The organism is Comamonas serinivorans (assembly GCF_002158865.1).
Lineage (GTDB): Bacteria > Pseudomonadota > Gammaproteobacteria > Burkholderiales > Burkholderiaceae_C > Comamonas_E > Comamonas_E serinivorans.
In genome coordinates, this window is sequence record NZ_CP021455.1 from 2953556 (window position 1) to 3010296 (window position 56741).

53 protein-coding genes (2 of these 53 running past the window's edge) are annotated in these 56741 nt (G+C 67.9%); 28 read left to right on the forward strand and 25 right to left on the reverse strand.

Translation table 11 applies throughout. The annotated features are described in order from the left end of the window. Positions 1-397 carry the 5' portion of a phytanoyl-CoA dioxygenase family protein gene (locus tag CCO03_RS12465; protein ID WP_157667669.1) on the reverse strand. Its footprint begins 623 nt before the window's first position, so only the first 397 of its 1020 coding nucleotides appear in the window; it begins with the start codon at positions 395-397; the stop codon falls past the left edge of the window. Positions 398-632: 235 nt separating this feature from the next. Between CCO03_RS12465 and CCO03_RS12470 the strand changes: the two genes are divergently transcribed. From CCO03_RS12470 to pdxH, 11 genes are all read left to right on the forward strand, one after another. After that, the gene (locus CCO03_RS12470; RefSeq protein WP_087281515.1) at positions 633-1829 is read left to right on the forward strand and encodes an amino acid aminotransferase; all 1197 of its coding nucleotides are present in this window, start codon (positions 633-635) and stop codon (positions 1827-1829) included. Positions 1830-2076: 247 nt separating this feature from the next. Then, on the forward strand, positions 2077-3867 hold the full coding sequence (locus CCO03_RS12475; RefSeq protein WP_087281517.1) for a nitrite/sulfite reductase: 1791 nt from the start codon (positions 2077-2079) through the stop codon (positions 3865-3867). Positions 3868-3896: 29 nt separating this feature from the next. After that, a complete protein-coding gene (locus CCO03_RS12480; protein ID WP_087281519.1) occupies positions 3897-4292 on the forward strand; it encodes a DUF934 domain-containing protein in 396 nt (131 codons plus the stop codon). Then, the gene (locus CCO03_RS12485) at positions 4289-4921 is read left to right on the forward strand and encodes a phosphoadenosine phosphosulfate reductase domain-containing protein (protein WP_087281521.1); all 633 of its coding nucleotides are present in this window, start codon (positions 4289-4291) and stop codon (positions 4919-4921) included. The genes CCO03_RS12480 and CCO03_RS12485 overlap by 4 nt, the downstream gene beginning before the upstream one ends. Positions 4922-4979: 58 nt before the next feature. Further along, complete coding sequence (cysD, locus tag CCO03_RS12490; RefSeq protein ID WP_087281523.1) at positions 4980-5939, forward strand: sulfate adenylyltransferase subunit CysD; 960 nt, start codon at positions 4980-4982, stop codon at positions 5937-5939. After that, positions 5939-7336 carry a sulfate adenylyltransferase subunit 1 gene (locus tag CCO03_RS12495; protein WP_087281525.1) on the forward strand — a complete coding sequence of 466 codons (1398 nt, stop codon included), beginning with the start codon at positions 5939-5941 and terminating at the stop codon, positions 7334-7336. The genes cysD and CCO03_RS12495 overlap by 1 nt, the downstream gene beginning before the upstream one ends. 134 nt (positions 7337-7470) lie before the next feature. Next, entirely contained in the window at positions 7471-7800 is a 330-nt protein-coding gene (fdxA, locus tag CCO03_RS12500) for a ferredoxin FdxA (protein ID WP_087281527.1), read from the forward strand. A gap of 266 nt (positions 7801-8066) precedes the next feature. Then, on the forward strand, positions 8067-9317 hold the full coding sequence (locus CCO03_RS12505) for an NAD(P)/FAD-dependent oxidoreductase (RefSeq protein WP_087281529.1): 1251 nt from the start codon (positions 8067-8069) through the stop codon (positions 9315-9317). 334 nt (positions 9318-9651) lie between these two features. Continuing rightward, entirely contained in the window at positions 9652-10740 is a 1089-nt protein-coding gene (hisC, locus tag CCO03_RS12510) for a histidinol-phosphate transaminase (RefSeq protein ID WP_087281531.1), read from the forward strand. A 422-nt stretch (positions 10741-11162) separates the two neighbouring features. Next, entirely contained in the window at positions 11163-12092 is a 930-nt protein-coding gene (locus CCO03_RS12515; protein ID WP_087281533.1) for a LysR substrate-binding domain-containing protein, read from the forward strand. A gap of 106 nt (positions 12093-12198) precedes the next feature. Next, positions 12199-12834 carry a pyridoxamine 5'-phosphate oxidase gene (pdxH, locus tag CCO03_RS12520; protein WP_087281535.1) on the forward strand — a complete coding sequence of 212 codons (636 nt, stop codon included), beginning with the start codon at positions 12199-12201 and terminating at the stop codon, positions 12832-12834. Between the two features lie 373 nt (positions 12835-13207). Here the strand turns inward: pdxH and CCO03_RS12525 are convergent, their stop codons facing one another. Together CCO03_RS12525 and msrA are read right to left on the reverse strand one after the other, a co-directional pair. Next, positions 13208-14134: an AEC family transporter gene (locus tag CCO03_RS12525; protein WP_087281537.1), complete on the reverse strand. Its 927-nt coding sequence runs from the start codon at positions 14132-14134 to the stop codon at positions 13208-13210. 192 nt (positions 14135-14326) lie between these two features. Continuing rightward, on the reverse strand, positions 14327-14902 hold the full coding sequence (gene msrA, locus CCO03_RS12530) for a peptide-methionine (S)-S-oxide reductase MsrA (RefSeq protein ID WP_087281539.1): 576 nt from the start codon (positions 14900-14902) through the stop codon (positions 14327-14329). Between the two features lie 247 nt (positions 14903-15149). Between msrA and CCO03_RS20630 the strand changes: the two genes are divergently transcribed. The 5 genes from CCO03_RS20630 (at position 15150) to CCO03_RS12555 (ending at position 19847) form a co-directional block, all read left to right on the forward strand. Further along, positions 15150-15743, forward strand: coding sequence for a sugar O-acetyltransferase (locus CCO03_RS20630; protein ID WP_087281541.1), 594 nt, complete (start codon positions 15150-15152; stop codon positions 15741-15743). A gap of 142 nt (positions 15744-15885) precedes the next feature. After that, the gene (locus tag CCO03_RS12540; RefSeq protein WP_087281544.1) at positions 15886-16554 is read left to right on the forward strand and encodes a protein-L-isoaspartate O-methyltransferase family protein; all 669 of its coding nucleotides are present in this window, start codon (positions 15886-15888) and stop codon (positions 16552-16554) included. A gap of 103 nt (positions 16555-16657) precedes the next feature. Further along, positions 16658-16999 (forward strand): rhodanese-like domain-containing protein, encoded by a 342-nt coding sequence (locus CCO03_RS12545; RefSeq protein WP_087281545.1) that lies wholly within the window; start codon positions 16658-16660, stop codon positions 16997-16999. A 30-nt stretch (positions 17000-17029) separates the two neighbouring features. Beyond that, complete coding sequence (locus CCO03_RS12550; protein WP_236903796.1) at positions 17030-18445, forward strand: TolC family outer membrane protein; 1416 nt, start codon at positions 17030-17032, stop codon at positions 18443-18445. Between the two features lie 193 nt (positions 18446-18638). Then, positions 18639-19847 (forward strand): CaiB/BaiF CoA transferase family protein, encoded by a 1209-nt coding sequence (locus CCO03_RS12555; RefSeq protein WP_087281547.1) that lies wholly within the window; start codon positions 18639-18641, stop codon positions 19845-19847. 144 nt (positions 19848-19991) lie between these two features. On the opposite strand, the gene CCO03_RS12560 is transcribed toward CCO03_RS12555, so the two are convergent. The 3 genes from CCO03_RS12560 to CCO03_RS12570 all read right to left on the reverse strand — a co-directional run bounded on the left by CCO03_RS12560 (position 19992) and on the right by CCO03_RS12570 (position 23080). Further along, a complete protein-coding gene (locus CCO03_RS12560; protein WP_087284633.1) occupies positions 19992-20768 on the reverse strand; it encodes an enoyl-CoA hydratase/isomerase family protein in 777 nt (258 codons plus the stop codon). Positions 20769-20883: 115 nt separating this feature from the next. Further along, a complete protein-coding gene (locus CCO03_RS12565; RefSeq protein WP_087281549.1) occupies positions 20884-22089 on the reverse strand; it encodes a CaiB/BaiF CoA transferase family protein in 1206 nt (401 codons plus the stop codon). 13 nt (positions 22090-22102) lie between these two features. Then, positions 22103-23080, reverse strand: a complete 978-nt coding sequence (locus CCO03_RS12570) for a Bug family tripartite tricarboxylate transporter substrate binding protein (protein WP_087284634.1) — start codon at positions 23078-23080, stop codon at positions 22103-22105. Between the two features lie 110 nt (positions 23081-23190). Here CCO03_RS12570 and CCO03_RS12575 point away from each other — a divergent pair, with 110 nt between their 5' ends. Beyond that, positions 23191-24138 carry a LysR family transcriptional regulator gene (locus CCO03_RS12575; RefSeq protein WP_087281551.1) on the forward strand — a complete coding sequence of 316 codons (948 nt, stop codon included), beginning with the start codon at positions 23191-23193 and terminating at the stop codon, positions 24136-24138. Between the two features lie 387 nt (positions 24139-24525). Here the strand turns inward: CCO03_RS12575 and CCO03_RS12580 are convergent, their stop codons facing one another. Next, positions 24526-25590 carry a hypothetical protein gene (locus tag CCO03_RS12580; protein WP_087281553.1) on the reverse strand — a complete coding sequence of 355 codons (1065 nt, stop codon included), beginning with the start codon at positions 25588-25590 and terminating at the stop codon, positions 24526-24528. 252 nt (positions 25591-25842) lie between these two features. On the opposite strand from CCO03_RS12580, the gene leuB reads away from it, so the two are divergent. After that, positions 25843-26913 carry a 3-isopropylmalate dehydrogenase gene (gene leuB, locus CCO03_RS12585; RefSeq protein ID WP_087281555.1) on the forward strand — a complete coding sequence of 357 codons (1071 nt, stop codon included), beginning with the start codon at positions 25843-25845 and terminating at the stop codon, positions 26911-26913. Between the two features lie 415 nt (positions 26914-27328). Here the strand turns inward: leuB and CCO03_RS12590 are convergent, their stop codons facing one another. From CCO03_RS12590 to CCO03_RS12615, 6 genes are all read right to left on the reverse strand, one after another. After that, a complete protein-coding gene (locus CCO03_RS12590) occupies positions 27329-28444 on the reverse strand; it encodes a phosphotransferase (protein WP_087281558.1) in 1116 nt (371 codons plus the stop codon). Beyond that, positions 28441-29562 carry an Rv3169 family protein gene (locus CCO03_RS12595; RefSeq protein WP_087284636.1) on the reverse strand — a complete coding sequence of 374 codons (1122 nt, stop codon included), beginning with the start codon at positions 29560-29562 and terminating at the stop codon, positions 28441-28443. The genes CCO03_RS12590 and CCO03_RS12595 overlap by 4 nt, the downstream gene beginning before the upstream one ends. Positions 29563-30254: 692 nt before the next feature. After that, positions 30255-30878 carry an OmpA family protein gene (locus CCO03_RS12600; RefSeq protein WP_236903797.1) on the reverse strand — a complete coding sequence of 208 codons (624 nt, stop codon included), beginning with the start codon at positions 30876-30878 and terminating at the stop codon, positions 30255-30257. 469 nt (positions 30879-31347) lie between these two features. Next, the gene (locus tag CCO03_RS12605; RefSeq protein ID WP_087281560.1) at positions 31348-32634 is read right to left on the reverse strand and encodes a TRAP transporter large permease; all 1287 of its coding nucleotides are present in this window, start codon (positions 32632-32634) and stop codon (positions 31348-31350) included. Positions 32635-32757: 123 nt separating this feature from the next. Then, on the reverse strand, positions 32758-33273 hold the full coding sequence (locus CCO03_RS12610) for a TRAP transporter small permease (RefSeq protein WP_087284640.1): 516 nt from the start codon (positions 33271-33273) through the stop codon (positions 32758-32760). Between the two features lie 131 nt (positions 33274-33404). Further along, positions 33405-34397 carry a TRAP transporter substrate-binding protein gene (locus CCO03_RS12615; RefSeq protein WP_087284642.1) on the reverse strand — a complete coding sequence of 331 codons (993 nt, stop codon included), beginning with the start codon at positions 34395-34397 and terminating at the stop codon, positions 33405-33407. A 460-nt stretch (positions 34398-34857) separates the two neighbouring features. Here CCO03_RS12615 and CCO03_RS12620 point away from each other — a divergent pair, with 460 nt between their 5' ends. The 7 genes from CCO03_RS12620 to leuD all read left to right on the forward strand — a co-directional run bounded on the left by CCO03_RS12620 (position 34858) and on the right by leuD (position 39531). After that, positions 34858-35520 (forward strand): gamma-glutamylcyclotransferase, encoded by a 663-nt coding sequence (locus CCO03_RS12620; RefSeq protein WP_087281562.1) that lies wholly within the window; start codon positions 34858-34860, stop codon positions 35518-35520. Between the two features lie 360 nt (positions 35521-35880). Beyond that, the gene (gene leuC / locus CCO03_RS12625; RefSeq protein ID WP_087284644.1) at positions 35881-37311 is read left to right on the forward strand and encodes a 3-isopropylmalate dehydratase large subunit; all 1431 of its coding nucleotides are present in this window, start codon (positions 35881-35883) and stop codon (positions 37309-37311) included. A 190-nt stretch (positions 37312-37501) separates the two neighbouring features. After that, the gene (locus CCO03_RS12630) at positions 37502-37714 is read left to right on the forward strand and encodes a hypothetical protein (protein WP_087281564.1); all 213 of its coding nucleotides are present in this window, start codon (positions 37502-37504) and stop codon (positions 37712-37714) included. 209 nt (positions 37715-37923) lie between these two features. Then, positions 37924-38340, forward strand: a complete 417-nt coding sequence (locus CCO03_RS12635) for a hypothetical protein (protein ID WP_087281566.1) — start codon at positions 37924-37926, stop codon at positions 38338-38340. Positions 38341-38342: 2 nt separating this feature from the next. Then, positions 38343-38648: a putative quinol monooxygenase gene (locus tag CCO03_RS12640; protein WP_087281568.1), complete on the forward strand. Its 306-nt coding sequence runs from the start codon at positions 38343-38345 to the stop codon at positions 38646-38648. A gap of 9 nt (positions 38649-38657) precedes the next feature. After that, entirely contained in the window at positions 38658-38828 is a 171-nt protein-coding gene (locus CCO03_RS19810; RefSeq protein ID WP_157667670.1) for a hypothetical protein, read from the forward strand. 52 nt (positions 38829-38880) lie between these two features. Beyond that, positions 38881-39531 (forward strand): 3-isopropylmalate dehydratase small subunit, encoded by a 651-nt coding sequence (gene leuD, locus CCO03_RS12645; protein ID WP_087281570.1) that lies wholly within the window; start codon positions 38881-38883, stop codon positions 39529-39531. A 482-nt stretch (positions 39532-40013) separates the two neighbouring features. Here the strand turns inward: leuD and CCO03_RS12650 are convergent, their stop codons facing one another. The 7 genes from CCO03_RS12650 to CCO03_RS12680 form a co-directional block, all read right to left on the reverse strand. Next, complete coding sequence (locus tag CCO03_RS12650; RefSeq protein ID WP_087281572.1) at positions 40014-41267, reverse strand: D-alanyl-D-alanine carboxypeptidase family protein; 1254 nt, start codon at positions 41265-41267, stop codon at positions 40014-40016. Between the two features lie 454 nt (positions 41268-41721). Then, positions 41722-43260: a 2-isopropylmalate synthase gene (locus CCO03_RS12655; RefSeq protein WP_087281574.1), complete on the reverse strand. Its 1539-nt coding sequence runs from the start codon at positions 43258-43260 to the stop codon at positions 41722-41724. A gap of 28 nt (positions 43261-43288) precedes the next feature. Further along, positions 43289-44974 carry a 2-isopropylmalate synthase gene (gene leuA, locus CCO03_RS12660; RefSeq protein WP_087281576.1) on the reverse strand — a complete coding sequence of 562 codons (1686 nt, stop codon included), beginning with the start codon at positions 44972-44974 and terminating at the stop codon, positions 43289-43291. A gap of 346 nt (positions 44975-45320) precedes the next feature. Then, a complete protein-coding gene (pssA, locus tag CCO03_RS12665) occupies positions 45321-46184 on the reverse strand; it encodes a CDP-diacylglycerol--serine O-phosphatidyltransferase (protein ID WP_087281578.1) in 864 nt (287 codons plus the stop codon). 184 nt (positions 46185-46368) lie between these two features. Further along, positions 46369-47385: a ketol-acid reductoisomerase gene (gene ilvC / locus CCO03_RS12670; protein WP_087281580.1), complete on the reverse strand. Its 1017-nt coding sequence runs from the start codon at positions 47383-47385 to the stop codon at positions 46369-46371. A gap of 145 nt (positions 47386-47530) precedes the next feature. Continuing rightward, the gene (ilvN, locus tag CCO03_RS12675) at positions 47531-48022 is read right to left on the reverse strand and encodes an acetolactate synthase small subunit (RefSeq protein ID WP_087281582.1); all 492 of its coding nucleotides are present in this window, start codon (positions 48020-48022) and stop codon (positions 47531-47533) included. 149 nt (positions 48023-48171) lie between these two features. Beyond that, complete coding sequence (locus CCO03_RS12680) at positions 48172-49947, reverse strand: acetolactate synthase 3 catalytic subunit (RefSeq protein ID WP_087281584.1); 1776 nt, start codon at positions 49945-49947, stop codon at positions 48172-48174. A gap of 285 nt (positions 49948-50232) precedes the next feature. On the opposite strand from CCO03_RS12680, the gene CCO03_RS12685 reads away from it, so the two are divergent. From CCO03_RS12685 to CCO03_RS12695, 3 genes are read left to right on the forward strand one after another with little or no spacing between them, the layout of a single operon-like run. Beyond that, a complete protein-coding gene (locus CCO03_RS12685; protein WP_087281585.1) occupies positions 50233-50796 on the forward strand; it encodes an RNA polymerase sigma factor in 564 nt (187 codons plus the stop codon). A gap of 8 nt (positions 50797-50804) precedes the next feature. After that, the gene (locus CCO03_RS12690; RefSeq protein ID WP_157667671.1) at positions 50805-51236 is read left to right on the forward strand and encodes a DUF3619 family protein; all 432 of its coding nucleotides are present in this window, start codon (positions 50805-50807) and stop codon (positions 51234-51236) included. Between the two features lie 7 nt (positions 51237-51243). Beyond that, positions 51244-51768, forward strand: coding sequence for a DUF3106 domain-containing protein (locus CCO03_RS12695; RefSeq protein WP_087281589.1), 525 nt, complete (start codon positions 51244-51246; stop codon positions 51766-51768). A 356-nt stretch (positions 51769-52124) separates the two neighbouring features. On the opposite strand, the gene CCO03_RS12700 is transcribed toward CCO03_RS12695, so the two are convergent. The 5 genes from CCO03_RS12700 to CCO03_RS12720 form a co-directional block, all read right to left on the reverse strand. Then, positions 52125-53117: a Bug family tripartite tricarboxylate transporter substrate binding protein gene (locus tag CCO03_RS12700; RefSeq protein WP_087281591.1), complete on the reverse strand. Its 993-nt coding sequence runs from the start codon at positions 53115-53117 to the stop codon at positions 52125-52127. A gap of 185 nt (positions 53118-53302) precedes the next feature. Then, the gene (maiA, locus tag CCO03_RS12705) at positions 53303-53941 is read right to left on the reverse strand and encodes a maleylacetoacetate isomerase (protein WP_087281593.1); all 639 of its coding nucleotides are present in this window, start codon (positions 53939-53941) and stop codon (positions 53303-53305) included. Positions 53942-53943: 2 nt separating this feature from the next. Further along, complete coding sequence (gene fahA / locus CCO03_RS12710; RefSeq protein ID WP_087281594.1) at positions 53944-55227, reverse strand: fumarylacetoacetase; 1284 nt, start codon at positions 55225-55227, stop codon at positions 53944-53946. Further along, positions 55224-55763, reverse strand: a complete 540-nt coding sequence (locus CCO03_RS12715) for a VOC family protein (protein WP_087281595.1) — start codon at positions 55761-55763, stop codon at positions 55224-55226. Before CCO03_RS12715 ends, fahA begins: the two co-directional genes overlap by 4 nt. A 36-nt stretch (positions 55764-55799) precedes the next feature. Beyond that, positions 55800-56741, reverse strand: the 3' portion of a protein-coding gene (locus CCO03_RS12720) for a Bug family tripartite tricarboxylate transporter substrate binding protein (protein WP_087281597.1). 54 nt of this gene lie beyond the right edge of the window; 942 of the gene's 996 nt are visible here — the last part of the coding sequence; its start codon lies beyond the right edge, outside the window; it ends in the stop codon at positions 55800-55802.

Below are 56741 nucleotides of genomic sequence, written 5' to 3' on the forward strand. Positions count from 1 at the left end.
CCTTCACATCTGCATCGGCCAGGGAAACCACACTTTTGTCCTGGGGCCCTTGGACCGGCACACTGACCTGCAGCGGTGAGATCCCCGAGGCGATGTGACGTTGCAACTCCGCGGTGTACGCATCGATCAGCTCATGCGACACCGCCTGCTCCAACACCACATAGCCGTCTCGGATGAACTGCTCGATCTGCGGGCGCAAGACGGCAACATCGGGGTCCTCGGCCGCCTTGCGGTCCAAAACGGCCAAGGCGTCCCTCCGGTCAATCCACAAACCGCCGAAGTCGCTGTAGAACTCGGCACCAGCCTCTTCGCGCGCCTTGGGGCGCCCAGAGCCCCCCGATGCGCTGGCCTGTGGCTTGGGAGCTGGAAAGAACAGGGACTTGAACAGATTTTTCATGCGCCATCTCAGCAATCGATACATCACCTCATCATAGTAGCCCTCAGATACATTCTGATCAGCGGTAATAGGCGGGCCGGTGAGATGCCCATCGTGCCCACATGGCAACACACCGGTAGCCCGGGCGGCATGCCACTAAAATACCCGCGCGCTCACTGGCGCTGCTGCCCAGGCCCTGGCCGATCGTCAGGCCGCCTCTCCAGCATTGTCTGACTCACCTGTGCAGGACTTTTCAATGTCTTTGTTTTCTGCCGTCGAACTGGCACCCCGCGACCCCATCCTGGGCCTGAACGAGCAATTTGCCGCTGACACCAACCCCAACAAGGTGAACCTGGGCGTGGGCGTGTACTTCGACGAAGCCGGCAAGCTGCCCCTGCTGCAATGCGTGCAAGCTGCCGAAAAAACCCTGATGGGCACCCCCACACCCCGTGGCTATCTGCCGATCGACGGCATCGCGGCCTACGACGCAGGCGTCAAGAACCTGGTGTTCGGCGCGGACAGCGAGGTGCTGAAGGCCGGTCGCGTGGCCACGGTGCAGGCCCTTGGGGGCACGGGCGCCCTGAAAATCGGCGCCGACTTCCTCAAGCAGCTGAACCCGGCGGCCAAGGTGCTGATCTCGGACCCGAGCTGGGAGAACCACCGCGCGCTGTTCACCAAGGCCGGCTTCGAGGTTGACACCTACGCCTACTACGACGCCGCCAAGCGCGGCGTGAACTTCGACGGCATGCTGGCCAGCCTGAACGCCGCAGCCGCCGGCACCATCGTGGTGCTGCATGCCTGCTGCCACAACCCGACCGGCTACGACCTGACGCCCGAACAGTGGGAGCAGGTCATTGCCGTGGTCAAGGCCAAGAACCTGACCGCTTTCCTGGACATGGCCTACCAAGGCTTTGCCCAAGGCCTGGCGCAAGACGGCGCCGTGGTGGGCAAGTTCGTGGCCGCCGGCCTGAACATCCTGGTGTCGACCTCGTTCTCCAAGAGCTTCAGCCTGTACGGCGAGCGCGTGGGCGCCCTGTCGGTGGTGTGCACGGACAAGGACGAAGCGGCCCGCGTGCTGAGCCAGATCAAGATCACCATCCGCACCAACTACTCCAACCCGCCCATCCATGGTGGCGCCGTGGTGGCGGCCGTGCTTGGTGACGCCACGTTGCGCGCCCAGTGGGAACAGGAGCTGGCCGGCATGCGCGACCGCATCAAGGCCATGCGCCAGCAGCTGGTCGCAGGCCTCAAGGCAGCGGGCGTGCAGCAGGACATGAGCTTCATCACCACCCAGGTGGGCATGTTCAGCTACTCGGGCCTGAGCAAGGACCAGATGGTGCGCCTGCGCAACGAATTCGGCGTCTACGGCACCGACACCGGCCGCATGTGTGTGGCCGCCCTCAACGAGAAGAACATCGGTTACGTCTGCGCCTCGATCGCCAAGGTGCTCTGAACCCGGCGTTCTCCTTCCAGCGGCCTCCGGGCCGCTTTTTGTTGCGGCCCGCGCGCGCCGACCGGCCGCTCGGGCGGTTTGTTATATCGAGGCAAAGCCGAAATCTGCGCTTCAATATGCCGAAAGCGCATATATGCCAAACAACTTAATCGTTTGGTTTTGGCCGCCCAGGCCCTAGAGTTCACCCTAAGAAGCTTGCATCGGGTTTACCCGGTGCCCTACAGCGTCACGTTACCCCACGCCAGCCATGTATCGCTACACCGATTTCGACAAAGCCTTCGTCCGCCAGCGCGCCGCCCAGTTCCGCGACCAGCTCGACCGCTGGCAGCGCGGCGAACTCAGCGATGAGGAACTGCTGCCCCTGCGACTGCAAAACGGCTGGTACATCCAGCGGTATGCGCCCATGGCCCGCATCGCTGTGCCCTATGGCGAAATCAGCAGCACCCAGCTGCGCATGCTGGCGCACATTGCCCGTGACTACGACAAACCCGATGCCGAGCTGCTGGCCCATGCCCAGGCCACCCAGGACGAACTGCAGGCAGCCCAGCCCGGTCTCACGCTGGCTGCCGCGCCGCTGAAGTACGGCTACGGCCACTTCACCACGCGCACCAACGTGCAGTTCAACTGGATCCCCATCACCAAGGCCGCCGACGTGATGGACCTGTTGGCCAGCGTGGGCATGCATGGCATCCAGACCAGCGGCAACGCCATGCGCAACATCAACTGCGAAGTCTACGAAGGCATCGCCGAGGATTCGATTGCCGATGCGCGGCCATTTGCGGAAATCCTGCGTCAATGGAGCACCCTTCACCCCGAATTCGCCTTTCTGCCGCGTAAATTCAAGATGTCGTTCAACGGCTCCGCCGAAGACCGCGCCGCCACCAGCTGGTACGACATCGGCCTGCAGATGACCCGCAGCGCCGACGGCGAACTGGGCTTCGCCGTGAAGGTGGGCGGCGGCATGGGCCGAACGCCCGTGATCGGCGCCGTGGTGCGTGAGTTTCTGCCCTGGCACCAGCTGCTCAACTACATCGAGGCCGTGATCCGCGTCTACAACCTCTACGGCCGACGCGACAACAAGTACAAGGCGCGCATCAAAATTCTGGTCAAGGCGGAGGGTCAGAAATTCATCGACGCTGTCGAAGCCGAATACCAAGCCATCCTGACGCAGGACGGCGCCCCCCACACCATCACCCAGGCCGAGCTGGACCGTGTTTCGGCCAACTTCGAGGTGCCCGAGCTCAAGCCCGCCAACCTGCCCTCCAGCGTCAAGACGGATGGTCAGCTGTACCAGCGCTGGCTCCAGCAGAACGTGCGCGGCCACCGCCTGCCCGGCATGCGCGCCGTCACGCTGTCGTTCAAGCGCGTGGGTTTTGCGCCCGGCGACGCCGACGCCGACACCATCGACGCGCTGGCCCAGTTGGCCGACCAGTTCTCGGCCGGCGAAGCCCGGCTGTCGCACGAGCAGAACCTGCTGCTGCCCTGGGTGTTCGAATCCGACCTGCCCGCGCTGTACGAAGCCGCTCGCAACCTGGGCCTGGCCCAACCCAACATCGGCCTCTTGACCGACATGATCGCCTGCCCCGGCGGCGACTTCTGCGCCCTGGCCAACGCCCGCTCGCTGCCCATCGCGGCCGCGCTGACCGAGCGTTACCAGGACCTGGACGAGGTGTTCGACCTCGGCCCCATCGACCTGCACATGAGCGGCTGCATCAACAGCTGCGGCCACCACCACAGTGGCCACATCGGCATCCTGGGCGTCGACAAGGACGGCAAGGAGTGGTACCAGGTCTCGCTGGGCGGTGCCGATGGCAGCACGCTGTCGGGTCCGGCCATCGCGGGCAAGGCCGTGGGCCCCTCGTTCTCAGCCGCCGAAGTGCCCGACGTGATCGAGGCCGTGCTGACGACCTTCCGCGAGCTGCGCAAGCCCGGCGAGTTCTTCATCGACGCGCTGCGTCGCATCGGCCAGGACCCGTTCAAGGCCGCGGCCAACGCCGCCCGCCACCCCAAGCAAGCCGAAGAAGCCCTGGCCGACTGATCGCGCCGTTCTCACATTAGCCCACCGCCATGAACATCTTTGCTGCCAACGCCGTGCCGGCCAGCGACAACCTGCTGAAAACGCTGCAGATCACCAACGATGCCGAACTCGCCGAACTTGCGGCCAGCGGCGCCCTGCAGGGTGTCGAGCTCATTGAGCTCACGTTCCCCAAGTTCACCGATGGCCGCGCCTTCAGCCAGGCCGTGCTGCTGCGCCGTCGCTATGGCTTCAAGGGCGACCTCCGCGCCACCGGCGAGGTGCTGATCGACCAGCTCGTGCAAATGGCCCGCAGCGGCTTCAGCAGTGCCGTGCTGCGCGAAGGGCTCGACCCCGCCGTTGCGCAACGCCAGTTTGAGCGTTACCCGGCCTTCTACCAGGGCGACGCGCTGAACCCCCGCCCGCTGTTCGCTCGGGAGGCTGCATGAGCTCCGCTGACACCCTCGACCTCGCCCGCGTCAATGCCGAACTCGGTCGCGACGCCGACGCCCTGGTGAAGTGGGCGTTGGACCTGAACCAGCCGGCCATCGTCACCACCAATTTCCGCCCCTTCGAGGCCGTGATCCTGCACATGGTCACCCGCGTGCAGCCCGACGTGCCCATCGTCTGGATGGACAACGGCCACAACACCGAGGCCACCTACCGCTTCGCCGACGAGGTGACCCGGCTGCTGAAGCTGAACCTGCGCACCTACCTGCCCTTGCGTTCGCGCGCCCACCGCGAGGCCGTGGACGGCCCCACGCCGGCACTGGACGACCCGCGCCACGCCGCCTTCACCGAAGAAGTGAAGCTGGAGCCCTTTGCCCGCGCCCTGCGCGAAACCGCGCCCAAGGTGTGGTTCACCGCCCTGCGCGCCGCCGACACCGCCGTGCGGGCGCAGATGGACCCGGTCAGCATCAATCCGGATGGCCTGATCAAGGTGGCGCCCGTGCTGCACTGGTCGTCCAAGGAGATGTACGAGTACTGCAAGGCCCATGGCCTGCCCAACAACTTCGACTACGTGGACCCGACCAAGGGCGAAGAGCACCGCGAGTGCGGTTTGCACCTGGCCCATTGATTTGACCGAGCGAGCCCGCATGCGAATGCCGCCCGCTCCCCTCCACGCCCCGCACCCCATGAACGCCACCACCGAATCCGCCGTGATCCAGTCGGCCCTCAACCAGGCTGCTGCCCACCACCTGTCCAATGCCCACCTTGACGCGCTGGAAGAAGAAACCATCTTCATCCTGCGCGAGGTTGCGGCCTCGTTCGAGCGCCCCGCGCTGCTGTTCTCGGGCGGCAAGGACTCGCTGGTCATGCTCAAGTGCGCCGAAAAGGCGTTCGGCATCGGCCGCATCCCCTACCCGCTGTTGATGATCGACACCGGCCACAACTTCCCCGAAGTGACGGCCTTCCGCGATCAGCGGGCCGCCGAGCTGCAGGCCAAGCTCATCGTGCGCAGCGTGGAAGACTCCATGGCGCGCGGCACCGTGCGCCTGTCGCGTCCCGACGAGCCGCGCAACGCCCACCAGTCGGTGACCCTGCTCGAAGCCATCGAGGAATTCCGCTTCGACGCCCTGATGGGCGGCGCGCGCCGCGACGAGGAAAAGGCCCGCGCCAAGGAGCGCATCTTTTCGCACCGCGACAGCTTCGGCCAGTGGCAACCCAAGGCGCAGCGTCCCGAGCTGTGGACGCTGTTCAACACCCGCCTGGCACCCGGTGAACACTTCCGCGTGTTCCCCATCAGCAACTGGACCGAGCTCGACGTCTGGCAGTACATCGAGCGCGAGCAGATCGCCTTGCCCAGCCTGTACTACAGCCACCCGCGCCAGGTCGTCGAGCGCAACGGCCTGCTGATGCCCGTGACCGATCTGACGCCGCCCCGCGCCGATGAAACCGTGCAGACGCTGCCCGTGCGCTTTCGCACCCTGGGCGACGTGACCTGCACCTGCCCCGTGGCCAGCGAGGCCGGCACGGCCGCCGACATCATCGTCGAGACGCTGTCCGCCAACGTCAGCGAGCGCGGCGCCACCCGCATGGACGACCAGACCAGCGAGGCCTCGATGGAAAAACGCAAGAAAGAGGGCTACTTCTGATGTCCGACGTGCTTGAACTCAACCGACCTGTTTCCTCTTCTGCCGTGACCGCCTCCCAAGCCCCCGATACCGGAACCGCCCTGCGCTTCATCACCTGCGGCTCGGTCGATGACGGCAAGAGCACGCTGATCGGCCGCCTGCTGGTCGACAGCCGCGCCGTGCTGCAAGACCACCTCGCCGGCGTCACCAAGCAAACGCACGATGGCGATCAGGTGGACCTGGCCCGCCTGACCGACGGCCTGGCCGCCGAGCGCGAGCAAGGCATCACCATCGACGTGGCCTGGCGCTACTTCAGCACCGAAGCCCGCAAGTTCATCATCGGCGATGCCCCCGGCCACGAGCAGTACACGCGCAACATGGTCACGGCAGCCAGCCAGGCCGACGCCGCCGTGGTGCTGGTCGATGCGACCAAGCTGCCCTGGGCCCGCGAAGGCGGCCCCGCGCAAGACAGCGACGCCCTGCTGCCGCAGACCCGCCGCCACAGCCTGCTGGCCCACCTGCTGCGCGTGCCGTCCATCGTGTTCGCCGTCAACAAGCTGGACGCCTTGCCTGACGCCGCAGGGGCCTTTGCCCGCATCAGCGCCGCGCTGACCCGCTTCACGCAAGAGGCCGGCATCCAGGCCGTGGCCACCGTCCCCATGTCCGCCCTGAAGGGCTGGAACGTGGTCGGGCCGCGCGCCGATGAGCCCGGCTGGGCCGGCTACCAGGGCCCGGCCTTGCTCGAGTTGCTCGAAACCCTGCCCGTCACGGGCGAAGCGCAGGCATCGCTGGCCTTTCCCGTCCAGTGGGTGGAAACGCCCCAGAGCGGGGACAGCGACACCGCACGCGGTCGCCGCGTGCTCTGGGGCCGCGTGGCCGCCGGCGAGCTCACCGCCGGTTCCCAGGTCCAGGTGCTGCCCAGCGGCCAGCGCGCCGTGGTGGCCGAGGTCATCAACCACGTGCGCCAGCCCGGCGCCGTGCTGGCTGGCCACAGCGCCGGGCTCAAGCTCGACCGCGAGCTCGACATCTCGCGCGGTGACTGGGTGATCGCCGCACCGGCCCCGGTGGCCGACGACAGCTTCGACGAGCCCACGCCCAGCTACGCCGTCACGCGCGAGCTGCAGGCCGTGGTCGCCTGGCTGGACGACGATGCCCTGACGCCCGGCCGCGTTTACTGGGCGCTGCACGGACACCGCTGGATCAAGGCGCGGGTCAAGCGCGTGGTGCACCAGCTCAACATCAACACCCTGGCACGCGAGGAGTCGCACGACCTGCCCGCCAACGCCATCGGCCGTGTCGAGCTCACGCTGCAGGACGGCATCCCCGCCGTGCCCTACGCCGAGTCGCGCCACCTCGGTGCGTTGATCCTCGTGGACAGCGCCACCAACCGCACCGCCGCAGCCGTGCTGGTGGCGTGATGCCGCTGCCGCCCCTGTCCCCTGCCTTGCCCGCCGCCGGTCTGGCCCCAGACCGCGCGGCGTAAAATGTCGGGTTTTCCTGCCTGCGCCTGGGCCTGCTCGATGCAGGCCCCACCTCGAGCCCCTTTCTCACCATGACTCACGTCGTCTCCGAAAACTGCATCCGCTGCAAATACACCGATTGCGTGGATGTGTGCCCCGTGGACTGCTTCATCGAAGGTCCGAACTTCCTCACCATCGACCCCGATGAGTGCATCGACTGCGCCGTGTGCATCCCCGAGTGCCCGGCCAACGCCATCTACGCCGAAGAAGACCTGCCCCCCGGTCAAGAGCACATGATTGCGCTGAACGCCGAACTGGCAAAGCTGCCGGGCTGGAAGCCGCTGACCAAGCGCAAGGCCTCGCTGCCCGACGCCGACGAGTGGAACGGCAAAGACGGCAAGCTGGCCGAGCTGATCCGCTGACGCGGGCGCGGCTCGGGGCCGTGTGGCCGACACCGGGCCACCTCGGGCAGCCCGCACGCCGCCGACCCAGCCCCTGATGAACGCGCCCTCCTGGCGCGTTTTTTCTTGTGGCAGTATGCCCGCATTGCCGTTTGTTAGCCAATCGCAACAGCCGCATACCCCATTGCCTCGTATTCAACCCACCGCGCGGCCGCTTAACCCCAACGGCCACGCGTGTGCCGGCCATCGCGCCCGGCCGACCGGACCTGGCGCGGCATACTCACCCCATGACCGTTGCCTCTGTGGAGCCTGACGCTCCGTCCCCCCTGCACCGCGTGGATGCGCTCATCGTCGGCGCCGGCCCGGTGGGCCTGTTCGCGGCGTTTCAATGTGGTCTGCTGGGCCTGCGCTGCGCCGTGGTCGATGCACTGCCGTTCGCGGGCGGCCAGACCGTGCAGCTCTATGCCGACAAGCCGATCTACGACATCCCCGGCATCCCCGTCTGCACCGGGCGCGAGCTGACGGCGCAGCTGCTGGCCCAGATCCAGCCCTTTGGCATCGAGCTGCACCTGGGCCTGCAGGTGAGCGCGCTGCAGCCGGCCTCCGACGACCCAGACGCCGAGGTCCCGGCATCGACCGCCGCCACGTCGGCGCCGGTGCGCGGTGCGGTGCCTCAGGACTCAGCCTCGGCGCCCGGCTCGGCAGCATCGGCCCAGACCACGGCCGCCGCATCCCAGCCTGGCTACCTGCTGACCACCGCGCCCAGCCACGCGCCCTCACACGCCGGCCCGCGCTTCGCCGCCCGCTTCGTCTGCATCACCGCGGGGGTCGGCGCCTTCGTGCCCCGTCCGCTGCCGGGTCTGGCCACCGAGACCCTGGCGCCGTTCGAAGGCCGCGGCCTGCATTGGCACGAACCCTTGAGCGACGACGCAGCCGCACCCGCCGGCCCGCACGTCATCGCCGGCGGCGGCCCCGAGGCCGTGCACGCCACCTGGCGCCTGGCGCAGCAGGCCCATGACCGCGACGCCCCCATCGTCATCGTGCACCGCCGCGATGTGCTGCAGGCCGACGAGCCGGCGCTGCAGGCCATCGCCACGCTGCGCGCGCAAGGCCGCGTCCAGGTGCTGGCCGGCCAGGTGGCCGCGCTGCAGGCCGACGAGGCCGGGCAGCTTGCGGCCCTCACGGTGGCCACACCCGATGGCCAGACCACGCACGTGCCCGCCGCCCGGCTGTGGGTGCTGCAGGGCCTGTCGCCCCGCCTGGGCCCGCTGGCCGACTGGGGCATGGCCCTGGCCAAGCGTCAGGTGGCCGTGGACCCGGCAACCATGGCCACCAGCCTGCCCGGGGTGTTCGCCGCCGGCGACGTGGTGAGCTACGCCGGCAAGCGCCGCCTCATCATCAGCGGCTTTCACGAGGCCACGCAGGCCGCCTACGCCGCGTCGGACCTGCTGCTGGGCCGCGAGACACCGGTGCAGTACACGACCACCAGCCCCGAGCTGCAGCGGCGCCTGGGGGTGCTGGTGGCCACGCCACCATGAGGCGCGCAACCCGCTGCCCGGCCTGGCGCGGCCCTGGCCCTGCACAAGCCCGGGCCGCGGCGCGTCCAACTCAAGCGCCGGCAGGCGGGCTCGGCCCAGGCCGTGGTCGTGACCGTGACCGAACAGGCACACAGCGCCTGACCTTGACAGCTCCGCCCACCCGGGCCGCGCATCGATTGCTGCGTATCATGCCGAGCCGGCGTCCCGCCTGACCCGCGCCGCCACCGGCCCATGCCGGCTTGCGCGGCGCCCCGGCCCCGCGGCCGGCCACGACGCACCAGCCCCTGCACCCGCCGACCTCTGCCCTTCTGCCATCCCTTCACCGCGCCTCACCATGACTGCCCCATCCCTCTTCTGGAGCCCGCTCGTCGCCACGCTGCACCCCTATGTGCCGGGCGAGCAGCCCCGCATCGCCGGCCTGGTCAAGCTCAACACCAACGAGAACCCCTACCCGCCCTCTCAGGCCGTGATCGACGCCATCACCCAGGCCGCCGCCGACGGGCTGGAGCGCTACCCCGACCCGGAATCGCTGGCCGTGCGCGAGGCCGTGGCGCGCCGGCACGGGCTGACGGTGGATCAGGTGTTCGCCGGCAACGGCTCGGACGAGGTGCTGGCGCACGCGTTCCAGGCCTTTTTCTGCCACCCCGGCCAGGCCCTGCTGGTGCCCGACATCACCTACAGCTTCTACCGCGTGTACGCCCAGCTCTACGGCATCGAGCTGGGGGTGATGCCGCTGGACGAGGGCCTGTGCGTCGACGTGCCCGCGCTGGCCGCCCGGGCCGCCCAGGGCTGCGCCGGCATCGTGCTGGCCAACCCCAACGCACCGACCGGCCAGGGCCTGCCGCTGGCCGACATCGAAACCCTGCTGCAAGCCTGCCCCGACCGCGTGGTGCTGGTCGACGAGGCCTATGTGGACTTCGGCGGCACGTCCGCCGTGGCGCTGCTGGCGCGCTACCCCAACCTGCTGGTCGTGCACACGCTGAGCAAATCGCGCGCGCTGGCGGGCCTGCGGGTGGGCTTCGCCATGGGCCAGGCACCGCTGATCGACGGCCTGACCCGCGTCAAGGACAGCTTCAACTCGTACCCGCTGGACCGCCTGGCCACCGCCGGCGCGGTGGCGGCCCTGGACGACCAGGCCTGGTTCGACCGCGCCTGCGCGGCCGTCATCGCCTCGCGCGAGCAGCTTGCACAGCAGCTGACCGCGCTGGGCTTCGAGGTGCTGCCCTCGCAGGCCAACTTCCTGTTCGTGCGCCACCCCGCGCACGATGCCGCGCGCCTGGCCGCCGCCCTGCGCGAACGCGCGGTGCTGGTGCGCCATTTCTCGCAGGCCCGCATCGCGCAATACCTGCGCATCAGCATCGGCACGCCCGCGCAATGCGATCGCCTCGTGTCTGCTTTGACGGAGATTTTCAAGGCAGTATGACCCAGCTGCCGTTTTCATTCCAACGGCAAAGCAACCATACTGCGACATTTTTTGGCGGACATGGAAGCAGCGCAGTCAGGCGGCGCTGTGACGGCGCCTGAACGCCCCGGCTCGCTTCAACGCCCCGACGCCGCCGTGCGAGCTCGTCCCGCCCGGTGCAAGCGCCCGACGACCCGCCGAACGTCGAGCGCGTGATGGCGGTGGCGTCCATGGCCAGGGCGAGTGCCGGGCCGATGCCGGTCACGAAGCGGTCCATGACCATCGACGCGTCGGATGCTGCGGCTTGCGACGATGCGTGCGGCCCTGGCCGCATGCATGGCGGCACCGGTCACGCCTGCATGTGCCCTCCGCGCCGAGGTCAGGCCGACAGGCGGGTGCCGCGCCCGTGGGCGACAATCGCGGCTCTCCGCCCACGCCTCACCATGCAGCACACCCACCTCTCGACTTCGCGTGCCCTGGACCTGACGACGCTGCGCCTGTTCGTCGCCGTGGCCGAAACCGGCAGCATCGGCCAGGCCGCCGAGCGCGAATTCATGGCCGCCTCCGCCATCAGCAAGCGCCTGTCGGACCTGGAGCACCTGCTGCGCGCCCCCCTGCTCGATCGCCATGCGCGTGGCGTCACCCTCACGCCGGCGGGCGACGCCCTGCTGCACCACGCCCGCAACGTGCTGTTCGGCATCGACAAGCTGCAGGCCGAGCTCAGCGAGTACGCCGACGGCATCCGCGGCCACGTGCGCGTGCACGCCAGCATGTCCGCCATCTTCGAGTTCCTGCCCGAAGACCTGGGCGCCTTCATCCACCGCCACCCCGAGGTCAAGATCGACCTGCAAGAGCACCTCAGCGCCGAGGTGGCGCGCGCCGTGCTGGAAGGCGCGGCCGATCTCGGCATCTGCAACCTCAGCGGTGCCACGCGCGAGTTGCAGACCCTGCCCTACCGCCGCGACCGCCTGGTGCTGGTGGCGCCGCAACGCCATCGGCTGGCCAAGCGCGAGGCGCTGGCCCTGGCCGAGGCGCTGGACGAGGACTTCGTGGGCCTGACCAGCGGCAGCTCCATCGCGCTGGCGCTGCAGCGCGCGGCCAGCAACGTGGGCAAGACCGTGCGCCTGCGCATCCAGGTCGCGGGGCTGGACGCCATGTGCCGCATGATCCACGCCGGCCTGGGCGTGGGCGTGATGCCCGAGCGCGCCTTTGCGCTGATGCAGGGCGTGGGCGAGCTGGCCAGCGTGCCGCTGACCGACGACTGGGCCGTGCGCGACATCGGGCTGGTGGCGCGCGACTTCGGCAGCCTGCCGATGACGGCCCGCACCCTGGTGGCCCACCTGCGCGAGCGCAGCGGTGCCCAGCTGAGCTGACGCCTGAGGCGCGCCTGCCCCGCCAGCGCAGGGCCCTGGCATCGCCCACGTCACCGTGGCCCGGCCGCCGAGCGCCTTGACCAGCGCGCCACTATCATCGGCGGCCATGCAAGACATCGCCCAACTGCGCAAGAGCTACGAGCGCGCCGAACTCAACGAATCGGCCTCGCACGCCAACCCGGTCGACCAGTTCGACCAGTGGCTGAAGGAAGCCATCGCGGCTCAGGTGCCCGAGCCCAACGCCATGACGCTGGCCACCGTGGGACCGGATCTGCGCCCCTCCACGCGCATCGTGCTCATCAAGGGCTACGACGCGCGTGGCATCGTCTGGTACACCAACTACGCCAGCCGCAAAGGCAGCCAGCTGGCCGGCAACCCGTTCGCGGCGTTGCAGTTCCACTGGGTGGAGCTCGAGCGCGTGGTGCGCATCGAGGGCCAGGTCGAGCGGGTCAGCGAGGCCGACAGCGACGCCTACTTCCAGAGCCGCCCCCTCGATTCGCGCATCGGCGCCTGGGCCAGCCCGCAAAGCCAGGTCATCCCCAGCCACACCTGGCTGATGGCCGAAGCGGCGAAGTACGCCGCCAAGTTCATGCTGAACCCGCCACGCCCGCCGCACTGGGGCGGTTACCGCCTGGTGCCCGAGCGCTGGGAATTCTGGCAAGGCCGCAAAAGCCGGCTGCACGACCGCCTGTGCTACCGGCAGCAGGCCGACGGCTGGTCGCGCGAGCGCCTGGCGCCTTGATGAAGATCAGAGGGCGGTATGGCCCTGCTGCCGTTCAAAATTGAACGGCAATTGCCTCATACTGCGCCTCACCACCCATGTCGGTTTTCGTTCGCCAGCGACCCCTGAGGACTGGCCATGCCTGCGGCCCCTGCTGAACGCGCCGTCCAGACCGGCCCGGCCAACGGCGAGGGCACCGAACCGCGCCGTGGCACCTACGTGGTGGCCATCGGGCGGGCCTTGAAGCTTCACACGTGCGGGGCCCAGCTCACGCCGCTGGCGCTTGTCCTGAACACGCAGGACGCCAAGGCCCTCGATGGACGGTGTTCGCAGAGGAGCACGGCGTGCTGGCCTGCCCGGCACCTCGTCCGACCGCCTGGCCAGCCGCCTGCCGTCAGGCCACCGGCACCCAGGCCACCAAGGCCATCAGCACCAGCGGCATGCTCAGCAGCGCCAGCACGGTGGAGGTGGCGACTTCGGCCGTGATCTCGTCGGCGCCGGTGTTGTAGCGCTGGGCGAACATGAACACGTTGGCCCCGGTGGGCAGCGCGGCGGCACAGGTCATCACCGCCAGCGGCAGGCCACGCAGGCCCAGCCACCAGCCCAGGCCCAGCATCAGCGCGGGAAACACGGCGTTCTTCACGCCCGCCATGGCCAGCGCCACCTTCAGGTGGCGGCCCACGGTGGCCTGCGCCAGCGTTGCCCCCACCAGCAACAGCGACAGCGGCCCCAGCGCCAGGCCCATCAGCGACAGGGGTTTGTCGATCACCTCGGGCAGCGGCAGGCCCAGGCCGGACCACACCAGGCCCGCGATGATGGGCAGCGGGATGGGGTGGAGGATGCCGTTGCGCAGCGCCCGCAGCACCGTGCGCCACATCGGCGCCGCGTCACCCCCTTGCGCACGCTCGCGCGCCGCGGCCAGCTCGAACACCACCGTGGCGCCAGTCAGCAGCACCAGCGAATGGATGGAGATCAGCGTGAACAGCTGCACCTGGCCGGCTTCGCCATACAGCATGCCGATCAGGGGCACGCCGATCATGATGGTGTTGCCAAAGGTGCAGGCCAGCGCGCGCGCCGCGCCCACGCAGGTCAGCCCATGGCCCGCCAGCACCCCGAAAAACACCACGCCGGCGGCGACGAAGTAGATGCCCACGGCCTCGAAGTTCAGCTGGTCGAGGTGCACCTGGCCCATGGTGCGAAACAGCAGCGCCGGCGTCAGCACCAGGAACACCAGGTTGCCCAGCTCCTTCACGCCCACCGGGCTCATCCAGCGCAGGCGGGCAACGACAAAGCCCAGTGCGATGAACAACACCACGGGCATCAGGGAAGAGAAAACTGCCGACACAAGGCCTCACACAACACGCCTTGTTCAAGGCACTGCGAAAGCGCCGATTGTGCGGCAGCGTCAATCGGCAATCTGCGCCAAGCGCCGCCCGCGGCCGATGGTGGACACGGTCAGCGCGTCAGGTCGGCGCTGCCGGCCGGCGTGCACCGCCACACCGGGCGCCCGGCCTCAGACGCGGTGCGGCGGCACGCCCTCGCGCTGCAGCGCCTTGAACTTGTCGCGGAACTTGCGCAGTTTGGGCGCCGCCACCGCCATGCAGTAGCCCTGCGTGGGGTTGCGCTCGTAAAAGTCCTGGTGATAGTCCTCAGCCGGCCAGTATGCCGCCAGAGGCGTGATTTCGGTGACGATGTCCTGGTCATACACCGCATCGCGCTGGAGCTCGTCGACCAGCTCGCGGGCCACGCTCGCCTGCTCGGGCGTGCTGACGTAGATGCCGCTGCGGTACTGCGTGCCCACGTCGTGGCCCTGGCGGTTGAGCTGGGTGGGGTCGTGCGTGGCGAAAAACACCTCGAGCAGGTCACGCGTGCTGACCTGAGCCGGGTCGTACACCAGCTTGACCACTTCGGCATGGCCGGTGCGGCCGCTGCACACCTGCTCGTACGTGGGGTGATCGATCTGGCCGTTGGCGTAGCCCGACTCCACGTCGAGCACGCCCCGCACCTCTTTGAACACCGATTCGGTGCACCAGAAACAGCCGCCCCCCAGAACCAGGGTCTCTGCGGCAACGCCTTGTGGATGGTCCATGTTGCTTCTCCGGCACGGCATCGTCAGCCGAGCCAATCCGTCAAAATCCAGGGGCAGATTGTGGCGCCGAATCGTGGGCGGATCCCGTCGATTCGGCCGAGGCATCAGGGCCTGCAGGGGCAATGCCCTCGCCGCGGTTTGCACGCCTTCAACGCGTGTCCCGCGCGCATCGCCACCATGCGCGACCCTGCGCGGTTCGGCCCAAGTTGCCTGCAAGCAAATTCCTACCCATCACCCTCCATCTTGGATGAATGAACTGCAAAAAGCAGCCGCCGGCCTGCTCTACGACGCCAACCACGACCCCGCGGTGCTCGAGATGCGGCTGCAGGCCAAGGTCAAGCTGCACGACTTCCATGCCTTGAGCCCCGCCAACGTCACCGCCCGCCAAGCCATTTTGAGAAGCCTGCTGGGCCGGATTGGGGCGCGCTTCACCATCGAAGGCCCGTTCCACTGCGATTACGGCTTCAACATCGGCATCGGCGATGACTTCTACGCCAACGTCAACCTCGTGATCCTGGACGGGGCGCCGGTGACGATTGGCCACCACGTGTTCGTGGCCCCGAACGTGGGCCTCTACACCGCCGCGCACCCGCTTGATGCGGCGCGGCGCAATCAGGGGCTGGAATACGCGCTGCCCATCACCATCGGCGACCACGTGTGGATCGGCGCCGGCGTGTCCGTCATGCCGGGCGTGTCGATCGGATCGGGCAGCATGATCGGGGCCGGCAGCGTAGTCACCCGCGACATCCCCGCGGGTGTGGTGGCCGTCGGCAACCCCTGCCGCGTGCTGCGCGCCACCACCGAAGCCGACGCCCGGCAAACCCGCTTCGCCAAGCCGTGAACAGCGCCCGCCGGCACCGGCCCCAACCTGCCGGCACACCCGGTCGGGCGAGCCGGGGGCGGCGCCGGCGCCACCCGCCGAGCCGATAGAATCGCCGGATTGGCTAAGGCCCGCCATCGCGGGCAACCAGGAGAACAGAGCAATGAACGTTGAACAGGCCCGATTCAACATGGTCGAGCAGCAAATCCGCCCCGCCGGCGTGCTCGACGAGAGGGTCTTGAACCTGCTGTTGGTGCTGCGTCGCGAGGCTTTCGTGCCGCCCGCGCACCGTGATCTGGCATTTGCCGACATGGAACTGCCCCTGCGCGACGCCGAGGTCGCGCTGAAAAAAGGCCAGGTCATGCTGGCCCCCAAGGTCGAGGCGCGCATCCTGCAAGACGTGGACGTGCAAAAGACCGACAAGGTCCTCGAAGTGGGCACCGGCTCGGGCTACATGGCCGCCCTGCTGGCCAGCCGCGCCAGCCACGTCATCTCGCTCGAGATCGATGCCGAACTCGTGGCCCTGGCCAAGGACAACCTGCAGCGGGCCGGCATCGGCAACGTGGAGGTGCGCCAGGCCGATGGCGCGGTGCCACCGCTGGATGGCCCGTTCGACGTGATCGTGCTGAGCGGCTCCATGGCCGAGGTGCCCCAGGCCTACCTGGACGCCCTCAAGCCCGGCGGCCGCCTGATGGCCATCGTGGGCGTGGCCCCCGTCATGCGGGGCACGCTGGTGCGCCGCACGGCATCGGGCTTCGAGACCACGCAGCCCTGGGACACGAACGCCCCGCGTCTGCAGCACTTCCCCGAAGCCGCTGTGTTCGAGTTCTGATGCCGGCCGAGCAGGTGCCGTGCAGGGCCTCCGGCCTGCACCCACGGCCTGCTCAGCCCCGCATCGTGGCGTTGAGGCGCACGGCGCCGAGGGAGTGTTCCGCATGATCGATCAAGTCAGCCCCCGTCAACTGGCCGCCTGGGGCCAGCACCACCAGCAGCAAGGGCGGCTCCTCGTGCTCGACGTACGCGAGCCGGCCGAGTTGCAGATTGCCGGCGTGCGCCCCGACGGCTTCGACCTGCTCACCATCCCCATGCACGACGTGCCGCAGCGCATGAACGAGCTGGACCCGGATCGGCCCATCGCCTGCTTGTGCCACCACGGCGGCCGCAGCCAGCAGGTGGCCCACTTCCTGGCGCAGCGCGGTTTCACCTGCCTGGCCAACGTGGCGGGCGGCATCGACGCGTGGTCGAGCGAGCTCGACCAGACGGTGCCCCGCTACTGACGCGCGGTGCGCACGCCCCCGGCCCCCACCGTGTCCGCCTCCCAGCCCTTGCGGCGGCTCATCGGCCCACTGGCACCCGCCCTGGCCCTGATGAGCCTGAGCCCGGTTGCCAGTGCCCAGGACCTGCTCAACGCCTGGCACAAGGCGGCCCTGCACGATGCCCGCTACCAGGCCGCGCAGGCGCAGCGCCAGGCCAGCCTGGCACGGGCCGATCAGGCCCGGGCCGGTTTGCTGCCGCAGCTGGGGCTGGGCGCGAGCAGCACCCGCACCCACCTCGATTCGACGCTGGACATGGCGGCGCCTGCCGGCCAGCAGAACCCCGTCACCAGCTACAGCACGCACAACATCAGCCTGAACGCCAGCCAGCCGCTGTACCGGCCGGCCAACCTGGCCACCTGGCGGCAAGGCGACAAACAGGGCCAGGCGGCCGAGCAGGAGCTGAACCGCGCGACCCAGCAGCTCATCACGCGCCTGGCACAGGCCTATTTCGACGTGCTGTCGGCCCAGGATGCCTTGGCCACCACGCAGCAGCTCGAGCGGGCCGTGGCGCAGCAAAAGGCCGCAGCCGACAACAACTTCGAGCTGGGCAACACCACCATCACCGACAGCCGCGAAGCACAGGCCCGCGTCGACCAGGTGCTGGCGCAGCGCATCGCGGCTGAAAACAGGCTGCAGGTGCAGCGCCTGGCGCTGGACACGGTGATCGGCGAGGCCGGCTTCGTGCCCGCACCGCTGGCCCTGCCGGCGCAGCTGCCCGACGTGGCCGCACGCACCATGGACGACTGGGTGGCCACCGCCCTCAGCCAGCACCCGCAGCTGGCTCAGGCCCGGCTGGCCGTGCAGGTGGCCGAGCTGGAAACCGAGAAGGCCCGCGCCGGCAACAAGCCCACGGTCGACCTGGTGGCCAGCGTGGGCCGCGTGAACTACCCCCAGGGCAACCCGCAATCCATGTACCCCGGCGTGCCCACGCGCGCCAACCAGGCCAGCATCGGCGTGCAGTTCAACATGCCGCTGTTCGCCGGCGGCCTGGTGCAAAACCGCGTGCGCGAAACGCTGGCGCTGGAAGACAAGGCCCGGGCCGACGCCCAGGACGCCGAGCGCCAGATCGGTCAGGCCGTGCGCAGCGCCTGGCTGACGCTGCAGGCCGGCCGGGCACAGATCAAGGCCCTGGAAGCCGCCCAGGCCTCGGCCCAGAGTGCGCTCGAGGCCAGCCAGCTGGGCTACGAGGTAGGTGTGCGCATCAACATTGACGTGCTCAACGCCCAGACCCAGCTCTACGACGTGCGCCGGCAGCTGGCACAGGCCCGCTACGACCTCATCGTGGGCTGGCTGCGCCTGCACGAGGCCGCGGGCGTGCTCGACGACCAGCAGCTGCGCACCGTCAACGCGCTGCTGACCACCGCCACACCGCCTTCGGCCGCCAAGGCATCGGCGGCGGGCCGCTGACCTCTCCTGACTGGTGTATGCATCCATGCTCGTTCATTCGACATCGGCAGTGACCCCATACTCCACCTTGTTGAAGCACGCGCGCAGGCTGCGAACCAGCCCATTGGCCGCCGATGCCTTCGCTCGCCTCGTTCCCACTCCGGGCTGACCCGCGGCTGCGCCGCGTCGTCCTTTGTCCCCATTGGCTTGCCCCATGACCCCACCAGCCCCCGCCCCACGCCGCCTGCCCTTGCAGGGCCTGCGCGTGGTCGAGTTCACGCACATGGTCATGGGCCCGACCTGCGGCATGGTGCTGGCCGACCTCGGGGCCGAGGTCATCAAGGTCGAGCCCGTCGACGGCGACCGCACGCGCCACCTGCTGGGCGCGGGCGCGGGCTTTTTCCCCATGTTCAACCGCAACAAGCAGAGCATCGCGCTGGACCTGCGCCAGCCCGAGGGCGCAGCGCTCGCGCGCGAGCTGTGCGGCAGCGCCGACGTGGTGGCCGAGAACTTCAAGCCTGGCAGCATGGCCAAGCTGGGGCTGGACCACGCCAGCCTGTCGGCCACCCACCCGCGCCTCATCTACGTCAGCCTCAAGGGCTTTCTGCCCGGCCCGTATGAGCACCGCACCGCGCTGGACGAAGTCGTGCAGATGATGGGCGGGCTGGCCTACATGACGGGCCGCCCCGGTGACCCCTTGCGCGCCGGCACCAGCGTGAACGACATCATGGGCGGCATGTTCGGCGCCATCGGCGTGCTCGGCGCCCTGGTCGAGCGCGGCATCACCGGCCTGGGGCAGGAGGTGCAGAGCGCGCTGTTCGAGAACAACGTCTTCCTCGTCGGCCAGCACATGCTGCAGTACGCCATCACCGGCGTCGCCGCACAGCCCATGCCCAACCGGATCTCCCCCTGGGGGCTGTACGACGTGTTCACCGTGCGGGACGGCGAGCAGATCTTCCTCTCGGCCGTCAGCGACGCGCAGTGGACGCAGCTGTGCCGCACCCTGGACTGGCCCGACCTCGCCGCCGACCCGCGCCTGGCCAGCAACACCCTGCGCGTGCAGCACCGCGAGGTCATGCTGCCGCTGCTGCGCGAGCGCTTCGCACCCTTCGCGGCGGCCGAACTCGCGCAGCGCTTCGAGGCCGCGGGTCTGCCGTACGCCCCCATCCGCAAGCCCGAGGAGCTCTACGACGACCCGCACCTGCAGGCCACCGGCGGCCTGGTAGACATCCGCCTGACCGACGGCGAGCGCGCCGGCCAGACCGCCGGCGCCGCGCTGCTGCCCATCACCCTGCACGGCGAGCGCCTGGGCCTGCGCCAGCACCCGCCGCAGCGCGGCGAACACACCGACGCCATCCTGCGCCGCCTGGGGCGTGACGAGGCCGAGATCGCGCGCCTGCGCGCCGCCCAGGTCATCGCCTGACCGGACGCATAGCCGCCCCGGTGTGCACACGCTGGCCGCCCACGGCCCCGCGGGACCAGCGCCCGCGGGTCGCACCGGACGCACTTCGTGCATCGGGCGCGCTGGCGCATTGGCCCGCGCTGACCGCACCCGAGCGATCCCCGCTCAGCCCTGGGCCGAGGGCCAGGCCGGTTTGCGCTTTTCGGTGAAGGCGCGCATGCCTTCGGCCGCGTCGTCGCTGGCCGCCACGGTGGTGAAGTGGTTCACGGCGTCGGCCACGCCCTTGCGGTAGTCCAGGTCGATGGCGTTGTAGAAGGCCTGGCGCCCCAGCCGCAACACGTGCGGCGGCTTGCTGGCCAGGACCTGGGCCACCTCGCGCGCGCGCGCCAGCACCTGGTCTTCGGGGACGATGGCGTTGACCAGGCCCAGGCGTTGCGCCTCGGCCGCGTCGAACGCACGGCCGGTGAACAGCAGGTCGAAGGCCACGTGGCGGCCCACGATGCGCGGCAGGTGCGTGTAGTGGATGGCCGGCGTCACGCCCACGTCGATCTCGGGGTAGCCAAAGGTCGCCGTGTCGGCCGCAATCAGCATGTCGCACGAGACGGCCAGCGTCATGCCACCGCCGCGCGCCGTGCCGCGCACGGCCGCGATGCTGGGCTTGCCCAGGCGCTGCTGGGCCTCGAACAGCCCGGTGTACAGCATCTCGACCAGCGCGTGCTTCTGCGGCAGGCTGGCGTCGACCATCTCGCTCAGGTGCAGGCCGGCGCAGAACCGGCCCGGCACCGCGCTGCCCAGGATCACGGCGCGCACGCCGGGATCGACGCGCGCCGCGTCGAGGTGGCTCAGCAGCTCGCGCATCAGCGGCGCGGTGAGGGCGTTGACGGGCGGACAGTCGAACAGGATCTCGGCCACCCCGTCGCGGACGTCGTACTTCATGTGCATGCAAAACTCCAGGTTGAAAAATCGGCGTAACACCATGGGTATACAGCCACTGCCGATAATTTGTAATCGGCAATCACACCATACTGCTCACCCCTGTGTGACACAGACCCTGCCATCAGGCCGGGTTCGGCGCGCCATCGCCGATGATGTGCGCAGCCTGCAGCGCGTCGATGTCGCCGGCTGAATAGCCGGCGTCGAGCAGCACGGCCCGGCTGTGCTCGCCCAGACGCGGCGGCGCCCGCCTGGGAGCGGGCCGCTGGCCACCGAACGCGATCGGAAAGCCCACGGCGGGCATCTCGCCCAGCGTGCTGTGGGTGGTGTGGGCGACCAGGTCGCGGGCGGCCAATTGGGGGTGGTTCAGGGCCTGTGCGATGGTGTGGATGGGCGAACACGGCACGCCCACGGCGCGCAGCGCATCCAGCCAGTGCTGCACGGGCTGCAGACGCACGCGCTCGGCCACCAGGGCCACGGTGGCATCGAAGTGCGCGACGCGCGCGGCGTTGGTGGCAAAGCGCGGGTCATCGCGCTGGGCCGCCAGCCCGACCACGGGACAAAAGCGGCGCCACTGGGCGTCGTTGCCCACGCCGATCAGCAGCGGGCCATCGGCCGCCTCGAAGGCCTGGTAGGGGCACATCGCCGGGTGACCCGTGCCCATGCGGCGCGGCAGCTGGCCCGAGACCCAGTGGTTCTGCGCCACGTAGCCCATGAGGTTCATGGCCGTGTCCAGCAGCGAGACCTCGACCCGTTGCCCCTGGCCCGTGGCCTGGCGCTCCATCAATGCCGCCAGCACGCCGCTGAAGGCCAGCATGCCGGTGGCGATGTCAACCGGTGAAAAGGTCGCGCGCACCAGCGGACCGCCCTCGTGCCCCATCACGCTGACCATGCCACTGAAGGCCTGCAGCATCACGTCGTAGCCCGGTTCCTGGCCCAGCGGGCCGTCGCGCCCGTAGCCTGAAATCTCGCAGTACACCAGCTGCGGGTTGAGGGCGGACAAGGTGTCGAAGTCCACGCCCAGCCTGGCCGCGGTGCCGGCGCCAAAGCCCTGCAGCACCACATCGGCCTGCTGCGCCAGGCGCTGCACCACAGCCTGGCCGCGCGGCGACTTGAGGTCCACCGCCAGGCTGCGCTTGTTGTGGTTGACGGCGAGGAAGGTGGCCGACTCGCCGTGCTTTTGCGGCTGCCAGGCGCGGGTGTCGTCGCCCACGCCCAGGGGCTCGACCTTGGTGACCTGGGCCCCCAGGTTGCCCAGGTACTGCCCGCACAGCGGACCGGCCAGCACCTTGCTCAGGTCCAGCACGCGAAGGTGTTCAAAGGCTTGCATGGCGGCTCCTGGATCAGACCGGGCGGATGCCGATGGACTGGCCCAGCGCCAGCCACTGGGCCGCATCGGCCAGCACCTGCTGGTGCACGCGTGCCGGCTCGATGACCAGCGCCTCGGCGCCACGCGCGGTCAGCGCGGCCTGGTACTCAGGCTGCAGCATGGCCTGGTACAGCGCCTGGCGCAGGCGCGCCAGCACCGGCGCGGGCGTTCGGGCGTGCACCTGCAGCGACAGCCAGAACTTGAGGTCGACGGCCGGCAAGCCCGCCTGCTGCATGGTGGGCACGTCGGGGACCAGCGGCAGGCGCTCGCCGGCCGTCACGGCCAGGCCTTTGAGCTTGCGGCCCTGGATGAGGCCAACCGAGGTCGTCAGGCTGTCGAACAGGAAGTCGACGTTGCCGGCCATCACGTCGGCACTGGCCGGTGCGCTGCCCTTGTAGGGCACCGGCACGGCCTCGATGCCGGCGGCCCGCAGGAACATGGCGCCATACAGGTGGGACGAGCTGCCGCCGCCGAACGTGGCGTAGGTCAGCCGGCCGGGCTGCCGGCGGGCCAAGGCGACCAGCTCGGCCACGGTGTTCACCCCCAGCTTGTCGGGGTGCACCACCAGCACGTTGGGCACCACCGAGGCGATGCCCAGCGTCACCAGGTCGCGGCCCGGGCTGTAGCGCAGCTGGGGGTAGAGCAAGGGGTTGATGGCCTGCATGCCCACGGTGTTGAGCAGGATGCTGCCGCCATCGGCCGGGGCATCGACCACCTGCTGGGCGCCGATGTTGCCATTGGCACCGGGTTTGTTCTCCACGATGACCGGCTGCCCCAGGGTCTTGGCCAGGTGCAGGGCCGCCAGCCGCCCCGTGAAATCGCCGGGCCCGCCAGGCGCAAACGGCACGACCAGGCGCACCGGTGTGTCGGTGCTGGCCTGGGCCCACAGGGGTGTGGCGGCGGCCAGCGCGATGCCGGCCTGCGCCAGAACATGGCGGCGTTGGGGGTTCATGGGTGTCTCCATCGGGGTCATGCCGCGACTGTGAGGGCGCACGCCATAACCGTCAAAGACGGAGTGTTGATGAAGTTCATAATGAATGCTTATGTCTCTGCCCCACTCCCATGTCGCTTGACGTGCGCGGCCTGCGCTGCTTCCTCGCCGTCTGCACCACGCAGTCGATGACGCGTGCCGCCGAGGCCATGCACATGGCCCAGCCGGCCATGAGCATGCAGATCAAGAACCTGGAGGCCCAGCTCGGCGTGGTGCTGTTCGACCGCGGCCAGCGCGGCACCACGCTGACGCCGGCCGGGCGCCGCTTCGAGCTGCGGGCGCGCGAGCTGCTGGACGCGCTGCAGGGCGCCATCGACGAGGTGCGCGGGCTGGACGCGCGCCCTGCCGGCCCCGTCACGCTGGGGTTGCCGCAATCCATGTCGCGCCTGCTGACCGTGCGCCTGGTGGCCGACACCCTGCAGCGCTGGCCCGACATCAAGCTGCAGGTGGCCGAGCTCAGCAGCGGCTTCGTGCCGCAGCTGCTGGCACGGGGCGAGCTCGACATCGGCATGACCTTTGAGCGCCACGACAGCCCGAACATGGCCTATGCCCAGGTCGCCGAGGAGCAGCTGGTGCTGGTGGGCCCGCCGGGCGCGCTGCCGCCAGGCCCCGGCGGCACGCTGAGCACTGTGCCGCTGGCGCGCCTGACGGCGCTGCGCCTGGTGATGCCGGGCCGCGAGCACGGCCTGCGCATCCTGATCGACCGCGTGGCGCTGGCCAACCAGGTGGCGCTGGACCCCGTGGCCGAGGTGAACGCCATCCACCAGATCCTGGACGTGGTGGCCAGCGGCGTGGCGCACAGCGTGTTGTCGTATGCGGCCGTCACCCAGGCCCACCAGGCCGGCCGGGTGTCGGTCGCGCACATCGTTTCGCCCGAGCTGGTGCGGCCCATCTACCTGGCCGGCACCCTGAACCAGGAGCCCACGGCCGCCGTGTCGGCGGTGCGCAACCTGGTGCGCGACACCACGCGGGCCCTGATCGCCTCGGGCGAATGGCCGGCCGTGCGCGCCCCGGCCTGAGGCCCTCGCGCTGCGCCCTGCGCCCGCACACCAGCCGCGGTGCTGGGGCCAGACCAGCGTAACAGGTCGCACGCGATGGCCGCGCGGCATCCGGCATGCGCCGCGCCGCCTGCTCGCCAAGCGCGCGGCGGCCCCTTCGCGCCCTTCACGCGCGTGTCACCTGTCGCCGAGTGCCCGCGCCCCTGCCGCGCCCCCGGCGCAGCGTTCATCGCCCAGGTCCGGGCAAACCGGCAGGCCAGCAGGCGCTGGTCGAAGCGCCACCCTGTGCGCCGCAGATGGCACACAGTGTGCATGTGAAATTGAAGTATGGCGCCATTTCCGATATCTAAAGAACGGCAACAGCCCTATACCCCATTCCGCCATCGGCCATCGATCGCCAATCGCGCGTCAGAACGTCTGCGCCCCGCGCGGGCGCACACGCCAGGTGAAGCGGTCGTCGCCCAGGTCCATGCGGGCCAGTACCTCCAGCACCAGCGCGCGGTTGTGCACCATCAAAGCGCCTTCCCACAGGCCATTCCAGGCGTCGAACACGGCCGTGTGCAAGGGCGCCAGGCCCGCCATCACGCGCCAGCTCGTCTGGTGGATGAGCACGGCGTCGCCGGATGCCTCCCAGGTCAGCGCATCGCCCTGCCCCGCCGCCATGCCGGCCATGAACCGCGCAAAGGCCTGCGGGCCGTCGCCCTGCACGCCCAGCAGCCGGGCCAGCTGCGCGTGGTGCTGCATGCCGATGAGCTGCGCCGCGTGACGCCCGATGTGGGCGGCCTCGGCCGGGCCCAACAGCTCGGCCAGGCGCGGCAAGGCGCTGCGGATGTACTCCATGGCGTAGCTGCGGTTGGCCTTGGCCAGACGCGCCGGGGTCCACACGGCCGGGTCCAGCTGCGGGGCGGCAGCCTCGTCAAACGGCGGCGGCACTTCGCCGGGCCGGAACTGCAGGCGCTCGTCGGGCGCCAGTTCGCGGTCGTGCTCCAGGAAGTAGCCGGCCAGGCCGTGCTGGCCATCCATGGTCTGCGCCGTGCACACAAAGCCCAGGCGGGGGTTGTTCAGCGACACGCCGTTGTGCGCGTACCAGCCGCGCAAAATGCCACGCGACACCTCGCTGGGCACGCCGCAGATGGCGGCGCCGTCGTAGATCCAGCGCGGCGGCACGAAGCGTACCCAGGCCTTGCGGTCGGACTCGCGCATGAACTCCACGTGCACGCCGCCGATGCGGTTGGACAGGTAGTGGTAGGCCGCCGCCGCCACCGCGTCGGGCAGGCCGGACAGGCCCAGCTTGTCGAAGCTGGACAGGAACTTCTCGTGGTGCTGGTGGCGAAACACGCGCGCCATGAACTCGCCCGCATCGTGCCGGCCGCGCTGCGACGACACGGCCAGGATCAAGCCCGTGAAATAGCCGTGGTACAGCGTGGCGGCGGCCTGCAGGGCTTGGGGGGTGGGGTTGTTCTGGGTCGTCATGGCCACTTTCGATGTCGGGCAGCGGGGCTGCGGGCCAGGCGTCGCGCCGGCCCGCGCAGATGGCGCGCAGGATAGCCGGCCGACGCCAGCGGCCTGTCACCTTCGCTGGCCGCGCCGGCAGCCATCGCCACCCGCGCAGCCGCGCATCGCCAGGCACCGCGCACCGGGCGGTCCGGCTTTGGCACACTTGAGGGCTTTGGCGCGGCCCGCCCGGGCCCGCTGCCCCCTGTTCCTCCACCCGCTTTCGCAGACATGAAAATCGCAATCCTCCCCGGTGACGGCATTGGTCCTGAAATCACGGCAGAAGCCGTCAAGGTGCTGAACGCGCTCGACCTGAAGTTCGAGATGGAAACCGCGCCTGTGGGCGGCGCCGCCTACGAAGCCAGCGGCCACCCGCTGCCGCCAGCCACGCTGAAACTGGCCAAGGACGCCGACGCCGTGCTGTTCGGCGCCGTGGGCGACTGGAAGTACGACACGCTGGATCGCCCGCTGCGGCCCGAGCAAGCCATCCTGGGCCTGCGCAAAGAGCTGGGCCTGTTCGCCAACTTCCGCCCCGCCATCTGCTACGAGCAGCTCACGCACGCCTCCAGCCTCAAGCCCGAGCTGGTGGCCGGCCTGGACATCCTCATCATCCGCGAGCTGACGGGTGACATCTACTTCGGCCAGCCGCGCGGCCGCCGCACCGCCGTTGACGGCCACTTCCCCGGCAGCGAGGAAGCCTTCGACACCATGCGCTACTCGCGCCCCGAGATCGAGCGCATCGCCCACGTCGCCTTCCAGGCGGCGCAAAAGCGCAGCAAGAAGGTGACGAGCGTGGACAAGGCCAACGTGCTGGAGACCTTCCAGTTCTGGAAAGACGTGGTGACGGAAGTCGGCCAGCAGTACCCCGACGTGCAGCTGGACCACATGTACGTGGACAACGCCGCCATGCAGCTCGTCAAGGAACCCAAGAAGTTCGACGTGGTCGTCACCGGCAACATGTTCGGCGACATCCTCAGCGACGAGGCCTCGATGCTCACGGGCTCGATCGGCATGTTGCCCAGCGCCAGCCTGAACGACCAGAAGCAAGGCCTGTACGAGCCCAGCCACGGCAGCGCCCCTGACATCGCCGGCCAGGGCGTGGCCAATCCGCTGGCCACCATCCTGTCCGCCGCGATGATGCTGCGCTTCAGCCTGAACCAGCCCGAAGCTGCCGACCGCATCGAGACCGCGGTGAAGGCCGTGCTGGCCCAGGGCCTGCGCACGCCCGACATCTACAGCGCCGGCACCACCAAGGTCGGCACGCGCGAGATGGGCGAAGCGGTGCTGAAGGCGCTGAAGTGAGGCCTTGAAGCCCGGCCGACCCGCTTGCGCGGGGGGCCTGGCGGGCGTGGTTCCCGTGGGACAACCACGCTGTTGGATCGACTGCGCTGCGGGCTGTTCACCTGAGCCTGCAGCGAGGCCCCTGGAAGCGGCCTGGCGAACAGGCGCTCATCGGCACCCCGGACCACACGGCAGCAGGCGCGACGCGGCCACCCGACCCTGGGCGCATGCCAGATGCGCAGCCTGGTGCGGTCGGTGAGCGAAGCTGGCGGACGGCGTGTGCCCATCGGGTCAGCCGCCATCGATTCCGAATGCATCAAGCAGTATGGCCTGATTCCCGTTCAAGCAACAACGGGAACCAGGCCATACTGCATTTCATCTCAACAACGACGCATCGCAGCGGCAACGGCCGCCTGGTCGCGTCGCTGGCCGTGCCTCAGGCCGTGGCGGCGCTCAGCGCTTCGATCAGCTCCAGCGTCTGCAGCGCGCGCATCTGGTCGCAGTGGCGCTCGGTGAGGACCTGGAACAGCACGTCGCCACGCTCGGTGCGCGAGGTGGTCACGATGGCCAGGATCGCCTGCACCAGGCCCTGCGGCGCAAACAGGCGGTAGTCGCGCCAGCAGTCTTCGGCCGAGTAGTGCTGCACGCCGCGCTGGCACAGCTGCGCGTGGTAGCGCTGCACCAACGCGCGCTCGTGCAGTTGGCGCGCCTCGGGCTTGAGACCGCAGCCAAGGAAGAAGGACACGTCGGTCATGCCCGGGCGGATGAGCACGGTCTGCCAGTCCACCACGCAGATGTCGCCCGCACCGCCCTGGATGCGAAACATCATGTTGTCGAGCCGGAAGTCACCGTGGGTGATGGTGAGCGGCGCCTGGTGCAGCGCGTAGTACGACTCGGCCAGGCCGACGAAGCGGGCGATCAGCGCCAGATCGGCCTCGCTGAGCTTGTGGCGGTAGATGTCCAGGAAGATGGGCAGCTTCTCTTTCAGGAGGATGGGCAGGTTCGTCATCATCAGGCTGCGGTCCAGCCATTCGTGGCGCAGGATGTCCTCGCTGCCCCAGAACGGCGCGTGCAGCTGCGCGGCGGCGTCCATGGCCCACTCGGCCTCTTCCACCGAACAGCCCTGCAGCTGGTCGCCATAGGTGCAAGGCGCCACGTCCTCCATCAGCAGGCAGAAGTCCCGGTTGTCGTCGGTGAGCTGGGCATACAGCGCGCGCGGCACCACCTGCGGGATCTGCGGCGCCACCTGCTGGTAGAACTTCACCTCGCGCTCGTACAGCCGCCCGCGCAGGCCAGTTTCGCGGCTCACCAGCCCGTCGGACGGCAGCTTGACCACCAGCGAGGCCGGCCTGTGCGCGCCCGTGGCGCCTGCGGCATAGGTCACGTCGATGCGCAGGTTTTTGCCGATCATGCCGTTGCCGATGCGCTCGGCCCGCACGGACTGCACCCGGCGTTGCGGGTCGGGCTGGTGGTGTTGCAGCACGGCGTTCACCCAGTCGGCGGTGATCTGGTCTTCGTGGGTGATGAACAGGTCGTCGGGGGCGCGGGTCATGGGCGGGTCTCCTGGGGCAGGTCCATGAAGCCGTGCAGGTTCAAGGGGTGGTAGGGGCCGAACACCAGTTGCTCGAGCACGCCGGCGCCGCGCACCGCCTGGCCGTCCGGCAGGCGCAGCTCGGCATCGACGTAGGCCTGGATGTGCAGGTGCAAGGGGAAGTCGCAGTCCTTCACGGCCTCGGTGTCGAAGGTGTCGTAGGCGAACGACAGCGGGCCTTTGTTCAGGCCATGGCCATGGTCGGGGTGCAGGTAGCCCAGCCCCGACATGTAGAACTTCCAGCGCGGGGTGAGCACGAGGTCGGTGTGCTGGCCGTCCTCGTGCGCGTAGCGGATGGTGGCCTTGGCCAGGTGCCGCGAGCCCGGCTGCAGCTCGACCTGCGCCGTGCAGTCCTGGACATGCGTCACCGTGCCCTGCTCCAGGTCGCCAATCACGCCGCCCACGTTCCACGGCTTGCCGGTTTCGTCGGCATTGAGCGCGAACAGGCTGAAATGCGTGTCGAAGTTGATGGGTGCCCAGAGCCAGAAAAACTGCGGCGGTACCGACGGGGCCATCTCCTGCGGGTCTTTCAGGCCGATGCTGCGCACGCCCCACGAGCGGTCGCGCGTGCCCCAGAAGTCATCCGGCCTGATGGAAATGCGCTCGCCCGCGATGTCGATCCAGCCCTCGTAATGGCCGTTTTGCGTCATGCGCGTGTAGTCCATCAGCGTTCTGGGGCCGGCGCGGCGGATGAAGCGCGGCTCTTCCACCACCGGCGCGCGCGCGTGAAAGGTGATCTGGCCGGTGATGGGCGAATCGTTGGCGCCGATGGTGATGGCCAGCACCTCCAGCGGCTGGACCACCTTGACGGCGAAGGCGCCAATCTGCGTGTCCATGCGCTCCATGCCCAGGTGCTTGGAAAAGCGCAGGTTGTGCTGCTGGCCCCGGTGCACCACGCAAAAAGCACCGTCCATGATGTTCAGGTGCGGGTAGACGCCCAGCGCGGCCGAGAAAAACGTGGTGCCGGCGCGGTTGTAGCCGTTGAAGAAATAGCGGTCGTAGAAATTGCGATCGGTCCCCGCATACGCAATGGGCTCGCTGGTCTGGTGAACGGGGAAGTCATCGCCTTGGGTAATCACATGGGTCTCCTGTCGGTCACGGGGGAGCAAGACGGCCTGGCTCAGAGGCCGCTCGCGTGGCTGCATGAAGGCCTGCGCGGTGTCAGCGTCCAGCAACCGTGCAGACGCCGTACGGGCGCCATGCAGACGTCGTGTGAACGCCGCGCGGACGCCGTGCAAACTCGCACGACAAGGCCGTGACTGCACCCTTGTCCAACACCCATCCCCACTGCACCGCCCTGCCACAGGCATTCCAACGCAGCGCAGGCCAAGCGGCATTGGGGGCGCTACCAGTGCAGGCGCTGCGGGTGTCGCCTGGGTGTCGCCTGGGTGTGCCCGCAGGCGTTCAGCTGGCGGGGGTGCGGCGCCCGCTCGCGAAGAGGCCAAAGCCCGCAAGCGGCTGGGGCTGGCCTGCCCCAGCGAACCCGGCGCACCGATCGTTGCGCCCTTCGCAAAGCGGCAGGCCGGGCCCGGCGCATGACCCATGGCGTGCGGTCGGATCGCGAGGCTTGGGCCGGCAGTGCATCCTGCAGCTCGCTCGGGGCCGCGGTGAAAGCCTCGCGGACCTGGCTCACGAGGACTGCGGTGTCGCCTGCCACACGTACACCCCTCTGAATCCAGCGCGCCCAAAACAAAAGGCCTGATGCAGGGCATCAGGCCTTTGGTCAGGGGTATCAACCGCTTGGCGTCATGGATTGAACGCCAACATGGGTTTACTCCAGGCGGACTTCAACGCGACGGGCTTCGGCGTTGCTGCCGGTGGCGGTGGTCACTTCGGGCTTGCGCAGCTCGACCTTGTCGTCGCCCACGCCCAGGCGCACCAGGGTGTCACGCACGGCGATGGCGCGCTGCTTGGACAGTTCTTCGTTCAGCGCAACGCTGCCCGTGGTGTCGTGGAAGCCACTGACCACGGCCTTTTTGCCAGCGGCCACGCCCTGGATCACGGCGGCCAGCGCCTGGTCGGCACCGTCGGCCAGATCGGCCTTACCCGAGGCGAAGTAGAACTTCACGACCTCGCCATCGACGACCACGCGCGACTCGTCGTCGCGCAGCTGCAGCACGGCCACGCCCACGGTGCCCGTGGCGGCGGCATCGCCCGAGGCGCCGGTGTTGGCAGCAGCGCCGGTGTTGGCAGCGCCCGCGGCACCCGTGTTGGTGGCATCGCCCGAGGCGCCCGCGGCGGCGGTCGAAGACCCGGCGGAGGCGTCACCCGCGCCCTTCATGGCTTTGCTGACGCCAATGCCAAGGGCCAGACCGACGGCCAGCACGATGGCCCCGATCAAAACGGCCCAGACCACGGGGCGGGTGTCGTCATCGTCGTCGCGTTGCGAACTCATGGGAATGGCTCTCCAAACAAACAAAAAAATGCACCACCTCGCCGGCAGGTGGCCGGCGGCACGGTGATGGACAAAACCGCGCGATTGTAAATTGCCCGCATGTCCACGCCACACGGCAAACCGAGCGATCTGTCGCGTGGCGTGCACGCAGCTGGCCGTGGTGGCAGCCCGGCAGGCCCGCCTGCCGGTGCGTGCGTCCAGTCACATGGGGTATGGCCTTGCTGCCGATTTACCTTCATCGCAAGTCCACCCATACTGCTACAAATCTGTGCGGCGGTTAGCGCCTCAGACAGCCACGCGCGCACGGCCCGCTTCTGCCGCGATGCCGACGCCCCCTGCGCACACCTACAGCCAGCACACGCTGAGCATCGGGCCGGGGCCAAGCTCCGCATCGGGCTTGGCCCAGGATACGCACCCCGAGGGGGCCGGGGACCGATACCGCTCTGCTGCAGCGAAGCCGGTCAAGCACCTACTGGAAGCCCAGCAGGTGCGGCAGCCAGGTCGACAGCTGCGGGATGAAGGTCAGCAGGCACAGCACCACGAAGTGGGCCACGAGGAACAGCGGCATCTCGCGCGTGAGCGCGCCGATGGGCACGCGCGTGGCGACCGAGGTGACGAACAGCAGCCCGCCCACGGGCGGCGTGATCATGCCCAGCGTGAGGTTAACGATGACCACCATGGCGAAGTGCGTGGGGTCGATGCCCAGGCTGAACGCGATGGGCGCCAGGATGGGCACCAGGATCATCACGCCCGGCAGCGGCTCCATGAAGATGCCGAACAGCAGCAGCAGGATGTTCACGGCGATCAGGAACATCACCGGCGAGAGGTTCCAGCTGACGATGAGCTCGGACAGGTACTGCGGGATGCCCTCCACCGTCAGCACCCAGGCAAAGGCCGCCGACGTGGCCATGACCAGCAGCACCGAGGCCGTCAACATGGCCGAGCGCGACAGGATGCCGGGCAGCGCCGACCACTGCAGCGTGCGGTAGACCCACTTGCCGCAGACGAGGGCGTAGAAGACGGCCACCACCGACGCCTCGGTCGGCGTGAAGATGCCGAAGCGGATGCCCACGACGATGAGCACGATGAGGCCCAGCGCCGGCACGGCCTTGACGCTGTTGAGCCACATCTGGCGGGCAGTGGGACGCGGCTCGGTCGAGCGGTAATCGCGCTGTTTGCACACCCACCAGTTCACCACGGCCATGGCCAGGGCGATCACGATGCCGGGGATGAAGCCGGCCACGAACAGGCCGCCGACGGAGACGTTCTCGTCCTGCAGCGCATAGATGATCATGCTGACCGAGGGCGGGATGATGGGCCCGACGATGGCCGTGCTGGCCGTGAGGGCCGCGGCATAGGGGCGGCTGTAGCCGGCCTTGTCCATCATCTTGACCATCATGGAGCCGGGACCGGCCGCGTCGGCCAGGGCCGAGCCCGAGATGCCCGAGAACAGCGTCAGCGACAGCACGTTGGCGTAGCCCAGGCCACCGCGCAGGTGGCCAACGAACTGGGCCGCAAAGCGCAGCAGCACGGCGGTGAGCGCGCCGCCCGACATCAGCTCGGCCGCCAGGATGAAGAACGGCACCGCCATGAGCGGGAAGTTGTCGATGCCGGTGAACATCTCCTTGAACACGATGAGCTGCGGGTAGCGGCCGCCCACGAGCACGGCCAGCGAAGCCGAGATGCCCAGGGCGAAAGCCACCGGCACGCCCAGCGCGAGCAGGACGATGACGGCGATGAAAAGCGTGAGGGCCATAAGCAGGTCTGACGGGGCGGGCGCCCCAAAGGCGGTGGGTCGTGGGCCGGGTTGCTGCGGAGCCTGACGAGGCGACTGGCCTGGCGCAGCGGCTGTGAGCGTGGTGAGCAGGCGTGGCGGGCGTCAGATGGACGCGGCCGCGTCGGCGTCCATTTCGTCGGAATCGGCGTACCGGCCATCGGCGATGTAGCCGCGCGCGACGAACAGCAGGTGCACCAGCATCAACACAAAGCCCACGGGCATGGCGGCGTAGATGTAGGCGATGGAGATGTCGGTGGCCGCCGTCGTCTGAAAGCGCGTGGCGTAGACGTACTGCGACGACGCCACCACCATGACGACGAAGAACAGCGCCAGCCCCAGCACGATGAGGCCGCGCACCGTGCGCGCGGCACGGGCGCCGACACTGCGGTGCAGGTTGTCGATGGCCACGTGCCCGCCAAAGCGCAGCACCAAGCCGGCCCCCAGGAACGTGACCCAGATCATCATGTGGCGGGCCACCTCTTCGGCCCAGACGATGGAGTCGCCCGTGGTGTAGCGCAGCACCACGTTGGCGAACACGATGCAGGCCATCGCGGCCAGCAACACGATGAGCAGCCAGCGGTTGGCGGCGACGAGGGCGCGTTCGATTCGGTTGAACATGGACAAGCGGAGAGAACTGTGGGGGTCACCCGAAATCCATCAAATCATGGTGTATGGGTCAGTTTCCGTTATCAACTAAACGGGAACCGCCTCATACCCCAACATGACAGGCCTTTCGGGTGCGCGCCGGATCACTTGGTCGCGGTGATCGCGTCCAGCGTCTTCTGGCCAAACTTCTTGGCGTATTCCTTGTAGGCCGGCTCCAGCGCGGCGCGGAAGGCGGCCTGATCCACCTTGTCCACGACCTGCATGCCGTTCGCGCGGGCTTCTTCCACGCCCTTCTTCTCGACCGCGTCGACGAAGGCGCGCGACGCCAGGGCGCCCTTCTTGGCCCCCTCGGTCAGGGCGGCCTTCTCGCCCTCGCTCAGCTTGCCCCAGAACGCGGGCGACACCAGCAGCGCCACCGGCGCGTAGACGTGCGAGGTCAGCGTCAGGTGCTTTTGCACCTGCCACAGCTTGGCCGAGGCCAGCACCGACACCGGGTTCTCCTGGCCGTCGATCGTGCCCTGCTGCAGCGCGCCGATCACCTCGGGCCAAGACATGGGCGTGGGCGCGGCGCCCAGCGTGCGGAAGGCGGTGATGTGCACCGGGTTCTCGGTCACGCGGATCTTCAGGCCCTTGAGGTCGGCCACGCCCTTGACCGCGTGCTTGTTGTTCGTCAGGTGGCGAAAGCCTTGCTCACCCCAGGCCAGCGCGACCAGGCCGCGCTTTTGAAACTTGGCCAGCAGCTCCTGGCCAAAGGCGCCGTCCAGCACGTGGCGGGCGTGCTGGGTGTCGCGGAACAGGAAGGGGATGTCGACCACGCCGACATCGGGCACGAAGTTGCTCAGCGCGCCCGTCGAGACGATGGCGATCTCCACCGTGCCCAGCTGCAGGCCTTCGACCAGCTCACGCTCGCCACCCAGGGCCGACGAGGCGAACTGCTTGAACTTGACCGAGCCGCCCGTGGCCTTCTCAACCGAGTCGGCCCAGGCCTGGGCCGCGGCGCCGTAGTGCGAGTTGACGGCCAGCGCGTAACCGATCTTGGCCTCCTTGGCCTGGGCGAAAGCGGTGCCCGAAGCCAGGGTCAGGGTGGCCGCACACAGGGCGGAAGCGGCGGAGAAGGTGCGGCGGGAAACGCTCATGATGGGCTTGCAGAAGTGGGGAAAAACCAAAAATTGTAGCCAGTCGCTCTGGAGACCCTGCGCGCCCCGAGCCGCCCATGCCGCTGCGGCGGCATTGCGGGCCGCGAATGGGTGCCCGGGCGCGGGCGGCAGGCCCCGCTGCGTGCCCCTTGCCCGCCTTATGCCCATGCCGGGCGCTTGCGCGGTTGCGCGCCATGCCCTGCCGTGCCACCGTGGCGTCCGGCCACGGGCCGATCCCGGCGCTGCAGCAGTCGTCAAGGGCCCCCGCGCTCGCCAGCGCGGCGGGCGTCCTGGCTTGCTCGCCCAACCTGCAACACCTTGGACCGTCGCTGCCGATGCGCATCGCGTGTTCAAACCAGGGACAGCGACTCCAAGGCCCCACCACGACAAGACAGCACGATCCGTGCGTGACTGCGGCGCGACGGCCCGCCTCGCGCCGCCGCGGTTGTACAGTCAAGCCATGTCGTCCACGCCCCCTCGCCTGCCGTTGCATGCGCCGCGCCTGACGCCCGCCGAGGCCGCGCGCGAGCCGCGCCAACGCCCCTCTTCCGCCGAATGGCTGGCCCGCGTCGAGCAAGACTGGGGCGGCACGTCCGACCTCTGGGTGTTCGGCTACGGCTCGCTGATCTGGCGGCCCGAATTCGACAGCAGCGAGCAGCACCTGACCGTGGTGCACGGCTGGCACCGCGCCCTCAAGATGTGGAGCCGCGTCAACCGCGGCACGCCCGAACGCCCGGGGCTGGTGCTCACGCTGCTGTCGGGGGGCAGTTGCAAGGGCATGGCGTTTCGCCTGCCGCGGGCCCAGGCGCGCGACGACCTGCACCGCCTGTGGGCACGCGAGATGCCCAACCAGGGCGTCTACGATCCCAAGTGGCTGCACTGCGTGACGCCTCAGGGCCCGGTGAAAGCGCTGGCCTTCACGCTGTCGCGCCAGAGCCCCAACTTCACCGGCGAGCTCACGCCCGAGCAGTACCGCGACATCTTCGCCCAGGCCAGCGGCCGCTACGGCACCACGCTGGACTACACGCGCGCCAGCTACGACAGCCTGCTCGCGCATGGCATCCGGGACCGGCACCTGGCGCGCCTGCTGGGCCATGTCCACCCCACGGCCAGCGCCGACTGACGCGCGCCGGCACGCAGGCTCACCCGCCGCCTCAGGCGCGCTCCAGGTCCGCCGTCCGCGGACGGGTCCGTCGCCGAGCCCACGATCCACCGGCATCGGCCATCCCGCGTGGCGCGATGGCCTATCGCCTCGCTAGCGTCGATTACGCGGCCCTGGATGCAGCAAGCACCCCATCCCCTGCAGCGGGTCGGCCGGCCGCACGCGAACCCGGGCTTCGCCGCACACGCCAGCAGCCTGCGCGGCTGACGCAGCCTGACGCGCATCGGCCCCCTAGAATTCCACCCATGTTCGCGACGCGGGTATGCCTTGAGCACGACCCGCCACGCGCCGCCAGCCACCGAACCCCAGCGAAAGACCACGATGAGCAACACCGCACGCACGCTGTACGACAAGATCTGGGACGAGCACGTCGTTCGCACCGAGGAAGATGGCACCGCCATCCTCTACATCGACCGCCACCTGGTGCACGAAGTCACGAGCCCGCAAGCCTTTGAAGGCCTGCGCGTGGCGGGCCGCAAGCCCTGGCGGGTCTCGTCCATCGTGGCCACGGCCGACCACAACACCCCCACCACGGGCTGGGAGCGGGGCTACGACGGCATCGAAGACCCGATCAGCAAGGAGCAGATCGTCACGCTCAACGACAACATCGGTGAGTTCGGCGCCGCGGCCTTCTTCCCCTTCATGAACAAGCGCCAGGGCATCGTGCACGTGATCGGCCCCGAGAACGGCGCCACCCTGCCCGGCATGACCGTGGTCTGCGGCGACAGCCACACCAGCACGCACGGCGCCTTTGGCGCGCTGGCCCACGGCATCGGCACCTCCGAGGTCGAGCACGTGATGGCCACGCAGACGCTGTTGGCCAAGAAGGCCAAGAACATGCTGATCCAGGTAAACGGCAAGGTGGCCCCGGGCATCACGGCCAAGGACATCGTGCTGGCCATCATCGGCAAGATCGGCACCGCTGGCGGCACGGGCTACACCATCGAATTCGCCGGCGAAGCCATCCGCGACCTGAGCATGGAAGGCCGCATGACCGTGTGCAACATGGCCATCGAGGCCGGTGCCCGTGCCGGCCTGGTGGCCGTGGACGACAAGACCATCGAGTACGTGAAGGGCCGTCCGCTGTCGCCCACCGGCGTGGAGCTAGAGCAGGCCACCCGCTACTGGCGCACGCTGCATTCGGACGACGGCGCCCAGTTCGACACCGTGGTGACGCTGAACGCGGCCGAGATCGTGCCGCAGGTGACCTGGGGCACCAGCCCCGAGATGGTGCTGGGCATTGACGCCCGCGTGCCCGATCCCGACAAGGAAAAGGACGCCAACAAGCGCGGCGCCATCGAACGCGCCCTGGTCTACATGGGCCTGGAGCCGAACAAGGCGCTGGCCGACATCACCATCGACAAGGTCTTCATCGGCAGCTGCACCAACAGCCGCATCGAGGACATGCGCGCCGCCGCCGCCGTGGTGAAGAAGCTGGGCCGCAAGGTCGCCTCCAACGTCAAGCTGGCCATGGTGGTGCCGGGCTCGGGCCTGGTGAAGGAACAAGCCGAACAAGAAGGCCTGGACCAGATCTTCAAGGCCGCCGGCTTTGACTGGCGCGAACCCGGTTGCAGCATGTGCCTGGCCATGAACGCCGACCGCCTGGAGCCCGGCGAGCGCTGCGCCAGCACCAGCAACCGCAATTTCGAGGGCCGCCAGGGCGCCGGTGGTCGCACGCACCTGGTGAGCCCGGCCATGGCCGCCGCGGCCGCCGTGCACGGCCATTTCGTGGACATTCGCCGCTTCACCTGATGCACCAGTATGCAGGGTCAGTCGTTCATCCTGATTGGCCTACCCCTGCATACTGCAAATTTTGATCACCCAAGCCCAGCATGCCTGCGGATTTGCAGGCTCCCCGTGCCCCGGGGGCAGGGCTTGCGGCATCATGTGCCCCAGGTGTGCAACACCAACCCCTGACAACCCGATCGTTTAGGAGATCACCATGAAAGCTCTGACCGCCGCCGCCATCGTGCTGGCCACCCTGGGCCTGACCGCCTGCAACACCTGGGAAGGCGCGAAGCAGGATGCCCGCGTCGTGGGCGACAAGACCGTCGATGGCACCAAGAAAGTCGGCCGCGCCGTGGGCACCGGCCTGGAAAAAGCCGGCGAAGGCATCAGCGGTGCCGGCGAAACCGTGAAGGACAAGAGCGAATGAGCCCTGCCGGCTGAACCGCCAGGACCGGCGCCCGTGCGGCGCGGTCCTGCACCAGTGGCCGCCCTCATGCGGCCGGGCTGACCTGCCGCCTAGGCCCAGGACCCCCGGTACAACGGAGCGGTAGGCCAGCCGGCCCCGTCCTTCGTCCGCCGGCCCTGCCCCAGCGCCCGACGTTCGGCCTTCCCCTGAATTCCCTCACGAGCCTGCCCATGTCACGCTTTTCCACGCCTCGTCGCCTTGCTGCCCTGGCCCTGCCGCTGGTCGTGCTGGCGGCAGCCGGCGGCGCGCAGGCCCAGGCCCACCGCGCCTGCATGATCGAGGCCGACAAACGCGTCATGTTGCGCCCGGCCTACACGGCCGAATGCTACGAAGCGGCCAAGGGTGTGCGGCGCGCCGTCATCCACGACCGCTGCGAGGGCGTGGGCAAGACCTCGGCCTACTTCGGCGGCAACCACACGCTGCTGACCTGGCTGCCCCAATGCCCCCGGCGCGGCGCCGATGCCGTCTGCCGCGGCGCCCTGGACGGTGACGCCGACGTTTACTACTACGACCGCGGCGCCGGAGCGCTCGATGCCCTGGCCGAGCAGTGCGAGGACGAAGGCGGCACCTGGAAGGCGCTCGACTGACCATGGCCCAGCAGCTCATCATCGGCACCTTTCGCCTGCCAGCCCAGGGCCTGAACGCCGCCCGCGACGCCATGCAGGCCATGGTGGCCGCCTCGCGTGCGGAAGACGGTTGCCTGATGTACGCCTATGCCGAAGACGTGCTGCAACCCGGGCTGATCCGCGTGACCGAGCTGTGGCGCGACCAGGCCGCGCTCGACCGGCATTTCGCGACGCCGCACCTCGCCCAATGGCGCGCCAGCTGGGCCGCGCTCGGCATTGGCGAGCGCGCCCTGACCGCCTACGCCGTGAGCGGCGCGCAGCCCACCTGAGGACCCGCCATGGCCAACGCCTCCCGCGCCCCCGCATCCGCCACCCACAGCGAACGGCTTGCCGCGCTGACGAAGCGACTTCACCGCGCTGGCGCGGCCAATGCCGAACCATGGGCGTTCAGCGCAGTCTCGGACAGCCGATCAGCAAGCAGTATCCCCACCTTCCCGTTTCATGAATAACGGGAGCCGCCGCATACCCCGACAAAACCAATCCTTCGCCACGAGTCACACCATGGAAAAATTCACCGTTCACACCGGCCTCGTTGCCCCGCTAGACCGCGAGAACGTCGACACCGACGCCATCATCCCCAAGCAGTTCCTCAAGTCGATCAAGCGCACCGGCTTCGGCCCCAACCTGTTCGACGAATGGCGTTACCTGGACCATGGCGAACCCGGCATGGACCCGGCCAGCCGCAAGCCCAACCCCGAGTTCGTGCTGAACAAGCCGCAGTACCAGGGCGCCTCCGTCCTGCTCACGCGCAAGAACTTCGGCTGCGGCTCGAGCCGCGAGCACGCGCCGTGGGCGCTGGACCAGTATGGCTTTCGCGCCATCATCGCGCCCAGCTACGCCGACATCTTCTTCAACAACAGCTTCAAGAACGGCCTGTTGCCCATCGTGCTGAGCGAGTCGCAGGTGGCCCAGCTGTTCGACGAGGTGTACGGCTTCACCGGCTACCAGCTGACCATCGACCTGCCGCGCCAGGTCATCGTCAAGCCCGACGGCGGCGAGATCGGCTTCGACGTGCAGCCCTTCCGCAAGCATTGCCTGATCCACGGCCTGGACGACATCGGCCTGACGCTGCAGCACAAGGACGAGATCAAGGCCTTTGAAGCCGCCCGACTGGCCAGCAAGCCCTGGCTGGCCCACACCATGGTGGGATGATCTCCGCCTAGCGGCAAGCAGCATGGGGCCACTGCCGTTGTTTCGACAACGGCAGTGGCCCCATACTCTTTTGAGCATCTCGGTGCACCCGATCTGATCGACTCACAGCTGCAGCCGATCAGGTGCGCCCCGCGTGGTGGCCGCACGACGCCACGCGCAGAGCAGCAGGCGGATGCCAACGCCGGACCTCCGCAGTGCCACGCCCGTCTGCGCCCGGGCCGGCGAGGCCGGCCTGTTCTGTGACACACGCAAAGGCCTGTGATCTGCAGCGTGGCCACCGCGCCGTTTGCTGACTGCGAGCAACAGACCCAGGCTGGCGACAGCGGCAGACGACACGATAGGCCAGGCCAAGTCAGGTCAGCCTACCCCCGCTGGCGCCACGCATGGAATCACGCAAGCCCGGTTGACCCGCAAAAGCCAGAGGCCAGTGACCGTGGCAACGGTCACTGGCCTCCTGTCAGCAGATGAAAGGCTTCTGCGCGTCAGCCGCCGTGGTGAGCCAGCGTGGTGCTGCGGCTGTCTTCGACCCAGCGGCGCACGCGCTGCGCATCGGCAATGCGGCTGCTGGTCGAGTTCGAATCGAGGAACACCATGACCAGGTTGCGGCCGTTCACGCGGCTTTGCATGACCAGGCACTGACCGGCTTCGGAGATGTAGCCGGTCTTCTGCAAGCCGATGGTCCAGCTGGGCTCGTGCACCAGGCGGTTGGTGTTGTTGAACTGCACGAAGCGGTTGCCCAGGGCAACCTCGAACCCGGGCGAGGTCGTCAAGGCGCTCAACAGCGGGTCTTTGGCGGCAATGCCCACCAAACGCGCCAGGTCAGCCGGCGACGACTGGTTCTGGTTCGACAGGCCCGTGGGCTCGACGTAGTGGGTGTCGGTCATGCCCAGCAGCCGGGCCTTGGCGTTCATGGCGGACACGAAGCGCTCGATGCCGCCCGGATAGGTGCGGCCCAGCGCGTGGGCGGCGCGGTTCTCGCTCGACATGAGGGCCAGGTGCAGCAGCTCGCCGCGGCTGAGTTGCGTGCCCACGGGCAGACGCGAGCGGGTGCCCTTCAGCGTGTCGACGTCGGCGTCGGAGATGGTGATGGTTTCATCCAGCGGCTGCTTGGCTTCGGACACCAGCAGGCCGGTCATGAGCTTGGTGATGGACGCGATGGGCAGCACCGCGCGCTCGTTCTTGGACAACAGCATTTCCTGCGTGTCCTGATCGATCACGATGGCTGCCGACGAGGCGAGGCCGATCGGATCGCTGGCCTGATCCAGACCGGCGCGCTCGGCAAACGACAAGCGTGCTGGCGCGCGCGCGACCTCGGCGCGGGCCGACTTCGCCAGCGACACGGCGCGCACACGGTCTTCGCGCACCGCCTTGCGGTTCTTGGGAGCTTCGGCCAGGGCCGTGGCCCGGCCTTTGGCGTTCTTGCCCTTGCCGTTGCGGGCCTCCTGGGTGTCACGCGCAGTGGCCGCCGGCTTGGCCTTGCCTTTGGCGGTTTTCTCGGCCTTGGCGCTGGACTTGGCCGGGCTGGCCTTGGTCGCTTTGGCCACCGCAGCCTTGCTGGCTTTGGGAGCCGACTTGGAGGCGGCCGGCTTGCGCGGCGCCTCTTTCGCCTGTGCCAGCGGAGCGAGCGCCAGGCCCGCGAGGCTCAGGGTGCAGGCCAGCAACCAGGTTTTGGATTCGCGCTTGATGCGATGAGGCACGGCCTTGACGGCCAGGGAAAAGCGCGAAACGTCATACATGTAAGCACCCGTGCAGCAAATGAGGCAGGTGCCAAGTGTAATCGCACAAAAAAAGCAGCGCAATATCAATCATTTGCACCGCTCTTTTGAACCAGCCTGTGAGATGCCTCTCTTCACACAGACTTCACGCCCGCGCCGGGGGCCAGGTGAAGGCTTTGGATCCAAAGGGGTGCGATGGCATGGCCCGCGCCGCGGCAGGCGCGCCAGCGGCGTCAGCTCGCGCGCTGTGACGCTGGCGGCTTGAACCGATTCCGGCGCCAGCCCCCACCAGTCAAACCGCCACGCACGTCAACGAGCAGGCTGAACAGAGCCAGCGGACGCCGTCCCGGCCGCCAAGCCGTGCACCGCAGGAATGCCAAGCTGACGATGGCCAGCCACAGCGAACAGTGTTGCCCCCGCCGCAACGCAAATGGCCCAGTCTTGGCCTGCCTCACGAGGACAGGCCACCGCGTCCTCAGCCTTGTGCGGCCACGCGATCGGTGTTGTCGTGCAGCTTGTTCAGCGCGCTGAGGTAGGCCTTGGCCGAGGCCACGACGATGTCGGGATCCGCACCCACGCCATTGACCACGCGGCCATGGTTTTGCAGGCGCACCGTGACTTCGCCCTGGCTTTCGGTCGAGCCGCTGATGGCATTGACCGAATACAGCACCATCTCGGCGCCGCTTTTCACGTGCGACTCAATGGCCTTGAGCGAGGCATCGACGGGGCCATTCCCCTCGGACTCGCCACGCACCTCCTGGCCACCCACGGTGAAGACGATCTCGGCCCGGGGACGCTCGCCGGTCTCGCTGCGCTGGGCCAGCGAGACGAAGCCGAACTGCTCCTGGTGGCTGTGTTGCGACTGATCGGCCACCAGGGCCAGGATGTCCTCGTCGAAGATGTCGGCCTTCTTGTCGGCCAGGTCCTTGAAGCGGTTGAAGGCCGCGATGGTCTCGGCTTCGGACTCCATCACCACGCCCAGCTCCTGCAGGCGCTGCTTGAAGGCGGTGCGGCCCGAGAGCTTGCCCAGCACGATCTTGTTCGCGCTCCAGCCCACGTCCTCGGCGCGCATGATTTCGTAGGTGTCGCGCGCCTTCAGCACACCGTCCTGGTGGATGCCCGAGGCATGGGCGAACGCGTTGGCGCCGACCACGGCCTTGTTGGGCTGCACCACGAAGCCCGTGGTCTGGCTGACCATGCGGCTGGCCGCGACGATGTGGCGGGCATCGATGCCGACCTCCAGGCCGAAGTAGTCTTTGCGCGTCTTGATCGCCATGACGACTTCTTCGAGCGAGCAGTTGCCGGCACGCTCGCCCAGGCCATTGATGGTGCACTCGATCTGGCGCGCACCGCCGATCTTCACGCCGGCCAGGGAATTGGCCACGGCCATGCCCAGGTCGTTGTGGCAATGCACCGACCAGACGGCCTTGTCGCTGTTGGGGATGCGCTCGCGCAGGTTCTTGATGAACGCCCCATACAGCTCGGGAATGGCGTAGCCCACGGTATCGGGCACGTTGATGGTGCTGGCCCCCTGCTTGATGACCTCTTCGATCACGCGGCACAGGAAATCCGGCTCGCTGCGGTAGCCGTCTTCGCAGCTGTACTCCACGTCGTCGACCAGGTTGCGCGCGAAGCGCACCGCCTGCCGGGACTGCTCGAACACCTCGTCGGGCGTCATGCGCAGCTTCTTCTCCATGTGCAGGGGGCTGGTGGCGATGAAGGTGTGGATGCGGCCACGCGCCGCATCCTTCAAGGCCTCGCCGGCGCGCGCGATGTCGCGGTCGTTGGCCCGCGAGAGCGAGCACACGGTCGAATCCTTGATGGCGCGCGCAATGGTCTGCACGCATTCGAAATCGCCGTTGGAGCTGGCCGCAAACCCCGCTTCGATCACGTCCACCTTCAGTCGTTCGAGCTGCCGCGCGATGCGCAGTTTCTCGTCCTTGGTCATGGACGCGCCGGGCGATTGCTCGCCGTCGCGCAAGGTGGTGTCGAAAATGATGAGTTTGTCGGTCATGGTGGGCTCCAGCAGGCGATCATCCGAATCAGGATGCCGCAGTTTCGTGGGCAGGGCTGGTGTTCACGGCAGGGACGCGGTTCACACCCGAGACGATGGCACGCAGCGAGGCCGTGACGATGTTGGCATCCATGGCCACGCCGTACACGGTGTGGGCATCGTCCACCCGCATTTCAACGTAGGCCACCGCCTTGGCGTCTGCACCCTGGCCGATGGCATGCTCGGTGTAGTCCAGCACGCGGATGCTGCGCCCCATGGCCTCGCCCACGCCCTGCACCCAGGCGTCGATCGGGCCCGCGCCCTGCCCCTTCACGGACCAGGATTGGTCAATCACCGAGACAGTACCCGAGATTTCCGTTACTTCACCCTTGGTTGCAAGCTGATACTCCACCTTGGAGCCGGCGTTCAAGCCGTACTCGCGCTCGAAGATGCCCCACAGGTCCTTGGCGGTGAACTCCTTGCCCGTGGCGTCCATGGCACGCTGCACCGCCTGGCTGAACTCGATCTGCAGGCGACGCGGCAACTGCAAGCCGTATTCGCTTTCGAGCAGGTACGAAATGCCGCCCTTGCCCGACTGGCTGTTGACGCGGATCACGGCCTCGTAGCTGCGGCCCACGTCCTTGGGGTCGATCGGCAGGTAGGGCATTTCCCAGACATCGCCGTCCTTGCGCGCCCCGAAGGCCTTCTTGATCGCGTCCTGGTGCGAGCCCGAGAACGAGGTGTAGACCAAATCGCCCACATAGGGGTGGCGCGGGTGCACGGGCAACTGGTTGCAGTACTCGACCGTGCTGCGGATGGCGTCGATGTCGGAGAAATCCAGCTCGGGCGACACGCCTTGGCTGTACATGTTGAGCGCCACGTTGACCACGTCGAGGTTACCGGTGCGCTCGCCATTGCCGAACAGGCAGCCTTCCAGGCGGTCGGCGCCGGCCAGCAAGGCCAGCTCGGCGGTCGCGGTGCCCGTGCCGCGGTCGTTGTGCGGGTGGATGGACAAGACGATGGCATCGCGGCGGGCGATGTGGCGACCGGTCCACTCCACCATGTCGGCGAAGACATTGGACGTGCAGCACTCCACGGTGGTCGGCAGGTTGATGATGCACTTCTTGGCCGGCGTGGGCTCCCAAACGGCCGTCACGGCATCGATGACGCGCGCCGAGAACGCCAGCTCGGTGTCCGAGTACATCTCGGGCGAGTACTCAAAGGTCCAATCGGTGGCGGGCTGCTTGGCGGCGAGGTCCTTGAACATCTGCGCATGGTCGACGGCGAGCTGCACGATCTCGTCCTCGCTCATGTTCAGGACGACGCGGCGCATGACCGGTGCCGTGGCGTTGTAGAGGTGCACGATCACGCGCGGCACGCCCACCAACGACTCGAAGGTGCGCTCGATCAGCTCGGGGCGCGCCTGGGTCAGCACCTGGATGGTCACATCGTCGGGGATGCGGTTCTCGTCGATGAGCTTGCGCAGGAAGTCAAACTCGATCTGGGAGGCCGACGGAAAACCCACCTCGATTTCCTTGAAGCCGATCTTCACAAGCTGCTCGAACATCTTGAGCTTGCGCGGGATGTCCATGGGCTCGATCAAGGCCTGGTTGCCATCGCGCATGTCCACGCTGCACCAGATCGGGGCGCGGGTGATCGTGGCATTGGGCCAGGTGCGATCGGTCAAACCGATGGACTTGGCGGCGCGGTACTTGGTGCTGGGGTTTTTCAACATGGGACTCTCCGAAACATGAGGGTTGAACTTGTGGTCCTGAACTCATTGCACCGGGCCCCAAATGTGAAACGGCCCGCTGCGCTGGCAAACGGGCCGAAGACTTGAGGGAATGAACGCGCTCTGCTTTGAATCAGGTACGCGCGCACCCGCTATCCCGCCCGTTGGGCGTTAGTAGCAGAGCAATGGCGTAGGCATTCATAAGGGAAGCAATGTAGCACACAAACCGGTGAGTGCACGCATTTTTTGCGGTCCTGGCCTTGGCTTGGACGAGGCATGGATCCCAAAATGGGAGTATCCACCTGAGTGCGTCATCTGTTAGACGCTTGTCATTCGATACCCCTGCCGATCACTCGTGCAAGCCCCGCTCCTCGGGCTCGTCGGTCGAGGTGCTCACGATGCTCACGCGCTCGCCTTTGGCGCGTCGCCACACATAGACGGCGTAGCCCGACAGCGAGTAGGCCAGGAAGATCAGGAACAGCATGGTGGCCGGCTCGATGGAAATCACGGCGATGAGCAAGGCGATCACCACCAGGATGACGAAGGGCACGCTGCGGCTGCCGCCAAAGTCCTTGAAGCTGTAATACGGGATGTTGGTGACCATGGTCAGGCCGGCGAACAGCGTGATCACGAACATCAGCCACGACAGGTCGCCACGGTCGGTGGGCAGGCCGCCAAACCAGGAAATGACGGTGCGGAAGATCACGGCATCGCGGTGCGCCTCCAGCATGGCACTGGTCAGCCAGATGAAGCCGCAGACGAGCGCCGCCGCCGACGGCGACGGCAGCCCCTGGAAAAAACGCTTGTCCACCACACTGGTGTTGACGTTGAACCGCGCCAGACGCAGCGCAGCACAGGCACAGTAGATGAAGGCCGCGATCCAGCCCCAGCGGCCCAGCGGCTTCAGGGCCCATTCGTAGGCGATGAGCGCGGGCGCCGCGCCGAACGACACCATGTCCGACAGCGAATCCATCTGCTCGCCAAAGGCGCTCTGCGTGTGCGTCATGCGCGCAACGCGGCCATCGAGGCTGTCGAGCACCATGGCGGCAAAGATGCCGGTGGTGGCCAGGTCAAAACGGCCGTTGATGGCCATGACGATGCCGTAGAACCCCCCAAACAGGGCCGCCAGCGTGAACAGGTTGGGCAGCACATAGATGCCCTTGGAGCGGCGGCGAACGGGCTGATCCACAGCGTCAGAAGTGTTGGGTTCCATGAGGCGATCTTACGTGAGCAGGGGTTTGCAACGGCCTGGGCCATCCAGAAACACCGAGCCGCGGACGCTTTGCAGCGCCGGGGCATGTCGCGGGGCGTCGGGCACGAAAAAGCCACCGCTGAACGGTGGCTCGTGGGGGCCTTGCAAGGCCCGCCCGGCCGCTGGGACCGGGCGCTCTGGCGCATCAGTTGCGGGTCTGGTCGACCAGCTTGTTCTTGGCGATCCAGGGCATCATGGCGCGCAGCTGGCCACCCACCTGCTCGATCGGGTGATCGGCGGTGTTGCGGCGGCGTGCGGTCATGCTGGGGTAGCCCAGACGGCCTTCGGCGATGAACATCTTGGCGTATTCGCCGTCTTGAATGCGCTTGAGCGCATTGCGCATCGCCTTGCGCGACTCTTCGTTGATGACTTCGGGGCCGGTCACGTACTCGCCGTACTCGGCGTTGTTGGACACCGAGTAGTTCATGTTGGCGATGCCGCCTTCGTAGATCAGGTCCACGATCAGCTTGAGCTCGTGCAGGCACTCGAAGTAGGCCATTTCGGGCGCGTAGCCGGCTTCCACCAGGGTTTCGAAGCCCATCTTCACCAGCTCGACGGCGCCACCGCACAGCACGGCCTGCTCGCCGAACAGGTCGGTCTCGGTTTCTTCCTTGAAGTCGGTTTCGATGATGCCGGCCTTGCCGCCACCGTTGGCCATGGCATAGGACAGGGCCAGGTCACGCGCCTTGCCGCTCTTGTCCTGGTGCACCGCCACCAGGTGGGGCACGCCGCCACCTTGGGTGTAGGTGTTGCGCACGGTGTGGCCAGGGGCCTTGGGCGCCACCATCCACACGTCCAGGTCGGCGCGCGGCACGACCTGGTTGTAGTGCACGTTGAAGCCGTGGGCAAACGCCAACGAGGCGCCCTGCTTGATGTTGGGCTCGACGTTTTCCTTGTAGACCTTGGCGATGTCTTCGTCCGGCAACAAGATCATGACCACGTCAGCGGCCTTCACGGCGTCGTTGACTTCCAGCACCGTCAGGCCGGCCTTTTCGACCTTGGGCCACGAAGCGCCGCCCTTGCGCAGGCCGACCACGACCTTCACGCCGCTGTCGTTGAGGTTTTGCGCGTGCGCATGGCCTTGGCTGCCATAGCCGATGATGGCCACGGTCTTGCCCTTGATCAGGCTCAGGTCACAGTCCTTGTCGTAAAAAACTTTCACAGCTCTCTCCTGGGGGTAAACATGCCGTTGGGTGGACACCCATCTGTCATCCAAGCGGCGATGTGCTTTCAAATCAACCAATGAACAAAGGGGGTATAGCCCGATTGCCGTTCAAATACCAACGGCAACACAGGCATACTGCCAATCACACACGCAGCACGCGCTCGCCGCGGCCCACGCCGCTGGTGCCGGTGCGCACGGTTTCGAGGATGGCCGCCGGATCGATCGCGCGCAGGAAGGCGTCGTTCTTGGACTGGTCACCCGTGAGCTCGACGGTGTAGCTCTTGTCGGTCACGTCGATGATGCGGCCGCGGAAGATGTCGCTCGTGCGTTTGACCTCTTCGCGTTCCTTGCCGACGGCGCGCACCTTCACGATCATGAGTTCGCGCTCGATGTAAGGGCCTTCGGTCAGGTCGACCACCTTCACCACCTCGATGAGGCGGTTCAGGTGCTTGGTGATCTGCTCGATCACGTCATCCGAGCCGTCGGTGCGGATCGTCATGCGCGACAGGCTGGGGTCTTCGGTGGGCGCCACCGTGAGCGACTCGATGTTGTAGCCGCGCGCAGAAAAAAGGCCCACCACACGCGACAGGGCACCTGCCTCGTTCTCGATGAGCACCGCAATGATGTGTTTCATGACAAAAGAGTCCTCTTTTCGCCGCCCTCCCCGCGCACCGGTAAGTGCGCAGCTCGGCGGTCAATAGATTCGTCAGGGGAAATGGCCCGAACCGTGGGTCCCGGCCGCAAAGATGCGCCCGCAGGTCTTGCCTGCAGAGCGCGCAGGCGTCACAGGTCTTCGCTGGTCAACAGCATCTCGGTGATGCCCTTGCCGGCTTGCACCATGGGGAACACGTTCTCGGTCGGGTCGGTGCGGAAGTCCATGAACACCGTGCGATCCTTGAGCTTGCGTGCTTCACGCAGCGCCGGCTCCACGTCGCGCGGGTCTTCGATCAGCATGCCGACGTGGCCATAGGCCTCGGCCAGCTTGACGAAGTTAGGCAGCGCATCCATGTAGCTGTGGCTGTAGCGGCCCGAATACTCGATTTCCTGCCACTGACGCACCATGCCCAGGTAGCGGTTGTTCAGCGACAGCACCTTGATCGGGGTGTTGTATTGCAGGCAGGTGGACAGCTCCTGGATGTTCATCTGCACCGAGCCTTCGCCCGTCACGCAGAACACCTCGGACTCTGGCTTGGCCAGCTTGATGCCCATGGCGTAGGGAATGCCCACGCCCATGGTGCCCAGGCCACCCGAATTGATCCAGCGGCGTGGCTCGTCGAAGCGGTAGTACTGCGCCGCCCACATCTGGTGCTGGCCGACGTCCGAGGTCACGTAGGCATCGGCATCCTTGGTCATCTCCCACAGGGTCTGGATGACCTTTTGCGGCTTGATGACCGAGGTGTTGTTGCTGTCGTAAGCCATGCAGTCGCGGGCACGCCACTCGTTGATCGTGGCCCACCACTCCTGCAGCGCAGACTCGTTGGGCTTGAGGGCGCCCTCCTCGATCATGGCGATGAGCTCGCCCAGCACTTCCTTCACATCGCCCACGATGGGCACATCGACCTTCACGCGCTTGGAGATCGACGAGGGGTCGATGTCGATGTGGACGATCTTGCGATCCATCGACGCGAAGTGCTTGGGGTTGCCGATCACGCGGTCGTCGAACCGCGCACCGACGGCCAGCAGCACGTCGCAATGCTGCATGGCGTAGTTGGCTTCCAGCGTGCCATGCATGCCCAGCATGCCCAGGAACTGGGGATTGCTGGCGGGGAAGGCACCCAAGCCCATCAGGGTGTTGGTGACCGGGTAGCCCGTCAATGCCGCCAGCTTGCGCAGCTCGGGCGCAGCATTGGCCAACACCACCCCGCCGCCGGTGTAGATGTAGGGACGCTTGGCCGACATCAACAGCTGCAGGGCCTTGCGGATCTGACCGCTGTGGCCCTTGCGCACGGGGTTGTACGAGCGCATGTGCACCGAGCTGGGGTAGCCGGTGTACGGGGTCTTGTTGAAGGACACGTCCTTGGGCACGTCGATCACCACCGGGCCGGGGCGGCCCGTGCGGGCGATGTGGAAGGCCTTCTTCACCACATCGGCCATGTCGGCCGCGTCCTTGACCAGGAAGTTGTGCTTGACGATGGGGCGCGTGATGCCCACGGTATCGCACTCCTGGAAGGCGTCCAAGCCGATCGCCGCGGTGGGAACCTGACCGCTGATGATGACCATGGGGATGCTGTCCATGTACGCCGTGGCGATGCCGGTGACCGCATTGGTCAGGCCGGGCCCCGAGGTCACCAGCGCCACGCCCACATCGCCGGTGGCGCGGGCGTAGCCGTCGGCCGCATGCACGGCAGCCTGCTCGTGGCGAACCAGCACGTGCTGGATGCTCTCTTGCCGGTACAGCGCGTCGTAGATGTGGAGCACGGCGCCGCCGGGGTAACCCCAGACATGCTTGACGCCTTCGGCTTGCAGGGAGCGGATGAGGATTTCTGCGCCGCGAAGCTCCGTGGCAGATTTGTCGGAGGCGGCTGCAGCCGAGCTGATTTCGGCCTTGTTGATTTCCATGCTGTTAACCTTTGGAGTATTTCTCTAACGAAAAACCTTGGGTGCCCCTTGGCCAAGCCCTTGTGAGGCCGCGTCAGGACTTGAGGACCAGGACATGAACGGCATGTGCTTCACCGTCGGACCGGGCCCCGTTTTTTGATGCTTGTGTGAACCAGAAGCTGCGCATTATGGCACCTTCGTGGCAAGGGCAGACCAAACTGCGCGTACCATTTCGGCCCTGTTGGTCCACGCCGACCCCGGTCATGGGGGTCTCGGCCATGACACATCGGATACGAGACACGAATTTTGGCCACTGAACAGGAACTGTCGGATTTTTTGAAGGACGTGGAGCTTCGGGCCTTCAAACGTGCCGCCTACCACCTGCGGGACGACGATGCCGCACTGGACGTGGTGCAAGATGCCATGATCAAGCTGGCACGCCAGTACGCGGATCGGCCGGTCACCGAATTTCCGATGCTGTTCCAGCGCATCCTGAGCACCACCATGCTGGACTGGTTCCGGCGCCGCAAGGTGCACACGGCATTGTTCTCCAACGCCGCCGACATGCGGTCCGACGAGGACACGGGCTTCGACGTGCTGGAGGCCTTGATCACCAGCCAGGCCAGCGGCCAGGTCGAAAGTGCCGAGCATGCCGTGGAACGGAATGAAACCCTCGCGGTCATAGAGGAAGAAATTCAAGGTTTGCCGGCTCGTCAACGCGAAGCCTTCCTGCTGCGTTATTGGGAGGAAATGGACGTCGCCGAAACGGCACAGGTCATGGGATGTTCGGAGGGCAGCGTGAAGACGCACTGCTCCCGAGCCGTTCATGCCCTGGCAAAAGCCCTGAACGCCCGTGGATTGCGACTATGAGTTCGGACATGCCAGTCACCCCCCCTTCTCCAGAGAGGCAGCGCAGCACCCAGGTGGATCGCCTGGGCAGCCTCATGGCGCATCGCTTGAATGAATCGCCCGCGTCCCCCGACGTGCGCGAACGCCTGCGCGTGGCGCGGGAACAGGCGCTGCGTGCCGCGCGCCAACAGCAGCAGGCGCCCGCGTCGTGGTGGCAGCGCCTCAAACACCGCTGGGCGCAGCAGCCCGGCCAGATGTGGAACGTGGTCGCCGTGACCGCCGGTGCGGCCGCATTCGCCGTCAGCTTTCTGGTCGTGCAGGCCGTGAACGATGCGCGCGAGACCTCGGAGCTGGCCGAGGTCGACACCATGCTGCTGACCGACGACCTGCCGCCCGAGGCCTATTCAGACCCCGGCTTCATGCGCTTCCTGCGCAACACGCCGGACAATTCCCAGGAGTGAGGCCATCGTGAAGCGCTCTCTGCCCGCACGCCTGCTCACGCTGACCCTGCTGGGCGTGTTCGGCGGCTGGGCAACCCAGGTGGCGCTGCCGCTGGCGCAGGCCCAGCCTGCGCCGATGCTGACGAGCGTGAGCTGGGGCAGCCTGAGTGCCAGCCAGAAGGCCGCGCTGCAACCGCTGGCCGAGCGCTGGTCCGCCATGTCCCCTGAACACCAGCGCAAGTGGCTGGCCGTGTCGAGCAACTACAAGCAGCTGTCGCCTCCCGAGCAAGCGCGCCTGCACGAACGCATGCTGGATTGGGCCAAGATGAGCAAGGCCGAGCGCATGCAGGCGCGGCGCAACTACGGCAACGCCAAGGGCGAGCTGTCGGCCGACGAGCGCAAGGCCAAATGGGATGCGTTCAAAAGCCTGGACGACGACGAGCGCGAAGCCCTGGCACGCGAGGGCAACCCCACGCGCATCCGCAGCACCGCGCCGGCTGTGCAGCCGCAACCGCTGAACGTGAAGCTGCCGGCGCAAAAGCCGCAGCGCTGACATCGCGCCCCAAGCGATTTGCTGAACCGTCATGGTGCCGGGGCCACTCGAAGCGCCAGGTAGACCGACGATGCGGGTCCAGAAGAGCCCAGCTACGCTGTTTCCATCGCAAACATACAGCACAGTATCACCCTTTTCCCGTTATACAAACAACGGGAACAGCAGCATACCCCTCACAAATTCATTCCCCAATGACAACACCCCCATAGGCGCTGGTCGTTGGTGAATCCGGCGCCTGGCAGCTCGACCTTGGCCTATCGGCGGAACAGGCCCCACCTCCTGCGGGGTCTGTCAGCGCCAATCACCGGGGTCGTGCCTCCGGTGATCGACCTGGCCCATGCGCTGTCTGGTCGCCTTCAGGGCCTGGCAGGCGCATCCAGCTTGGCCAGCTCGCGGTACTTGGCGGTGTTCTGGGCCAGGTAATGCACGAAGGCCTGGCCGCTGCGGGGCGCCACGGTGGCCCCCAGCGTGGTGCGCGAGAACTCGGCGAACTCGGGCGACTTGGCGATCGCCACCCACACCTGCTCCAGCGCCTTCACGCGCTCGGGCGGCGTCTTGCTGCTGACGGCAAAGCCGGTCCACACCACACTGTCCCAGCCCGGATGCCCCAGCTCCGCCACGGTCGGCACGTCCGGCAAAAACGGGTGCCGGGCCAGGCCGGTCTGCGCAATCGGCCGCAGCTTGCCGCTCTCGATGAGCGGACGCGCGCCGGACACGTCGGTGCCGTGCACATCCACCTGCCCGCCGATGACGTCGGTGTTGGCCTGGCCGCCACCCTTGTAGTTCACGTGGTTGAAGCGCGCGCCCGTCATGCGCTCGATGTCCAGCGCGGCGAAGCGGTAGTAATGGCCGTAGTTCGCATAGGACACGGTGCCCGGCTTGGCCTTGGCCGCAGTCACCAGATCCTGAAAGGTCTTGTAGGGCGAATCGGGCCGCACCACCAGCACGCTGGGCCCTTCGGTGAGCTGCACGAGGGGCGTCAGGTCGCGCTGCGGGTTGTAGGCCAGGTCTTTTTCGACGATGGGATTGATGACCATCGATGAGGGCGTGATGTACAGCAGGGTCTGGCCATCGGCCGGGGCATTGATGACCGCCAGGGTGCCGATCGCGAGGTTGGCGCCCGGCTTGTTTTCCACGATGGCCGGCTTGCCGGTGACCGCCTCGTAACGGCGCGCCAGAAACCGCGCGCTCACGTCGGCGCCGCTGCCCGGCCCCAGCGGCACCACGATGCGCAGCGGCGCAGACGATTGCGCCAACACGGTGGAGCCGGATGCGAGGGCGGCCAGGGCCAGCGCGCTCGCACAAGAGCCGTGAATCAAACGTTGGAGGACAAGGCGACGGGCGGGCATGGGGTGATCTCCGGGGCAAAGGTGAACAGGTCAGCCGGGGGTCGAGTCCTGCAACCGCACCGATCACCCGACACCACAGATCCCCATGGAAACGCGGCGCCCGCCCTGCACCCTGTCCCCCACGTGTCGGATTGCGGGAAAACGTTCAGTCCCTCGCACGCTTGGCGCTGCGGCCCTGGCTGGCCTCAGGCCACGAAGTCGGGCTGGTTCGCCGGCGCTGCCGCCTGGAACGCCGGCTGGGCCATGCAGTGCGCATGGATGGCGGCGATGCGCGGAAACGCGTGCATCGCGCACCCCATGCGCTGCGCATTGGCCACCTGCGGCACCAGGCAGCAATCGGCCAGTGTGGGCTGTTCGCCAAAGCAATACGGCCCGTGGCCATGGCGCGCCAGCAATTGCTCGGTCGCCTCCAGGCCCTCGGCCACCCAGTGCTGGTACCAGGCCTGCTTCTGCGCGTCGCTCACCCCCAGCACCTGCTGCAGGTAACGCAGCACCCGCATGTTGTTGACCGGGTGGATGTCGCACGCCACGCCCAGGGACAGCTCGAGCACCCGCGCGCGCGCCTCGCCGGCTTCGGGAATCAGCCGGGGCACGGGATGGCGCGCGTCCAGGTAGTCGATGATGGCCAGCGACTGCGTGAGCACGAAGTCGCCATCGACCAGCACCGGCACGCCGGCCGAGGGGTTGAGTCCCACATGCGCGGCGCTGCGCTGGGCCTGCTCGCGCAGGTTGACCGGCAGGCTGGTGGCCGACACGCCTTTGAGCGCCAGCGCAATGCGCACCCTGAAGGAGGTGGAGCTGTTGAAGTAGCCGTGAAGGTCCATGGCTAGCCTTTCGTGAACACCGGCAGCACCGTGCCCCGGCATTCGCCAAAGCCGATGCGGCGCGCGCCCTCGCGCGCGCACCAGCCCCGCAGGATGACGGTGTCGCCATCCTCCAGAAAGCCGCGCTGCTCCCCATTCGACAGCGTGATGGGGTACTTGCCCCCGGTGGTCAGCTCCAGCAGCGAGCCGCACTGCGCCTTGGTCGCGCCCGACAACGTACCCGAGCCGAACAGGTCGCCCGCACGCAGCGCGCAGCCATTGACGGTGTGGTGCGTCACCAGCTGCGCGGCTGTCCAATAGGCCGCTTCGGCAAAGTTGGACTCGGCGATCACGTCGCCGGCATACCCGTCCTGCGCCATGCGGGCCGTCTGCAACACCACCTCCATCTGGATGTCGAAGGCACCGTGGGCGCGGTTGTCGGCCGAATCGAGGTACGGCAGCGGCTCCGGGTCGCCAACGGGGCGCGCAAAGGGGCGGCGAAACGGCGCCAGGGCCTCCAGCGTCACCATCCAGGGCGACACCGTGCTCGCGAAGTTCTTGCCCAGAAACGGACCCAGCGGCTGGTACTCCCAGGCCTGGATGTCGCGCGCGCTCCAGTCGTTGAACAGCGTGATGCCAAACAGGTGCTGCTCGGCCTCGTCGATCGGCACGGGCTCGCCCTGCGCATTGGGCTGACCGATGAACAACCCCAGCTCCAGCTCGATGTCGAGACGCGCGCAGGGAGCCAGCTCAGGCTGCGACGCCTGCGCGGGCTTGATTTGCCCCATGGGGCGGTGGAAGGCCGAGCCGCTGGCCTGCAGCGTGGAGCTGCGGCCGTGGTAGCCAATCGGCACCCAGGCGTAATTGGGCAGCAAGGGGTTCTCCGGCCGAAACTGCCGCCCCACTTCCATGGCGTGGTGAATGCCCACGTAGAAGTCGGTGTAGTCGCCCACCTCGCACGGCAGTCCCAGCGCCACATCCGCCTGCGCCAGCAGCGCACGCGCATAGGCAGCCTGCTGCGCACTGCCTTCGCGCAGCCCCTCGGACAGCGCCGTGCGCAACGCACGCCGCTCGGCAGGCGCGGCCTGCATCAGGCGGTTCATGTCCCCATGGTCGATGAGGCCGGCGGCGCGCAGGTCCAGCACCTGGTCGCCAACGGCCACCCCGATGCGCCAGGCCGCATCGCCTGGCTGGCGGAATCGGCCAAATGGCAGGTTCTGGATCGGGAAATCGGTGGTGTCGGTGTTGGCCGACGCAACCCAGCTCTGCAGCTGGGGGTCCAGGGTGGGGTCAAACGCAGTGGTCATTGGGTGAATTCTCGTGCGTGCAGGAAGTCGGCATGCTTGGGCGCCCGCTTGGTCTTGGACCAATCCTCCAGCATGTCCCATTTGACGGCGTCGAGCTTGCGGATCATGGCCTCCTCGTCGGGGTCCGGGCAGGCCAGTTCCAGGCGGTGGCCGTTGGGGTCGAAGAAGTAGATCGAGTGGAAGGCGCCATGGTCGGTCACGCCCAGCACGTCCACGCCCTGCGCCTCCAGGTGTGCCTTGAAGGCCAGCAGCTCGGCGCGGTCCTTCACGCGGAAGGCGATGTGCTGCACCCACTCCGGCGTGTTCGGGTCGCGCCCCATGGGCGGCTGGGTGGGCAGCTCGAAAAAGGCCAGCACGTTGCCCTGCCCGGCATCGAGGAAGACGTGCATGTACGGATCCGGTGCCTTGGTCGAGGGCACCTGGTCCTCGGCAATGGCCAGCACGAAATCCATCTTCAGCATCTGCTGGTACCAGAGCACAGTTTCCTTGGCGTCTTTGCAGCGGTACGCCACGTGGTGAATGCGGTCGATTTTCACAGCGTCTCTCCTGACAAGGTGGTGGCGCAGCCGGCATCAGCTTTCGAGCTTGATGCCGCGCTCGCGGATGAGGGCATGCCACAGCTTGGTTTCCGATTCGATGTAGCGGGCCATGCCGGCCGCATCGCTGGGGATGGGCTCCAGGCCGAACTCGGTCAGCGCCTTGTGCACCGCCGGCGCGGCCATGGCCTGCTGCAGCTCGCTCGACAGCTTCTGGCGCACGGCCTCCGGTGTGGCAGCGGGCACCACCAGGCCTTGCCAGGCGTAGACCTCCACGCCCGGCACGCCCAGCTCCTGAAAGGTCGGCACCTCGGGGAACTGCGGCAGCCGCTTGGCCGAGGCCACCGCCAGTGCTTTGAGCTTGCCGCCCTTGAGGTGCGGCAGGGCCGCGGCCGTGTCCAGCATCATGACGGCGATGCGCCCGGCCAGTACATCCTGCACGGCGGGCGCTGCGCCCTTGTAGGGGATGTGCGCCGCCTCGAATCCGGCCCGGCTCTTGATGAGCTCCATCGCCAGGTGATGCGGCCCGCCGGCGCCCGGCGAGGCGAACTGCACCTTCTGCGGGTCGGCCTTGGCGGCGGCGATCACGGCCTGGGCCGTGGCATAGCCGGTGGTGGGGTTGCTGACCAGCAGCAGCGGAAACCGGGCCATGAGGCCAATGGGGGCGAAGTCCGCCACCTTGTAGGGCAGCTTGGCGTACAGCGCCGGGTTGAAGACCAGCGAGCCGTTGTCGGCGTGGAACACGGTGTAGCCATCGGCGGGGGCGCGGGCCGCCAGCTGCGCCCCCACGATGGTCGCGGCGCCGGGCCGGTTGTCCACCACCACCGACTGGCCCACGCGCTTGCCGACTTCGATGGACACGGCGCGGGCCACGAAATCCGTGCCCCCTCCCGGCGAGTACGGCACGATCCAGGTGATGGGCTTGCTGGGATATGCCGCTTGCGCGTGGGCCGGCCAAGCGGCGCCCAGCGAACCGGC

Coding starts and splice junctions, on each gene's coding strand:
- CCO03_RS12565 (WP_087281549.1), bottom strand. CDS start 22,089: ATGCAAGCCTTTGAACACCTTCGCGTGCTGGACCTGAGCAAGGTGCTG.
- CCO03_RS12475 (WP_087281517.1), top strand. CDS start 2,077: ATGTATCGCTACACCGATTTCGACAAAGCCTTCGTCCGCCAGCGCGCC.
- CCO03_RS12690 (WP_157667671.1), top strand. CDS start 50,805: ATGCCAGTCACCCCCCCTTCTCCAGAGAGGCAGCGCAGCACCCAGGTG.
- hisC (WP_087281531.1), top strand. CDS start 9,652: ATGACTGCCCCATCCCTCTTCTGGAGCCCGCTCGTCGCCACGCTGCAC.
- CCO03_RS12570 (WP_087284634.1), bottom strand. CDS start 23,080: ATGAACCCCCAACGCCGCCATGTTCTGGCGCAGGCCGGCATCGCGCTG.
- CCO03_RS12600 (WP_236903797.1), bottom strand. CDS start 30,878: ATGAGTTCGCAACGCGACGACGATGACGACACCCGCCCCGTGGTCTGG.
- leuB (WP_087281555.1), top strand. CDS start 25,843: ATGAAAATCGCAATCCTCCCCGGTGACGGCATTGGTCCTGAAATCACG.
- CCO03_RS12485 (WP_087281521.1), top strand. CDS start 4,289: ATGAGCTCCGCTGACACCCTCGACCTCGCCCGCGTCAATGCCGAACTC.
- CCO03_RS12575 (WP_087281551.1), top strand. CDS start 23,191: ATGTCGCTTGACGTGCGCGGCCTGCGCTGCTTCCTCGCCGTCTGCACC.
- CCO03_RS12640 (WP_087281568.1), top strand. CDS start 38,343: ATGGCCCAGCAGCTCATCATCGGCACCTTTCGCCTGCCAGCCCAGGGC.
- CCO03_RS12505 (WP_087281529.1), top strand. CDS start 8,067: ATGACCGTTGCCTCTGTGGAGCCTGACGCTCCGTCCCCCCTGCACCGC.
- CCO03_RS12630 (WP_087281564.1), top strand. CDS start 37,502: ATGAAAGCTCTGACCGCCGCCGCCATCGTGCTGGCCACCCTGGGCCTG.
- maiA (WP_087281593.1), bottom strand. CDS start 53,941: ATGGACCTTCACGGCTACTTCAACAGCTCCACCTCCTTCAGGGTGCGC.
- CCO03_RS12580 (WP_087281553.1), bottom strand. CDS start 25,590: ATGACGACCCAGAACAACCCCACCCCCCAAGCCCTGCAGGCCGCCGCC.
- CCO03_RS12610 (WP_087284640.1), bottom strand. CDS start 33,273: ATGTTCAACCGAATCGAACGCGCCCTCGTCGCCGCCAACCGCTGGCTG.
- CCO03_RS12590 (WP_087281558.1), bottom strand. CDS start 28,444: ATGACCCGCGCCCCCGACGACCTGTTCATCACCCACGAAGACCAGATC.
- pdxH (WP_087281535.1), top strand. CDS start 12,199: ATGCAAGACATCGCCCAACTGCGCAAGAGCTACGAGCGCGCCGAACTC.
- CCO03_RS12620 (WP_087281562.1), top strand. CDS start 34,858: ATGTCGTCCACGCCCCCTCGCCTGCCGTTGCATGCGCCGCGCCTGACG.
- CCO03_RS12540 (WP_087281544.1), top strand. CDS start 15,886: ATGAACGTTGAACAGGCCCGATTCAACATGGTCGAGCAGCAAATCCGC.
- CCO03_RS12545 (WP_087281545.1), top strand. CDS start 16,658: ATGATCGATCAAGTCAGCCCCCGTCAACTGGCCGCCTGGGGCCAGCAC.
- CCO03_RS12650 (WP_087281572.1), bottom strand. CDS start 41,267: ATGTATGACGTTTCGCGCTTTTCCCTGGCCGTCAAGGCCGTGCCTCAT.
- leuD (WP_087281570.1), top strand. CDS start 38,881: ATGGAAAAATTCACCGTTCACACCGGCCTCGTTGCCCCGCTAGACCGC.
- ilvN (WP_087281582.1), bottom strand. CDS start 48,022: ATGAAACACATCATTGCGGTGCTCATCGAGAACGAGGCAGGTGCCCTG.
- leuA (WP_087281576.1), bottom strand. CDS start 44,974: ATGTTGAAAAACCCCAGCACCAAGTACCGCGCCGCCAAGTCCATCGGT.
- CCO03_RS12605 (WP_087281560.1), bottom strand. CDS start 32,634: ATGGCCCTCACGCTTTTCATCGCCGTCATCGTCCTGCTCGCGCTGGGC.
- CCO03_RS12560 (WP_087284633.1), bottom strand. CDS start 20,768: ATGCACATGAAGTACGACGTCCGCGACGGGGTGGCCGAGATCCTGTTC.
- fdxA (WP_087281527.1), top strand. CDS start 7,471: ATGACTCACGTCGTCTCCGAAAACTGCATCCGCTGCAAATACACCGAT.
- msrA (WP_087281539.1), bottom strand. CDS start 14,902: ATGGACCATCCACAAGGCGTTGCCGCAGAGACCCTGGTTCTGGGGGGC.
- fahA (WP_087281594.1), bottom strand. CDS start 55,227: ATGACCACTGCGTTTGACCCCACCCTGGACCCCCAGCTGCAGAGCTGG.
- CCO03_RS12615 (WP_087284642.1), bottom strand. CDS start 34,397: ATGAGCGTTTCCCGCCGCACCTTCTCCGCCGCTTCCGCCCTGTGTGCG.
- CCO03_RS12480 (WP_087281519.1), top strand. CDS start 3,897: ATGAACATCTTTGCTGCCAACGCCGTGCCGGCCAGCGACAACCTGCTG.
- CCO03_RS12515 (WP_087281533.1), top strand. CDS start 11,163: ATGCAGCACACCCACCTCTCGACTTCGCGTGCCCTGGACCTGACGACG.
- CCO03_RS12555 (WP_087281547.1), top strand. CDS start 18,639: ATGACCCCACCAGCCCCCGCCCCACGCCGCCTGCCCTTGCAGGGCCTG.
- CCO03_RS12525 (WP_087281537.1), bottom strand. CDS start 14,134: ATGCCCGTGGTGTTGTTCATCGCACTGGGCTTTGTCGTTGCCCGCCTG.
- pssA (WP_087281578.1), bottom strand. CDS start 46,184: ATGGAACCCAACACTTCTGACGCTGTGGATCAGCCCGTTCGCCGCCGC.
- CCO03_RS12655 (WP_087281574.1), bottom strand. CDS start 43,260: ATGACCGACAAACTCATCATTTTCGACACCACCTTGCGCGACGGCGAG.
- CCO03_RS12635 (WP_087281566.1), top strand. CDS start 37,924: ATGTCACGCTTTTCCACGCCTCGTCGCCTTGCTGCCCTGGCCCTGCCG.
- CCO03_RS12700 (WP_087281591.1), bottom strand. CDS start 53,117: ATGCCCGCCCGTCGCCTTGTCCTCCAACGTTTGATTCACGGCTCTTGT.
- CCO03_RS19810 (WP_157667670.1), top strand. CDS start 38,658: ATGGCCAACGCCTCCCGCGCCCCCGCATCCGCCACCCACAGCGAACGG.
- CCO03_RS20630 (WP_087281541.1), top strand. CDS start 15,150: ATGAATGAACTGCAAAAAGCAGCCGCCGGCCTGCTCTACGACGCCAAC.
- CCO03_RS12680 (WP_087281584.1), bottom strand. CDS start 49,947: ATGGAAATCAACAAGGCCGAAATCAGCTCGGCTGCAGCCGCCTCCGAC.
- CCO03_RS12470 (WP_087281515.1), top strand. CDS start 633: ATGTCTTTGTTTTCTGCCGTCGAACTGGCACCCCGCGACCCCATCCTG.
- cysD (WP_087281523.1), top strand. CDS start 4,980: ATGAACGCCACCACCGAATCCGCCGTGATCCAGTCGGCCCTCAACCAG.
- CCO03_RS12495 (WP_087281525.1), top strand. CDS start 5,939: ATGTCCGACGTGCTTGAACTCAACCGACCTGTTTCCTCTTCTGCCGTG.
- leuC (WP_087284644.1), top strand. CDS start 35,881: ATGAGCAACACCGCACGCACGCTGTACGACAAGATCTGGGACGAGCAC.